Raw genomic sequence first — 56552 nt, 5'->3', positions numbered from 1 at the left:
ACACCAGCGCGATGGCTTCGAGCAGAGTCTTCACCACGTCCTCAATGGAGGCTTTAACGAAAGAGGTGGTTTCATAGGCGACTTTGTACTCCAGCCCATGCGGGAAATACTGCGACAGCTCATCCAGACGGTCTAATACCAGTTTCGCCGTCGCCATTTCGTTCGCGCCGGAGGCCAGCTTAATCCCCAGACCGGAGGCCTGATTGCCGTTAAAGCGGCTCAGGTAGTCGTATTTCTCCGCCCCCATTTCCACCGTGGCGACATCGCCGAGACGCACTTCCGACCCGTCCTGATTCACGCGCAGGGTGATATTGCGGAACTGGTCCGGCGTCTGCAGCAGGGATTGCGAATTAATGGTGGCGTTCAGGGCTTGCTTATCAACGGAAGGCGTTCCCCCCAGTTGCCCCACGGCAATCTGGGCGTTCTGGGCTTTAATGGCATCCGTCACGTCGGTTGCCGTCATCTGGTAGCTGTTCAGCTTGTTGGGATCGAGCCAGATACGCATGGAGTATTGTGAGCCGTAGGCGTCGATATCCCCGACGCCGTTGATCCGGCTGATGGGATCCTGAATATTACTGGCGACGTAGTCCGCGATGTCCTGTTTATCCATCGAGCCATCTGTCGAGACAAAGGCGATGGTCAATATGTTGGTATCGCCGGTTTTACGCACGGTCACGCCCTGGTTTTGCACCGCCTGGGGCAGCTTGCGCATGGCCGACTGCAGCTGGTTTTGGACCTGCTGCACCGCTTCGTCCGGGTCGGTGCCCGCCTTAAAGCTCAGGGTGACCGTCGCCTGTCCCGTGGCGCTGCTTTGCGAGGACATGTACATCAGGTTATCCAGACCCGTCATGTTCTGCTCGATAACCTGCGTCACGGTATTTTCCAGCGTCTGAGCGGACGCGCCGGGGTAGTTTGCGGTGACGCGCACGTTCGGCGGTGCCAGGTCGGGGTATTGCTCAACGGGAAGTGAAGTAATCGCCAGGACGCCTGTCAGACACAACAGGATGGCAAGCACCCAGGCAAAAATGGGGCGATCGATAAAAAAATTCGCCATGAAAGTGTGACCTCGTTTTGCTGCACGTCATTATTGTTTATTGCCCGCATAACTTTAGCGGTAAGGCCCAGGTCAAACGTGGAGAAATAAAGGAGATAGTGTAAATTATCATGCGCTTTTCCCTGCGCTTCCCTCTTTACCGTTATTTACCCGTTAACGGCGTAGGCGCCGGAAACGTCACGCTGACCAGCGTGCCGCCGTTTTGCGGCTGCGAGAAGTGCAGCACTCCTCCAAGCCGCTGCGCGCGTTCGCGCATAATGTTCAGCCCGTAATGTCCCGGCGGCTCGCTGGCTTCGCCAATCCCGATGCCGTTGTCGCGAATGCTGACGCTGTGTGTACCGTCCGCTGCAGTCACGCAGCTGACGGTGATTTCGCTCGCCTGCGCGTGCTTAATGGCGTTCAGCACGGCTTCACGCACGATCTGCAGCAAATGCACCTGCTTTTGCGCGTCCAGCGCCAGCGAGGAGAGGCGGCAGTCGAGATGCAGTTTCGCCTGCGTCTGGCTCTGCAGCCCGTCGAGTGACTCCTGCAGCGCCGCGGGTAAATTCGCATGGTTCAGCGTCAGGCGGAAGGTGGTCAGCAGCTCGCGAAGCTGCTGCCAGGCGTTGTTCAGCTCACGGGAGAAGTCGGTGATAATAGCCTGCGCTTGGGTATTTTCTTCCGGCACGGCGCGTTTGAGCAACGCAAGCTGAATGCGCAGATACGACAGCACCTGCGCCAGCGAATCGTGCAGCTCGCGGGCAATGGTGGCGCGCTCTTCCATCAGCAGCAGCTGCTGGTAATGCTTTTGCGCCTGGTTAAAGTACAGCCCGCGCCCGAGCATGGTCGCCACGCTTCTCATCAGCGGAAGGGGGACGCTGTCCGCCTCGCTTTGCCAGCGCAGCTCGCCGTAGAGCGTGTCCTGCATCAGTACCGGCAGGTTTTGCAGAGGGATACCCTCAGCCTCCGTCCCTTCACACAGCCGCCAGTCGTCGCTGGTGCGCAGTTCCAGATAATTCATCTGCGTATAGTCATGGACAATCTGCAGGATATGCCGGAAACAGTGGCTGTCTATCTGGCCGGTATTGAGCGCCTGCGAGCACTTGAACAGCATGTCGAGCTGCTGGTGGGCTTCGTGCAGGTGCCGCGTCTTTTCCGCAACCGAGGCTTCGAGCGAACGGTAGAGCGTATCGAGCTCGGCTGACATGTGGTTAAAGGCGCGTGAAAGCTGGCCCAGCTCGTTCGGCAGGGCACTATCAGGCGCAGGAGTGGCAAATTCGCCGCGCTCAATGCGTTCGCTGGCCGCCACCAGGTTATTCAGCGGCAGCACCACCTGACGACGGATGCGTCGCAGGGTAAACAGCGTCAGCAGCAGGATCCCGAGTGCGCCAGCCAGCGAGAGCAGGGTGACCGTCTGAATTTTATGTTCGGTGTAGTGCTGGAGGGCGAGCACAAAGGCATCAATGCGGCCGACAAAATCTTCTATATTGCGTTGATACCACGCGTTGTCGCCGCGGGCGATGTGCGCATCCATCTCCTGCCAGGCCACATGCAGCTGCTGATAGCGTGCTTTCACATTGTCCGGGACGTACCAGCGGTTCAGCTTCTGCAGGGCAGGCGCGCCGAGCGTCTGTTGCCAGCTCTCGCGATGTGCCGCAAGGGAAGGGCTGTTGCGCTGCATCTCGTAGCCCAGACGATAGCTCTGCATGCGCAGTGAGCCAGCGATGTTGATGGCTTCGGCATCGCGCTGGCTGCTGGCCAGCGTCAGCAGCGCGACGGTGCTGCTGAGCACGGATAGGGCAATGATCGAAAAGAAAGCCCAGGCAAGGCTTCCGGAAACGGGTCGTTTAACGGTCACAGAACGGCTCTCTGAATAAAATTGATCTGCCACAGGTTCACTGGAAATAATTGGGCGTTCAGGGCATTTGAACATTGCCCGATCGCACCGTGATGCGTAAATACCATACTCTTATAAAGAGAAAGGTTATTGAACCAAAAACAGGTGTGGTTATGAATCGTTTTATTATGGCTAACAGCCAGCAGTGCATTGGGTGTCGCGCCTGCGAAGTGGCCTGCGTGATGGCGCACAACGATGAGCAGCATGTCCTGAGCGAGCGCCATTTTCATCCCCGTATCACGGTCCTGAGATCCGGCGAGAAGAGCCGCCCGGTGACCTGCCATCATTGCGAAAATGCACCCTGCGCGCAAAGCTGCCCGAACGGCGCCATCAGCAAATGCGATGACAGCGTACAGGTGAATCAACAAAAATGCATCGGCTGTAAGGCCTGCGTGGTGGCCTGCCCGTTTGGCACGATGGAGATTATCGTCACCCCGCTCGACAATGGCAGCGTGAAGGCCTCGGCGAATAAATGCGATCTCTGCCTGACGCGTCCACACGGCCCGGCCTGTATCGAAAATTGCCCCGCAGATGTCCTCTCCCTGGCGACGCCTGCCGTGCTGGATAATCTGGCGAAATCGCGCCGACAGCGCACGGCCTGCCTGGAGGCGCAACCCTGGCATGATGCGGAGGCCGTCAGCGTGGACGCGCCGCGTACCAAACTGCAGCAGATGCAGGCGACGGCGCCCCGCGGCGAGCCCGATAAGCTGGCTGCCGCCGAACGCGTGAGCCATTTTAGCGAAATTTACCTGCCGTTCCGGGCCGAACAGGCCGCCCGCGAGGCGTCGCGCTGCCTGAAGTGCGGCGAGCACAGCATTTGCGAATGGACCTGCCCGCTGCACAACCACATTCCGCAGTGGATTGAGCGCCTCAACGCGGGGGATATCACCGGCGCGGCTGAGCTTTCTCATCAGACCAACTGTTTACCTGAAATTACCGGCCGCGTCTGTCCGCAGGACCGGCTATGCGAGGGGGCCTGCACGCTGCGTGAAGCGGCGGGCGGCGTGACCATCGGCAACATTGAGCGTTATATCGCCGATCGGGCGCTGGCGATGGGCTGGCGGCCGGATATGTCCTCCGTCACGCCGTCAGGTAAACGTGTCGCGATTGTCGGCGCGGGGCCCGCCGGGCTGGCGTGCGCCGACGTGCTGGCGCGCCACGGCGTGAGCGTGACGGTCTATGACCGGCATCCGGAGATCGGCGGTTTGCTGACCTTTGGCATCCCGGCATTTAAGCTCGACAAATCGCTGCTCGCGCGGCGCAGAGAGATATTTACCGCGATGGGGATCCGCTTCGAGCTGAACTGTGAGGTGGGCCAGGACGTGTCGATGTCACAGCTAAAGCACGATTACGACGCCCTGTTTATTGGGGTGGGAACCTATCGTTCGATGAAGGCGGGTATCCCGAACGAGGACGCGCCAGGGGTCTACGACGCGCTGCCTTTCCTGGTGGGCAACACGCGGCATGTTATGGGGCTGGAGGCGACGGCCAGCGAACCGTTCATCGACACCCGTGGCCTGAACGTGGTGGTGCTGGGCGGAGGCGACACCGCGATGGACTGCGTCCGCACTGCGTTACGCCACGGGGCGGCAAACGTCACCTGCGCCTATCGTCGGGATGAGGCCAACATGCCAGGCTCGAAGAAAGAGGTGAAGAACGCCAGAGAAGAGGGGGCCGCGTTTGAGTTTAACGTTCAGCCGGTTGAGCTGACGCTGGATCCGAACGGTAAGGTCAACGGTATCCGGATGCTGCGAACCGTGCTCGGTGAACCGGATGCGCAGGGACGGCGTCGGCCCGTTCCGGTGGCGGGCAGCGAGTTTGTGATGGCCGCGGATGCGGTCATCATGGCGTTTGGTTTTAATCCTCACGCGATGCCCTGGCTGCAGGCGCAGGGGGTTGAAACGGACGACTGGGGACGGATCGTGGCCTCGGTTGAGAGCCGCTACCGTTACCAGACGACCAATCCGCAGATCTTCGCCGGGGGCGATGCGGTACGCGGCGCGGATCTGGTGGTGACCGCGATGGCGGAAGGACGTCATGCCGCGCAAGGGATACTCGACTGGCTGGGAGGTAATGCGCCACAGCATCATTAATCCGGCGGGCGACAAAGCGGGATTCACGGCGTAGTATAGGACGACTCATTGTGTCGTGGAGCCCGTATGACCCTGAAAATAGACGTTATCAAAGACAAAATTCTCTCTGAAAACTACTTTGTCCTGCGTAACATCACCTACGATCTGACGCGTAACAACGGCGAAGTGATCCGCCACAGGCGCGAGGTCTACGACCGCGGCAACGGGGCAACTATCCTGCTCTATAATCGTGAAAAGCAGAGCGTGGTGCTGATCCGCCAGTTCAGGGTGGCAACATGGGTCAATGGCAACCCGGACGGACGTCTGATTGAAACCTGCGCGGGCCTGCTCGATGACGATGAGCCGGAAGTCTGCATCCGCAAAGAGGCCGTCGAAGAGACCGGCTTCGAAGTGGGCGAGGTCAAAAAGGTCTTCGAGCTGTTTATGTCGCCGGGCGGCGTGACGGAAATCGTCCATTTCTTCATCGCGGAATACAGCGACGCGCAGCGCACTCACCGGGGCGGCGGCGTAGAGGATGAAGATATCGAAGTGCTGGAGCTTCCTTTTGCCCGGGCGCTGGAGATGGTGCGTTCAGGCGAAATCAGGGATGGTAAAGCGGTGATATTACTGCAGTATTTACAGACTACCGGGCTGATGAATCCCCCTTTCGAACGGATATAGCCTGTTTTTCGGGTATATCTGATAAATCCGATTGAGCAACCCCGGCGGGAACACGAAGATACTGCCCAGTTACGCGTTTTCGTTCCGGGATTGTGCCATTCATGCGCTACAGCGTCTTTTTATTTTCCCTGTTTTATGTGCTCCTCGCGCCGCAGGTGCGGGCTGCACCCGCGCAGCAAGCCTTTTCTGACTGGCAGGTGACCTGCAATAACCAGAACTTTTGCCTTGCCCGCAACACGGGCGAACACCGTGGTCTGGTCATGACGCTCACCCGAAGCGCCGGGGCGAAAACGGATGCCACGCTGCGTATCGATCTCGGCGGGCTTGATACGCCTTCCGTGAAAGAGCCTGAGATTGCCCCCCGGCTGTTGCTGGATAATATTCCCCTGAAGCTGGACAAACAGCGCTGGCAGCTCACGCCCTGGCATCTGAAAACGGACGATGCGGCCACCATCACCGCCTTTCTGAAAAATATCCAGGAAGGGAAGGCCCTGACCCTTCGCGGCGGTAAGCAGGTGATTTCTCTGAGCGGTCTGAAAGCCGCGCTGCTGTTCATTGATGCGCAGCAAAAGCGCGTGGGCAGTGAAACCGCGTGGATCAGAAAAGGTGACGATCCGCCGTTAAGCGTACCGCCCGCACCCGCCCTGAAAAAGGTGGCGACCGTTAATCCTACCCCAACACCGCTTTCCCATGCCGAACTGAACGACCTGCTGGATTATGGCACCGGCAGGATGAACAGCAGCCAGTGCTCGCTGGATCCTAACCGCCGGGAAGTGCGCGTCACCGCGTTAACCGATGACAAGGCGCTGCTGATCGTCAGCTGCGAGGCGGGGGCCTATAACACCGTCGATCTGGCGTGGCTGGTGTCACGTAAGAAACCGTTCTCTGCCCGCAGCGTCAGGCTGCGTCTGCCGTTTACGCCGTCAAGCGACAGCAGCGAAATAGAGTTGATGAACGCCAGCTTTGATGAGAAGACGCGCGAGCTGACTACGCTCTCGCTGGGGCGCGGTATGGGCGACTGTGGGTTCCAGACGCGCTGGCGGTTTGACGGCCAGCGTTTCCGCCTGGTGCGTTATGCTGAGGAACCCAGCTGCGATAACTGGAACGGGCCAGACGCCTGGCCCACGCTGTGGATCACGCGGTAGCTTTTTGCCGGGTGGCGCAGTCGCTTACCCGGCCTACGAATCTTGCGGTCTGTGGCAATGTGCCGGGTGGCGGCTTCGCCTTACCCGGCCTACAAATCTTGCGGTCTGTGGCAATGTGCCGGGTGGCGGCTTCGCCTTACCCGGCCTACGAATCTTGCGGTCTGTGGCAATGTGCCGGGTGGCGGCTTCGCCTTACCCGGCCTAAGAATCTTGCGGTCTGTGGCAATGTGCCGGGTGGCGGCTTTGCCTTACCCGGCCTACGAATCTTGCGGTCTGTGGCAATGTACCGGGTGGTGGCTTCGCCTTACCCGGCCTACAAAAAACCGAGCCGTAGGCCGGGTAAGCGACAGCGCCACCCGGCAACGCAGGCCGCACTACAGCACGCTCAGCGCCTTCTCCACCACGTTCTCAACCGTAAAGCCGAAGTACGGGAACAGCTTATCGGCAGGGGCGGACTCACCGTAGCCCCGCATGCCCACAATCGCTCCTTTGAGCCCGACATACTTGTACCAGTAGTCGGCAATACCGGCCTCCACCGCCACGCGCGCCGCGACGTTAGAGGGCAGCACCGATTCCCGGTACGCCTCGTCCTGGGCGTCAAAGATATCCGTGGAAGGCAGGGAGACTACCCGCACCGCGTGGCCCTCGGCGGTCAGTTTCTCCGCCGCTTTCACCGTGATTTCTACCTCTGAACCGGTCGCAATCAGGATCACGTCCGGCTTGCCGCCGCTGTCTTTCAGGATATAGCCGCCGCGAGCGATGTTTTTCACCTGCTCTGGCGTGCGCTCTATCTGCGCCAGGTTCTGGCGTGACAGAATCAGTGCCGTCGGGCCGTTATGGCGTTCTACCGCCAGCTTCCAGCCCACCGCCGCTTCGACCTGATCGCAGGGACGCCAGGTGCTGAAGTTTGGCGTCAGGCGCAGGCTCGCCAGCTGTTCAACCGCCTGGTGGGTGGGGCCGTCTTCTCCCAGACCGATGGAGTCGTGGGTATAGACCATAATCTGCCGCGCCTTCATCAGCGCTGCCATGCGCGCCGCGTTACGGGCGTACTCGACGAACATCAGGAAGGTGGCGGTGTAGGGCACGAAGCCACCGTGGTGAGCGATGCCGTTGGCGATCGCGGTCATCCCGAACTCGCGCACGCCGTAGTGGATATAGTTCCCGGCAATATCCTCTTTCAGCGATTTAGAGCCCGACCAGATGGTCAGGTTACTCGGCGCCAAATCCGCCGAGCCGCCCAGCAGTTCAGGGAGAAGAGGGCCAATCGCATTCAGGGTGTTTTGCGACGCCTTACGGGTGGCGATTTTTGCCGGGTTGGACTGCAGGTTTTCAATCAGCGCCTGAGTTTTATCGTCCCAGTCCTCCGGCAGACCGCCGCTCATGCGGCGGGAAAACTCGGCGGCCAGATCCGGGTGCGCTTTTTTGTACGCGGCAAACTTCTCGTTCCAGGCGTGCTGGGCTTTTTCACCCGCTTCACGGGCATCCCAGGCTCTGTAGATCTCTTTCGGGATTTCAAATGGCGGGTATTTCCAGCCCAGCTTCTGGCGGGTCAGCGCCACTTCTTCGTCACCCAGCGCCGCGCCGTGCGCCTCTTCTTTGCCCGCCTTGTTCGGTGAGCCGAAGCCTATAACCGTGCGGCAGATAATCAGGGACGGTTTGTCCTTCACGCTCTGCGCTTCCTGAATCGCTTTTTTCACCGCCTCAGGATCGTGGCCGTCGATCTCGTGCACCACGTGCCAGTGGTAGGCCTCGAAGCGTTTTGCCGTGTCGTCAGTGAACCAGCCTTCGGTTTCCCCGTCGATGGAGATGCCGTTGTGATCGTAGAACCCGATCAGCTTGCCCAGCCCCAGGGTGCCCGCCAGGGAGCAGACCTCGTGGGAGATCCCCTCCATCAGACAGCCGTCACCCATAAACACATAGGTGTAGTGATCGACAATCTCGTGGTCCGGCTGGTTGAACTGTGCCGCCAGCGTACGTTCGGCAATCGCCAGCCCGACCGCATTTGCCAGCCCCTGACCGAGCGGCCCGGTGGTGGTCTCCACGCCCGGCGTATAGCCGATCTCCGGGTGTCCCGGGGTTTTGGAGTGCAGCTGGCGGAAGTTTTTCAGCTCCTCAAGCGGCAGATCGTAACCGGACAAGTGTAGCAGGCTGTAGAGCAGCATCGAGGCGTGGCCGTTGGAGAGAATAAAGCGGTCACGGTCATACCAGGTGGGATCGTTGGGGTTGTGCTTCAGGAAGTCGTTCCACAGCACTTCGGCAATATCGGCCATGCCCATCGGTGCGCCGGGGTGGCCGGAATTGGCTTTCTGCACGGCATCCATGCTGAGGGCGCGGATGGCATTGGCGAGCTCTTTACGGGACATAGTTCACTCCGTGGCAAGGTTAAAGTTTGGCAGCGAGAAGATCTTCAAGTTTGCGCTGGTCGACGGCGAACAGACGGATACCTTCCGCCAGTTTTTCCACGGCCATTGCGTCCTGATTGTGCTCCCAGCGGAACTCCGCTTCGGTCATGGCTTTCGGTTTTGGCAGAACGGTAGAGGTTGGCACCAGCTTGCGGATCACCGTCTCTTCTTTGTCCTGTAGTTCTTTGAGCAGGTTAGGGGAGATGGTCAGGCGGTCGCAGCCTGCCAGGGCAAGGATCTGCTCGGTACGGCGGAAGCTGGCCCCCATCACGATGGTTTCGTAGCGATGCTGCTTGTAGTAGTCGTAAATATTGCGCACCGATTTCACCCCCGGGTCCTCATCCACCACGTACGGATCCATCGGCTGTTTCGCCTGGTACCAGTCGTAGATGCGGCCTACAAACGGTGACACCAGGAACACGCCCGCTTCGGCACAAGCGCGCGCCTGGGCAAAGGAGAACAGCAGCGTCAGGTTGCAGTGAATCCCCTCTTTTTCCAGCACCTCTGCGGCGCGGATGCCTTCCCAGGTCGACGCCAGCTTGATCAGAATGTGTGATTTATCGATCCCCTGCTCCTGGTAGAGTTCCACCAGACGACGCGCTTTATTAATGCTCTTTTCTTTATCGAACGAGAGGCGGGCGTCGACTTCGGTCGAGACGCGGCCCGGAATGCTTTTAAGAATTTCCGCACCAAAATTAACCGCCAGCTTGTCGCTGGCTTCGGCGACCTGCTGCTCCTGCGTTTTCCCGCGCTGCTTACCGTAGGCAATGGCGTCATCAATCAGATGACTAAAATGGGCAAGCCCGGCTGCCTTGAGCAGTAGCGAAGGGTTAGTGGTCGCATCCTCCGGCTGGTAGTGACGAATCGACTCGATATCGCCGCTGTCGGCTACCACGGTGGTGAATTGTTTGATGCCGTCTAGCTGGTTCATAAATGATTACTCCTTGGAAATAAAAGAGTTAGATGAGTGCGTTAGTTCACACTTCTGGAAAAATCATGATGGACTTAACAAAAAAGCATAGCAGACGGGGGAGGCATTGCTTTTGAGACGGGTAACATGGCTGTTATAAATTGATAACAATTTTTAATGTGTGATGGTGAGAGTTTGGCAGCCTTCAAAGTTTAGGAGGCAGTCTGAGGCGATACTAGGCGGCACACCAGGGTGTGCAACCGGATCGCTTTCGTCACCCTTTTGACCGATACGTGAAAGGATAAATAAGATGGATGAGCAGTTGAAACAGAGTGCCCTCGATTTTCACGAGTTCCCTGTCCCGGGCAAAATTCAGGTCTCCCCAACCAAACCGCTGGCAACCCAGCGCGATCTGGCGCTGGCCTATTCGCCGGGCGTAGCGGCCCCGTGTCTGGAAATCGAAAAAGATCCGCTGGCGGCCTACAAATATACCGCGCGTGGCAACCTTGTTGCCGTGATCTCTAACGGCACGGCGGTACTGGGTCTCGGTAACATCGGCGCGCTGGCCGGTAAGCCGGTGATGGAAGGCAAGGGGGTGCTGTTCAAAAAATTCGCCGGTATCGACGTGTTTGATATCGAGGTGGACGAGCTCGATCCTGACAAATTCATCAACGTGGTGGCCGCGCTGGAGCCGACCTTCGGGGGGATCAACCTGGAAGACATTAAAGCGCCGGAATGTTTCTATATCGAGCAGAAGCTGCGCGAGCGTATGAACATTCCCGTGTTCCATGACGACCAGCACGGTACGGCCATTATCAGCACCGCCGCCATTCTCAACGGCCTGCGCGTGGTGGAGAAAAATCTCTCCGACGTGCGCATGGTGGTGTCGGGCGCAGGCGCCGCGGCGATTGCCTGTATGAACCTGCTGGTAGCGCTGGGTATGCAGAAACACAACATTGTGGTCTGTGACTCTAAGGGCGTGATTTACAAAGATCGCGAGCCGAACATGGCGGAAACCAAAGCGGCGTATGCGGTAGAAGACGACGGTAAACGCACGCTTGAGGACGTGATCGACGGCGCGGATATCTTCCTCGGCTGCTCGGGTCCGAAGGTGCTGACCCAGGAGATGGTGAAGAAGATGGCGCGCGCGCCGATGATCCTGGCCCTGGCCAACCCGGAACCGGAAATTCTGCCGCCGCTGGCGAAAGCGGTGCGTGAAGACGCCATTATCTGTACCGGGCGTTCCGACTACCCGAACCAGGTCAACAACGTGCTCTGCTTCCCGTTCATCTTCCGCGGCGCGCTGGACGTCGGCGCGACGGCAATCAACGAAGAGATGAAGCTGGCCGCCGTGCACGCCATCGCGGAGCTGGCCCACGCCGAGCAGAGCGAAGTGGTTGCCTCAGCTTATGGCGATCAGGATCTGAGCTTTGGCCCTGACTACATCATTCCAAAACCGTTCGACCCGCGTCTGATTGTCAAAATTGCCCCTGCGGTGGCCAAAGCGGCGATGGATTCCGGCGTGGCGACGCGTCCGATTGAGGATTTCGACGCTTACGTCGATAAACTCACCGAGTTTGTCTATAAAACGAACCTGTTCATGAAGCCGATCTTCTCCCAGGCGCGCGCCGACGCGAAGCGCGTGGTGCTGGCGGAAGGGGAAGAGGCGCGCGTGCTGCACGCCACTCAGGAGCTGATCACCTTAGGCCTGGCGAAGCCGATTCTGATTGGTCGTCCGAGCGTGATCGAAATGCGTATCCAGAAGCTGGGCCTGCAGATTAAGCCGGGCGTCGACTTCGAGATCGTCAACAACGAATCCGATCCGCGCTTCAAAGAGTACTGGAGCGAATACTACGCGATCATGAAACGTCGGGGGATCACCCAGGAGCAGGCGCAGAAAGCCGTCATCAGCAACACGACGGTGATCGGCGCGATCATGGTCCATCGCGGCGAGGCGGATGCGCTGATCTGCGGCACCATCGGCGATTACCACGAGCACTTTAGCGTGGTGCAGGAGATCTTCGGCTATCGCGACGGCGTGCACACCGCCGGGGCGATGAACGCCCTGCTGCTGCCAAGCGGCAACACCTTTATTGCCGATACCTACGTTAACGACGATCCCACCCCGGACGAGCTGGCGGAGATCACCGTGATGGCCGCTGAGACCGTGCGTCGCTTTGGTATCGAACCGAAGGTGGCGCTGCTGTCGCACTCTAACTTTGGTTCGTCTAAATCGGCGGCGGCCTGCAAAATGCGTGAGACGCTGGCGCTGGTGCGCGAGCGCGCGCCAGAGCTGATGATTGACGGGGAAATGCACGGCGATGCGGCGCTGGTGGAGAGCATCCGTAACGAACGTATGCCGGACAGCCCGCTGAAGGGATCGGCAAATATCCTGATTATGCCGAACGTGGAAGCGGCGCGTATCAGCTATAACCTGCTGCGCGTCTCCAGCTCTGAAGGGGTGACCGTAGGACCGGTGCTGATGGGCGTGGCAAAACCGGTGCACGTGTTAACGCCGATTGCCTCCGTGCGCCGTATCGTGAATATGGTGGCGCTGGCGGTGGTTGAGGCGCAGACGCAGCCGCTGTAAACCCCTCACCCTAACCCTCTCCCCATAGGGGAGAGGGAACTGCACCGAGCCGTCTTTCACCCTCTCCCCTATGGGGAGAGGGCCGGGGTGAGGGGAGTTACACCCAATCCCGCACCTGAATAAACTCTTTTAAGGCAGCCTCCGGGCTGCCTTCTTTTGGCTCGTAGCAGTACTCCCAGCGCACCAGCGGCGGCATCGACATCAGAATCGACTCCGTGCGCCCGCCGGTCTGCAGGCCGAACAGCGTCCCGCGATCCCACACCAGGTTGAACTCCACGTAGCGCCCGCGGCGGTAGAGCTGGAACTCACGCTCGCGCACGCCGTAGTCGGTGTTTTTACGGCGTTCGACGATGGGCAGATAGGCGTCGGTATAGCCTTCACCTACCGCGCGCATAAAGCTGAACGCGGTATCAAAATCAGGCGTGTTGAGGTCGTCAAAGAACAGTCCGCCGATGCCGCGCTGCTCGTCGCGGTGCTTCAGGTAAAAGTAGTCGTCGCACCACTTTTTATATTTCGGGTAAACGTCTTCGCCAAACGGCACACAAAGGTCCCGCGCGGTGGTGTGCCAGTGCACGGCATCCTCTTCGAAGCCGTAGTAGGGCGTCATGTCGAAACCGCCGCCAAACCACCAGACCGGATCGGCCCCCGGCTTTTCGGCAATGAAAAAGCGCACGTTGGCGTGGCTGGTCGGCACAAACGGGTTGTGCGGATGCACCACCAGCGAGACGCCCATCGCTTCGAAGCTGCGGCCTGCAAGCTCAGGACGATGTGCCGTCGCAGACGCGGGCATCGCGTCGCCATGAACGTGGGAAAAATTCACCCCGGCCTGTTCAAAGATGCCGCCGTTACGCAGCACGCGGCTGCGTCCGCCACCACCGGCCTCGCGCTGCCAGGTATCTTCCTGAAATTCTCCGCCGTCTGCGGCGGCCAGTTTCTGGCAAATCTCATCCTGCAGCTGCAGCAGGAACGTTTTGACCAGTTGAGCATTGGGTTTCATCAACGTTTCCTGGAGTGCGCTTTTTGGTTATCGAACCAGTTGAAGTAACTGATAATGCCGGAAGCGATGGCGTTGGCAATCTTCTGACGAAACGCCGCGGTGCCGAGGAGTCGCTCCTCTTCCGGGTTGGTAATGAACGAGGTTTCCACCAGTACGGACGGGATGGACGGTGATTTCAGCACCACGAACGTCGCCTGCTCGGTGCCTTTACTGTGCAGTCGATGCACCGGCTTAATCTTTTTCAGAATATGCGAGCCGAGCGTCAGGCTATTTTTGATCGTATCCGTCTGCACGAGGTCGAACAGCACCTGCTGTAGCAGGTGGTCCTTGTCAGTGGCTTTCTTCCCGGCGACTTCATCCGCCCGGTTTTCGCGATCGGAGAGGTATTTCGCCATGGCGCTACTGGCGCCGCGGTTGGAAAGCGCAAACACCGAGGCGCCGGCGGCAGACGGGTTGGTAAAGCCGTCGGCGTGAATCGACATAAACAGATCCGCCCCGTGCTGGTGGGCGATCTCTACGCGGTCATACAGCGGAATAAAGGTATCGCCAGAGCGCGTCAGGCGGGCGTCAATGCCGTTGCTGCGTAAAATCGCCCGCACATTTTTTGCAATCGCCAGCACGACGTGTTTTTCTTTCGACCCGTTTTTGCCGATGGCGCCGGTATCAATACCGCCGTGGCCTGGGTCGAGCATCACCAGACGCTTCGCGCCCGGCTTTTTCGTTTTCGGTTTGCTGTGTCCGTTACTGGTTTTGAGCGTGCTCTCGTCTTTCGCCTGAGCCTGCTTTGCGATGCCCGTTAACGTTAAGGCCGCCAGCCCCGCTTTGAGAACCTGACGACGCGATGTGAGTGCTTTTAATGGTTTGAATGTGCTCATGCGGCCTGAATACTAAAAAATGGGGTCCTGGTGTTATATCGTATCGCGTTTAGCGTTACGACAGTCCATAGTGAGAATTGTTTTACTTTTCATTTCAATACGTGACAAAGTGACATTATGCCAAATTTTGGCGAGATTTTCCCCGGTTATTGGCTAAAGGCGTGGTTCGCGCCATAATCACTGTTTTTAAACCCGAAAAGGCGGTTAATACCATGGAGATACGCGTTTTTCGCCAGGAAGATTTCGAAGAGGTGATCACCCTTTGGGAGCGCTGCGATCTGCTGCGTCCGTGGAACGATCCGGAAATGGATATCGAACGTAAGGTGAATCACGACGTCAGTCTGTTTCTGGTCGCGGAAGTCAATGGCGAGGTCGTGGGGACAGTCATGGGCGGTTACGACGGCCATCGCGGCTCGGCCTATTATCTGGGCGTGCATCCGGAATACCGTGGTCGCGGCATCGCCAATGCGCTGCTCAACCGGCTCGAGAAGAAGCTGATCGCCCGCGGCTGTCCGAAAATCCAGATCATGGTGCGGGAAGATAACGACGTGGTGCTGGGTATGTATGAACGCCTGGGCTACGTACACGCTGACGTGCTGAATTTAGGAAAGCGTCTCATCGAAGATGAAGAGTACTGAGATCCATCCGGCAGACTATGACGCGCAGGGGCGCGTCAGGCTGCCCTTTTTATTCTGGTGCGTTCTGCTGCTCCAGGCCCGGACCTGGGTGCTGTTCGTGATGGCCGCCGCGTCGCGCGGGCAGGGCGACACGCTGCTGACGCTCTTTTATCCCGATCACGATGCCTTCTGGCTCGGCTTGCTGCCGGGCGTACCGGCGGTGGTGGCTTTCTTATGCAGCGGCCGACGGCATGCAATCCCGCGTTTGTGGCGCGCGCTTCGCGGGCTGCTGATCCTTGCCCAGATTGCGCTGCTCTTCTGGCAGCCGGTACTCTGGTGGTACGGTGAACCGCTGACGGGCATCGGCGTTGCGCTGGTGGTTGCCGATATTGTGGCGCTGCTGTGGCTGCTGACCAACCCGCGCCTTCGCGCCTGTTTTGCGCCGCAGGATGATTAATCCGGCACTTTTTGCCGATGTCGCACTCCAACAAGCGTTGATTTAACACGTAAGGACGTTTCAATGAAATCGCTGCGTTTACTCTTATGCGCTCTCCCGCTGGCATTGACCGGCTGTTCGACGCTCTCCTCCATTAACTGGTCCGCCGCGTATCCGTGGAACTGGTTTGGCTCATCAACGGAAGTGACCGAGCAGGGCGTGGGGAAAATTACCGCCGCGACGGCGCTGGATCAGAATGCTATTCAGGATGCGCTCAGCAGCGATTACCGCCTGCGCAGCGGCATGAAAACAGAGAATGGCAATATAGTGCGCTATTACGAAGCGCTGAAGGGCGACAAGCTGGCACTGGTGATCAACGTTGACAAAGGCACGGTAAACCGGATTGCCGTCATGGATGAAGATATTCCGACCGCCAGCGGCGTGAAGGTCGGGACCCCGTTTAGCGATCTTTATAAGCAGGCCTTTGGCAACTGCTCCAGCGCGCCGTCCGACAATGAAGTGGCGGTGGAGTGTAAGGCGGAAGGCAGCCAGCACATCAGCTATGTTTTTACCGGCACCTGGAGCGGTCCGGAAGGGTTGATGCCGTCTGACGACACGCTGAAGAGCTGGAAAGTGAGCAAAATACTCTGGAAGCAGTAATTTGCGTCTGAACAAACCGCCTCGCTGAAATCCGGGTATAATAGCCGCCATCAATGCCACGCTGACGTGGCATCTTTATTTCAGGAGGAGCGATGTCTCAGGTTCAGAGTGGCATTTTGCCAGAACATTGCCGCGCGGCGATTTGGATTGAAGCCAATGTCAAAGGGGACGTGGATGCCCTGCGTGCGGCCAGCAAAGCGTTTATTGATAAACTGGCGACCTTCCAGGCCAAATTCCCGGAAGCCCACCTCGGCGCCGTTGTTGCGTTTGGCAATAACGTCTGGCGTCAGCTGAGCGGCGGCGAAGGGGCGGAAGAGCTGAAAGACTTCATCCCTTACGGCAAAGGCCTGGCTCCGGCGACCCAGTACGACGTGCTGATCCACATTCTTTCTCTGCGTCACGACGTGAATTTCTCCGTTGCCCAGGCGGCGGTGGCGGCCTTTGGCGACAGCATTGAGGTGCAGGAAGAGGTTCACGGTTTCCGCTGGGTCGAAGAGCGCGATCTGAGCGGCTTCGTCGACGGAACGGAAAACCCGGCAGGGGAAGAGACGCGTCGTGAAGTCGCGGTAATCAAAGACGGCGTGGACGCGGGCGGCAGCTACGTGTTCGTGCAGCGCTGGGAGCATAACCTCAAGCAGCTTAACCGCATGAGCGTGCACGACCAGGAGATGATGATTGGCCGTACGAAAGAGGCCAACGAAGAGATCGACGGTGATGACCGTCCGGTCACCTCGCACCTGACCCGCGTTGACCTCAAGGAAGACGGTAAAGGACTGAAGATTGTCCGCCAGAGCCTGCCGTACGGCACGGCAAGCGGCACGCACGGCCTCTACTTCTGCGCCTACTGCGCGCGCCTGTATAATATTGAACAGCAGCTGCTGAGCATGTTCGGCGATACCGACGGCAAGCGCGACGCCATGCTGCGCTTCACCAAACCGGTGACCGGCGGCTACTACTTCGCGCCGTCCGTTGAGCGTCTGCTGGCGCTGTAAAACCGCTCTCCATACGTAGGCCGGGTAAGCGTTAGCGCCACCCGGCAATTTTCCCTGCCCCTTATTCCCTTTTCTGCTTCTAAATCACCAAACGGTATATAAAACCGTTACTCCTTTCATCCCCGTTATAAATATTATGACTATAAGATAGTCATCACATTTATAAGGGTGCGCAATGGCCGTTACTGTACTGAAAAAAGGAACTCTGGCGCTGGCAGGTTTACTGCTGGTGGCACAGGCGCAGGCGACTGAACTGTTGAACAGTTCGTATGACGTCTCCCGCGAGCTGTTTGCCGCCCTTAACCCCCCGTTCGAACAGCAGTGGGCGAAAGACAATAACGGCGATAAGCTGACCATCAAGCAGTCCCACGCCGGTTCGTCCAAACAGGCGCTGGCCATTCTCCAGGGGCTGAAAGCGGATGTGGTGACCTACAACCAGGTCACTGACGTGCAGATCCTGCATGACAAAGGCAAGCTCATCCCGGCGGACTGGCAGAGCCGTCTGCCGAACAACAGCTCGCCGTTCTACTCCACCATGGGTTTCCTGGTGCGCAAGGGCAATCCGAAGAATATCCACGACTGGAGCGACCTGGTGCGTTCCGACGTGAAACTGATTTTCCCGAACCCAAAAACCTCCGGTAACGCGCGTTACACTTATTTAGCGGCGTGGGGTGCGGCGGACAAGGCTGACGGTAACGATAAAGCCAAAACCGAGCAGTTCATGACCCAGTTCCTGAAAAACGTCGAAGTGTTTGATACCGGCGGCCGCGGGGCGACCACGACTTTCGCAGAGCGCGGTCTGGGCGATGTGCTGATCAGCTTCGAGTCGGAAGTGAACAACATTCGCAAACAGTATGAAGCGCAGGGCTTTGAGGTGGTTATCCCGAAAACCAACATTCTGGCCGAATTCCCGGTCGCATGGGTGGATAAAAACGTGCAGGCAAACGGTACCGAGAAAGCGGCAAAAGCCTATCTCAACTACCTGTACAGCCCTCAGGCGCAGACCATCATTACCGATTACTACTACCGCGTGAACAACCCGGACGTGATGGACAAGCTGAAAGATAAATTCCCGCAGACCGCGCTGTTCCGCGTGGAAGATCATTTTGGCTCCTGGCCAGACGTGATGAAAACGCATTTTGCCAGCGGCGGTGAGTTAGACAAACTGCTGGCGGCGGGGCATAAGTAATGTTTGCAGTATCGACTAAACGCGTGCTGCCGGGCTTTACCTTAAGTCTCGGGACCAGCCTGCTGTTCGTTTGCCTGATCCTGCTGTTGCCGCTCAGCGCGCTGGTGATGCAGCTTGCGCAGATGAGCTGGGCGCAGTACTGGGACGTGGTCACTAACCCGCAGGTGGTGGCGGCCTATAAGGTGACGCTGCTGTCGGCGTTTGTCGCCTCCATTTTTAATGGTGTGTTCGGCCTGCTGATGGCATGGATTTTAACCCGCTATCGCTTCCCGGGCCGCACGCTGCTTGACGCCCTGATGGATCTGCCGTTTGCGCTGCCGACGGCGGTCGCAGGCTTAACCCTCGCGTCTCTCTTCTCCGTGAACGGGCTGTACGGCGAGTGGCTGGCGAAATTTGACATCAAGGTGACCTATACCTGGCTCGGTATCGCGGTGGCGATGGCCTTTACCAGCATCCCGTTTGTGGTGCGTACCGTGCAGCCGGTGCTGGAAGAGTTAGGTCCGGAATACGAAGAAGCGGCGGAAACGCTGGGTGCCACGCGCTGGCAGAGCTTCCGCAAGGTGGTGCTGCCGGAGTTGTCTCCGGCGCTGATGGCGGGCGTCGCGCTGTCGTTTACCCGCAGCCTTGGCGAGTTCGGCGCGGTGATTTTTATCGCCGGGAACATTGCCTGGAAAACGGAAGTGACCTCGCTGATGATTTTCATTCGCCTGCAGGAGTTTGATTATCCGGCGGCGAGCGCGATTGCTTCGGTGATCCTCGCGGCCTCGCTGCTGCTGCTGTACTCGATTAACACTCTGCAAAGTCGCTTTGGTCGACGTGTGGTAGGTCACTGATGGCGGAAGTTACGCAATTGAAGCGATACGATGCGCCCCGCATCAACTGGGGTAAATGGTTTCTGATTGGGGCGGGCGTGCTGGTGTCCGCCCTCATTCTCGTCGTGCCGACGATTTATATCTTCGTTCAGGCGTTCAGCAAGGGCCTGATGCCCGCGCTGGAAAACCTGGCGAACCCGGATATGCTGCACGCCATCTGGCTGACCGTGCTGATTGCCCTGATTACCGTTCCGGTGAACCTGGTGTTTGGTACCCTGCTGGCGTGGCTGGTGACGCGCTTTAACTTCCCGGGACGTCAGCTGCTGCTGACCCTGCTGGATATTCCGTTTGCCGTGTCGCCTGTGGTGGCCGGTCTGGTGTACCTGCTCTTCTACGGCTCCAACGGCCCGCTGGGCGGCTGGCTGGATGCGCATAACCTGCAGATCATGTTCGCCTGGCCAGGTATGGTGCTGGTTACCATCTTCGTGACCTGTCCGTTCGTGGTGCGTGAGCTGGTGCCGGTGATGTTAAGCCAGGGGAGCAACGAAGACGAAGCGGCGGTGCTGCTGGGGGCTTCAGGCTGGCAAATGTTCCGCCGCGTGACGCTGCCGAATATCCGCTGGGCGCTGCTTTACGGCGTGGTACTGACCAACGCCCGCGCGATTGGCGAGTTCGGTGCTGTTTCCGTTGTTTCCGGATCCATTCGCGGTGAAACCCTGTCGCTGCCGCTCCAGATTGAACTGCTGCAGCAGGACTACAACACCATCGGCGCGTTTACTGCCGCAGCGTTGCTGACGCTGATGGCCATTTTGACCCTGTTTTTGAAGAGTGTGGTGCAGTGGCGTTTAGAAAATCAGGAAAAACGTCTGCATCAGGAGGGAAATCATGAGCATTGAGATTGCCAATATTAAGAAGTCTTTTGGTCGCACCCAGGTGCTGAATGATATCTCGCTGGATATCCCTTCCGGACAAATGGTGGCGCTGCTGGGACCGTCTGGCTCCGGCAAAACCACGCTGCTGCGTATTATCGCCGGGCTTGAGCATCAGACCAGCGGGCACATCCGCTTCCACGGTACCGACGTGAGCCGCCTGCACGCCCGCGATCGTAAAGTGGGCTTTGTGTTCCAGCACTACGCGCTGTTCCGCCACATGACCGTGTTTGACAACATTGCGTTTGGCCTCACCGTACTGCCGCGTCGCGAGCGCCCGGATGCGGCAACCATTAAGGCGAAGGTGACCAAACTGCTGGAGATGGTGCAGCTGGCTCACCTGGCGGATCGTTTCCCGGCCCAGCTGTCCGGCGGGCAGAAGCAGCGCGTGGCGCTGGCGCGCGCGCTGGCCGTTGAGCCGCAAATTCTGCTGCTGGATGAACCCTTTGGCGCGCTGGATGCACAGGTGCGTAAAGAACTGCGCCGCTGGCTGCGTCAGCTCCATGAAGAGCTGAAATTCACCAGCGTCTTTGTGACCCACGACCAGGAAGAGGCGATGGAAGTCGCGGATCGCGTGGTGGTCATGAGTCAGGGCAACATTGAGCAGGTTGACGAGCCGGAACAGCTCTGGCGTGAACCGGCGACCCGCTTCGTGCTGGAGTTTATGGGCGAGGTGAATCGTCTGCAGGGCACCATTCGCGGCGGGCAGTTCCACGTGGGCGCGCACCGCTGGCCGCTGGGCTATACCTCCGCCCACCAGGGACCGGTCGATCTGTTCCTGCGTCCGTGGGAAGTGGATGTGAGCCGTCGAACCAGCCTGGATTCACCGCTGCCGGTGCAGGTGCTGGAAGCGAGCCCTAAAGGGCACTATACCCAACTGGTGGTACAGCCGCTGGGCTGGTATACCGAGCCGCTGACGGTGGTCATGCGCGACGACGTCCCGCCGCATCGGGGAGAACGCCTGTTTGTTGGGCTGCAGCATGCCCGTATTTATCACGGCAAGGAGCGCATCGAGACGCGCGAGGATATTGCTCTGGCGGAGTCAGCCTGATAGGTTAGGATTACGTAGTTTTGCCGGGTGGCGCTGCGCTTACCCGGCCTACAATATGACGTATGTAGGCCCGGAGCGCTGCGCGCCACCGGGCTTTTTATTGGACAGCGATCATGAATACCTTAGAAAAGACCATCGGCAACACGCCTCTGGTCAAGCTTCAGCGCATGGGGCCAGACAACGGCAGCGAAATCTGGGTCAAACTCGAAGGCAATAACCCGGCGGGGTCGGTGAAAGACCGCGCCGCGCTGTCGATGATTGTCCAGGCCGAAAAGCGTGGTGAAATCAAGCCGGGCGACGTGCTGATTGAAGCCACCAGCGGCAACACCGGTATCGCCCTGGCGATGATTGCGGCGCTGAAAGGCTACCGCATGAAGCTGCTGATGCCGGATAACATGAGCCAGGAGCGCCGCGCCGCGATGCGTGCCTACGGAGCCGAGCTGATTCTGGTGACCAAAGAGCAGGGGATGGAAGGCGCGCGCGACCTGGCGTTAGAAATGGCCGAGCGCGGCGAAGGTAAACTGCTCGATCAGTTTAATAACCCGGACAATCCTTACGCCCACTACACCACCACCGGCCCGGAAATCTGGCAGCAAACCGACGGGCGAATCACCCATTTTGTCTCCAGCATGGGTACCACCGGCACCATTACCGGGGTATCGCGTTTTCTGCGCGAGCAGGATAAAGCCGTCACCATTGTCGGCCTGCAGCCGGAAGAGGGGAGCAGCATTCCGGGCATTCGCCGCTGGCCGGCGGAGTATATGCCCGGCATTTTTAATGCGCAGCTTGTGGACCAGGTGCTGGATCTTCACCAGCGCGAGGCGGAAAATACTATGCGTGAGCTGGCCGTGCGCGAAGGCATCTTCTGCGGCGTCAGCTCGGGCGGCGCGGTAGCGGGCGCGATTCGGGTGGCGCAGGCAAACCCGGGCGCGGTGGTGGTGGCGATTATTTGCGATCGCGGCGATCGCTATCTGTCTACCGGCGTCTTTGGTGAAGAGAGTTATTCGCAGGGGGCGGGAATTTAAGCGTCATGGAGATGATTCTATTCCGGGATAATACCCGGGCGCAGCAAACCGATATTGTCGCGGTGCAGTCGCAGGTGGTGTACGGCAGCGTGGGAAACAGCATCGCGGTGCCGAATATTCGAACCCACAGGCTGAACGTCACCGCCGTGCCAACGGTACTGTTCAGTAACACGCCACACTATGACACGTTCTACGGCGGCGTGATCCCCGACGAGTGGTTCAGCGGCTATCTGAAGGCGCTGGAAGAGCGCGAGATCCTGCGCGAGCTTAAGGCGGTCACTACCGGCTATATGGGAAATGCCAGCCAGATCGTCCTGCTGGCGCAGTGGCTGAAGGCGGTCAAAGCGCAGCATCCTGACCTGCTGGTGCTGGTCGACCCGGTTATCGGCGATATCGACAGCGGAATGTACGTGAAGCCCGAGATCCCCGAAGCGTATCGGGAGCACCTGCTGCCGCTGGCGCAGGGGATCACGCCAAACGTCTATGAGCTGGAAGTGCTAAGCGGCAAACCGTGCCGCACGCCGGAAAGCGCCATCGCGGCGGCACAGGGACTGCTCTCTGACAGCCTAAAATGGGTGGCGATCACCAGTGCGCCGGTCGCTGACGACCCGCAGAACATCCACGTGGTGCTGGTCACCCGCGAGGGCGTTACCATTAGCGCGCATCCGCGGGTAGAAACCGATCTGAAAGGGACGGGCGATCTGTTCTGTTCAGAACTGGTGAGCGGCATTGTTGAGGGGAAAACCGTTGCCGATGCCATTCGCATGGCTGGCGATCGGGTGACGGACGTGATGCTCTACACCCAGTCGAAAGGCTACGACGAGCTTATCCTGCCGGCATAAACAAAAATGGCGCCCGAAGGCGCCATTTTACTGTGCGGCAAGAATTACTTCTTGATGCGGATAACCGGGGTTTCACCCACGGTGACGCTGCCAGACAGTTTGATCAGTTCTTTGATTTCGTCCATGTTGGAGATAACAACCGGAGTCAGGGTAGACTTGGCTTTTTCTTCCAGCAGTGGCAGATCGAATTCAATCACCGGGTCGCCAACTTTAACACGCTGGCCTTCTTCCGCGATACGTTTGAAGCCTTCGCCTTTCAGTTCAACGGTGTCGATACCGAAGTGAACGAACAGTTCGATACCGCTATCAGATTCGATAGAGAACGCATGGTTGGTTTCAAAAATTTTACCGATGGTGCCGTCAACTGGAGCAACCATTTTGTTGCCAGTTGGTTTGATAGCAATGCCATCACCAACGATTTTCTCAGCAAACACTACATCCGGCACGTCTTCGATGTTGACGATCTCGCCGGAGAGCGGAGCAACAATCTCAATAGTTCCGGAGTCTTTCTTATCATCAGAAACCAGAGATTTCAGTTTATCGAACAAACCCATGATCTTCTCCTAAGCAGTAATTTGGGCCGCATCTCGTGGATTAGCAGATTGTTTTTTCTTCAATGAACTTGTTAACCAGCGTCATTAACTCGTCCGTTGTCGGTTGAGCAAGAGCCTGCTCTGCTAACACCTTCGCATCTTCGAAGTTCGTGTTACGGATAATCTTCTTAATGCGCGGGATGGAAATGGCGCTCATAGAGAATTCGTCCAGACCCATACCCAGCAACAGAAGTGTAGCACGTTCGTCGCCTGCAAGCTCACCACACATGCCAGTCCATTTACCTTCTGCATGAGAAGCATCAATAACTTGCTTGATCAAGTTCAGTACGGACGGTGACATTGGCTGGTAGAGATGTGAAATCATATCATTACCACGGTCAACTGCCAGGGTGTACTGCGTTAAATCATTGGTACCGATACTAAAGAAATCAACTTCTTTGGCTAAATGACGCGCAATGGTCGCCGCCGCTGGTGTTTCCACCATTACGCCGATCTCGATTGACTCGTCAAACGCTTTACCTTCGTCGCGCAGTTCCTGTTTGTAGATTTCGATCTCTTTCTTCAGTGCACGCACTTCTTCAACAGAGATGATCATTGGGAACATGATGCGCAGCTTACCGAACGCAGAGGCACGCAGGATCGCGCGAACCTGGTCACGCAGGATCTCTTTACGATCCATTGCGATACGGATTGCACGCCAGCCCAGGAACGGGTTCTCTTCTTTCGGGAAGTTCATGTACGGCAGCTCTTTGTCGCCACCGATGTCCATGGTACGGACGATAACCGCCTGAGAGCCACACGCTTCAGCCACGGCTTTATACGCGGCAAACTGCTCTTCTTCTGTAGGCAGCGCGTCGCGGTCCATGAACAGGAATTCAGTACGATAGAGACCGACGCCTTCCGCACCGTTGCGCTCAGCGCCATCAACGTCGCGGACGGTACCGATGTTTGCGCACACTTCAACCTGATGGCCGTCCAGGGTGATGGCTGGCAGGTCTTTCAGCTTAGCGAGTTCCGCTTTTTCAGTCGCAACCTGCTCCTGAACCGCGCGCAGTTTATCGATCTCTTCATTGGTTGGGTTGACGTAAACCAGATTGTTTACGGCATCCAGAATCAGATAGTCGCCGTTTTTCACCTGAGAGGTGACGCTACCGGTACCCACGATGGCAGGCAGTTCCAGAGAACGCGCCATGATAGAGGTGTGGGAGGTACGGCCACCCGCGTCGGTGATGAAACCGAGGACCTTTTTCAGGTTCAGCTGTGCGGTTTCAGACGGGGTGAGGTCAGCAGCAACCAGGATCACTTCATCCTGAATTGCGCTCAGGTCGATAATGGCCAGACCCAGGATGTTGCGCAGCAGGCGCTTACCGATGTCACGTACGTCAGCCGCACGCTCTTTCAGGTATTCATCATCCAGTTCTTCCAGGGCAGTTGCCTGACCTTCGATAACTTCATGCGCAGCCGCGTCGGCCGTCATGCCTTTATCTTTAATCAGGGCTATGATTTCCTGCTCCAGCTCCTCATCTTCGAGCAGCATGATGTGCCCTTCGAAGATGGCTTCTTTTTCTTCACCGAAAGTTTCGCCAGCTTTAGTTTTGATTGCTTCCAGTTGCGCAGATGCCTTGGCACGACCGCTCAGAAAACGTTCAACTTCCTGATCAACCTTGTCGGCAGAAATTTTTTTCCGGTCGATGACGATCTCGTCTTCTTTCAGCAGCAGTGCTTTGCCGAAAGCGATACCCGGGGATGCTAAAATGCCTGAAATCATAACCCTACCTTACTTGTGACTGATATTTAAAAGAACCCGGAAACTTACTCGAGCTCAGCCATCAGTTTTACCAGATGCTCAACTGCTTTCTGCTCGTCTTCACCTTCCGCAGAGATGGTGACTACGGTGCCCTGAGTCAGGCCCAGAGTCTGCAGTTTGAACAGGCTTTTTGCGCTCGCGCTTTTGCCGTTGGAAGTCACAGTGATTTCAGAAGAAAAGCCTTTTGCTTCTTTAACAAACTGAGCAGCAGGGCGGGTGTGCAGACCGTTCGGAGCGGTAATGGTAACTTCTTGCTGGAACATTGTATTTCCCCAACTTATAGGTTTAGTGTTGTGGAACTAAAGTCTAGCCTGGCGACTGAACTTTAGCCTGTATTGTTAGCGCTGACGTTTCGATCGTCATTAAACATTATGCAGCGAAAGCAAGACTTGAACCAAATCATAAAATCGATTCAGCAAGGCTATTTCATTCGCTGATTAATTTCACGCATCAAAATAATTGCTGGTTTAAATACCAGACCCTACGGGGTGAAGCAATGCCAGGAGGGGTAAAAGTTTGAAGCAGGCCACAAAAAAGCACCTGAAAAGGTGCTTTTTTACGCGTTATTAACATGCTGGCACTACTGTTGCAGCTCTTTTTCAGTGAAGAGATCGGCAAACAGCGCGGTGCTCAAGTAACGCTCACCCGAGGAAGGAAGGATAACCACAATATTCTTATTGGTAAAGGCTTCATCTTCCTGAAGCTTGAGCGCTGCCGCAACGGCCGCACCGGAAGAGATACCCGCCAGAATACCTTCTTCATCCATCAGGCGACGCGCGGTAGAGATGGCTTCTTCGTTCGTAATGGTGATCACTTTATCGATCAGCTTCAGATCCAGGTTGCCCGGAATGAAGCCTGCGCCAATACCCTGAATTTTGTGCGGGCCGGGTTTAAGCTCTTCCCCCGCCAGCGCCTGGGTGATAACCGGTGAGTCAGTCGGCTCAACGGCAACGGTAATCAGATCTTTTTTACCCTTCGTGCCTTTAATATAGCGTGACACGCCGGTCAGCGTACCGCCGGTACCCACGCCGGAGATAAAGACGTCAACCTGGCCGTCAGTATCTTCCCAGATTTCCGGGCCGGTGGTCTTCTCGTGAATTTCCGGGTTTGCCGGGTTGCTGAACTGCTGCAGCAGCAGGTATTTCGCCGGATCGCTGGCCACAATCTCTTCGGCTTTCTGAATGGCACCTTTCATGCCTTTCGCGCCTTCGGTCAGCACCAGGTTTGCGCCCAGCGCTTTCAGCAGCTTACGACGCTCGATGCTCATGGTTTCAGGCATGGTCAGCGTCAGCTTGTAGCCGCGCGCGGCAGCAACATAGGCCAGAGCGATCCCGGTATTGCCGCTGGTCGGTTCCACCAGCTCAACGCCAGGCTTCAGTACGCCACGTTTTTCAGCATCCCAAATCATGTTGGCACCGATGCGGCATTTTACGCTGAAGCTCGGGTTACGTGATTCGACCTTCGCCAGGATGCGTCCATTACCGATACGGTTCAGTCGAACCAGGGGCGTATGACCGATAGTCAGCGAGTTGTCTTCATAAATCTTACTCATGGCCTGTCCTTAACTGTATGAAATTGGGATACCGACCCAGCATACCTGCTAAGCAGGTAGGGGGAAGTAAGGAATTCGCATATCTATATACTGCAAGGAAATAATGGGGATCAGTATGGAATAAGGGGCGGCATAAGCCACCCCTGCTTTACACATTTTTGCATTATTTCCATAACGCGTGCTTTGCACGGTAGCAGTCCACCCACATTGCCGTCGCGCCGCAGACGGCAACCGGCATGATGAACAGATTCAGGAATGGGATCATGGTAAACAGGCTGGTCAGCGCACCAAACTGCATATTGGCAACCTTCTGGCTGCGCAGGGCGGTGCGCATCTCTTTAAACGGCACCTTGTGGTTATCGAACGGATAGTCGCAGTACTGGATGGCCAGCATCCAGGCGCTGAACAGGAACCACAGCACCGGTGCCACCGTCTGGCCAATGCCGGGCACAAAATAGAGGATAAGCAGCACAATCGCGCGGGGCAGGTACCAGGCAAACTTCTGCCATTCACGCTTCATAATGCGAGGGAGGTCTTTCATGATCCCCCATATGCCCGTGTCCGGCGGTGTTGCGCCGGTAAGGCGCGCTTCCAGCTGTTCCGCCAGCAAACCGTTAAACGGTGCGGCTATCCAGTTGGCAATCGTCGAGAAGAAGTAGCCAAACACCAGCAGCACGGAGATCACCGCCACCGGCCAGAGCAGGTAGTTAAGCCACTGCAGCCAGTTTGGCACATGGCTCATCAGCGACGGGATCCAGCTCTCCAGCTTTGTGAACAGCCACCAGAACGCGCCGCCCATCAGAATAATGTTGATCAACAGCGGCAGGATGACGAAGCGTCGAATACCCGGCAGGGAGACCAGTTTCCAGCCCTGAGAAAAATACCAGACGCCGCTGCGCGGGGGGGAAGAAGATGTTGAAACCATAGCCAGGCTGTACTCCTTTTTACACAACCAGTGGAATTGCCCGCCTATATTATCCACTTACGGACCAATGACCAGTTCGGAAATGTTCGAAAAACCAGCAAAAAGCACGATTTCCTTCATCTTTATGCTGTGAATGCTCTGCACACACTTGCACTTGACGTAAACGGCAAATACTCTTAGTGAGTAAATGTTTGCCGTGGTGGCAAGGTGTTAGAACAACAGAGAATATAATGATGCAGGATTTGCGTCTGATATTAATCATTGTTGGCGCGATCGCCATAATCGCTTTACTGGTACATGGTTTCTGGACCAGCCGTAAAGAGCGTTCCTCGATGTTTCGCGATCGCCCACTGAAGCGCATGAAGTCCAGTCGTGACGACGATGACAGTGAAGATGACATCGATGGAAGCGACGACGACGGCGTGGGTGAAGTTCGTGTTCATCGGGTCAATACTGCGCCCGGCGTAGGCCATGGGGAGCATGAAGCGCCTCGTCCTTCGCAGCACCAGTATCAACCGCCGTATGCTTCTGCACAGCCGCGCCAGCCAGCGCCGCAGCCTGTGGAAGAACCGGTGCGCCAGCCGCCGCAACAGCCTGTCTATCAGCAGCCTGCTGCGCCACAACCGGTTCAACAGCAACCGGTGCAGCAGCCCGTGCAACAGCAGCCTGCACAGCCGGTGTCACAACCGCAGCAGCCTGTTCATGTTCAACCTGCGCCGCAGCCCGCGCCAGCCCCGCACGTTGAGCCTGAGCCCGTTGCAGAGCCAGAACCGGTTGTTGAAAAACCGCAGCGTAAAGAAGCGGTGATCATCATGAACGTGGCCGCGCATCACGGTAGCCATCTCAACGGTGACGTTCTGCTTAACAGTATTCAACAGGCAGGCTTCAAGTTTGGCGATATGAACATTTTCCATCGTCACCTGAGTCCTGACGGTAGCGGCCCGGCGCTGTTCAGCCTGGCCAACATGGTTAACCCAGGTACCTTTGATCCGGACATGACCGGTGATTTCGTTACGCCTGGCGTCACTATCTTTATGCAGGTGCCGTCTTACGGCGACGAACTGCAAAACTTTAAGCTGATGCTGCAGTCCGCTCAGCATATCGCTGACGAAGTCGGTGGTGTGGTGCTCGACGATCAGCGTCGAATGATGACCCCGCAGAAACTGCGCGAGTATCAGGACCGCATCCGCGAAGTTAAGGAAGCTAACGCGTAATCGCCGCGTTGACTTCAACTCCTCCTCAACCCCCGCATGTCGGGGGTTTTTTCTCATTGATGGTGTGATATGGACTCAATCGAACAACAACTCACTGAACTGCGAACCACGCTTCGCCATCATGAATATCTCTATCATGTTATGGACGCACCGGAAGTCCCGGATGCGGAGTATGACCGCCTGATGCGTGAGCTGCGGGAATTAGAGGCGCAGCATCCAGAACTCATCACGCCGGATTCCCCCACCCAGCGCGTCGGCGCAGAGCCGCTGGGGGCCTTCAGCCAGGTGCGGCATGAAGTGCCAATGCTGTCGCTGGATAACGTCTTCGATGAAGAGAGCTTCCTCGCGTTTAACAAGCGTGTGCAGGATCGCCTGAAAAGCAGCGACGCGCTCACCTGGTGCTGCGAGCTGAAGCTGGATGGCCTGGCCGTCAGCCTTCTCTATGAAAACGGCGTGCTGGTGCGTGCCGCGACGCGTGGCGACGGTACGACGGGTGAAGACATCACCACTAATGTGCGTACCATCCGCGCGATCCCGCTGAAGCTTCAGGGTGACAACATCCCTGCGCGTCTGGAAGTGCGCGGCGAGGTGTTCCTGCCGCAGGCGGGCTTCGAGAAAATTAACGAAGAGGCGCGTCGCACCGGCGGGAAGGTGTTTGCTAACCCGCGTAACGCGGCGGCGGGCTCGCTGCGTCAGCTTGACCCGCGCATCACTGCAAAGCGACCGCTTACTTTCTTCTGCTACGGTGTCGGTATTCTGGAGGGCGGCGAGCTGCCGGATACCCATCTCGGGCGTCTGCTGCAGTTTAAGGCGTGGGGGCTGCCGGTGAGCAACCGCGTTCAGCTCTGCGACTCGCCAGAAGCGGTACTGGCGTTCTACCACAAGGTGGAAGAGGATCGTCCGACGCTCGGCTTTGATATTGATGGCGTGGTCATCAAGGTGAATTCACTGGCGCTGCAGGAGCAGCTGGGCTTCGTGGCGCGCGCGCCGCGCTGGGCGGTGGCGTTTAAGTTCCCGGCTCAGGAGCAGATGACCTTCGTCCGCGACGTGGAGTTCCAGGTGGGACGTACGGGAGCCATTACGCCGGTCGCCCGTCTGGAGCCGGTGCAGGTGGCGGGCGTGCTGGTGAGTAACGCCACGCTGCATAACGCCGATGAAATCGACCGCCTGGGCCTGCGTATTGGTGACAAAGTGGTGATTCGCCGCGCGGGGGACGTGATCCCGCAGGTGGTTAACGTTGTGGAGTCAGAACGTCCTGACGATACGCGCGAGGTTGTCTTCCCAACCTATTGCCCGGTGTGTGGCTCGGACGTTGAGCGTGTGGAAGGTGAAGCCGTGGCGCGCTGTACGGGGGGCTTAATCTGTGGCGCACAGCGTAAAGAATCACTGAAGCACTTCGTTTCCCGTCGCGCAATGGACGTGGACGGCATGGGCGACAAGATTATCGATCAACTGGTTGAGAAAGAGTATGTCCACACGCCAGCGGACCTCTTCAGGCTGACCGCAGGTAAACTGACCGGTCTGGACCGCATGGGGCCAAAGTCAGCCCAGAACGTGGTTAACGCGCTGGAAGCCGCCAAAGAGACCACCTTCGCCCGCTTCCTGTACGCGCTGGGCATTCGTGAGGTGGGTGAGGCGACGGCCGCGGGTCTGGCAGCATACTTTGGTACGCTGGAGGCGCTGGAAAAGGCGAGCATCGAGGAGCTGCAGAAAGTCCCGGATGTCGGCATCGTCGTTGCCACGCACGTCTTTAACTTCTTTGCCGAAGAGAGCAACCGTAACGTCATCGGCGAACTGCTGGAAGAGGGGATTAAATGGCCCGCGCCGGTGGTGGTTAATGCTGAAGAGATCGACAGTCCGTTCGCCGGTAAAACGGTGGTGCTGACCGGCAGCCTGAGCCAGCTTTCACGCGACGAGGCCAAAGCCCGTCTGGTGGCGCTGGGGGCAAAAGTGGCGGGCAGCGTGTCGAAGAAAACCGACCTGGTGATTGCCGGAGAAGCGGCGGGTTCGAAGCTGGCGAAAGCCCAGGAGCTCGGCATTGAGGTTATCGACGAAGCGGAAATGATGCGTCTGTTAGGAGAGTAACGTGGAGAAAGAGCAGCTCGTTGAGATCGCCAATACCGAGATGCCGTTCGGAAAATACAAGGGCCGCAGGCTGATTGATTTGCCGGAGGAGTATCTGCTGTGGTTTGCCCGTAAGGATGAATTTCCGGCAGGGCGACTGGGCGAGCTGATGGCGATAACGTTACTGATCAAAACCGAGGGGCTGACCCAGCTGGTGCAGCCCCTGAAACGTCCTTAAGCCTTCGCGGCGCGGGTCGCTTCCTGCGCCAGCTTTTCGGTCTGGCGCTTGTAGCGACGCGCCAGCACCGCGCAGACCATCAGCTGGATCTGATGGAAAATCATCAGCGGCAGCACCATCATCCCAATCACCGAGGTCGGGAACAGAATGTTGGCCATCGGGATGCCGTTCGCCAGGCTCTTCTTCGAACCGCAGAACACAATCGTAATTTCATCCGCTTTGTTGAAGCCGCACTTACGTGCCACAAAGACGTTTACTGCTATTACAATCGCCAGCAGGACAATGCTGACCACCACGATAAACAGCAGCGAGCCTGCCCCCACCTTGTGCCAGATCCCGTTCACGACAGCTTCGCTGAAGGCGGAGTAAACCACCAGCAGAATCGAGGTCTGGTCGGTTTTTGAAATCCATTTTTTATGCTTCGCCACAAATGCGCCGGTCCACGGACGGGAGAGATGACCCAGGACAAACGGCAGCAGCAGCTGCAGACAGATTTTGCCCACCTGCTCAAGGTTACCTTCCGCACCGTGCATGTTCATCAGCAGGCCCACCAGCAGCGGCGAGACGAAAATCCCCAGCAGGCTGGAGGCTGATGCCGAGCAGACCGCGGCCGCCACGTTCCCTCCCGCGAGAGAGGTAAAGGCAATGGCGGACTGCACCGTGGCCGGAAGAATACAGAGATACAGGAAGCCGGTGTAGAGCGCCGGGTCGACGTTAACCGGCGCCCACCAGGCAAACAACACCCCGAGGATCGGGAACAGAATAAACGTGCTGCACATCACCCAGAGGTGCAGTCGCCAGTGGCTACCGCCCGCGATAATGGCTTCACGGGAGAGTTTTGCGCCGTGCATAAAGAACAGCAGCGCGATGGCGGCCGTCGTCAGTCCTTCAAAGAACGGGACGAACCCGCCGCGAGCGGGAAAGAACGAGGCCAGTAAAACGGTAACCACCAGGGTGAGCGTAAACGGATCAACAATACGAAATAGTTTCATAATGACTCCTGAAAACAGATGTCGCTATTGTGCTTTTTTCCATTTGAGAAATAAAATTGATTTATTGCATCCATTCATGAATTAAACAGATGAATTATTCCTTACGCCAGCTTCGCATTTTCGTCACCGTCGCCCATGCCCGCAGCTTTAGCCGGGCAGGGGAGATGATTGGCCTGAGCCAGTCGGCGGTCAGCCACAGCGTGAAAGAGCTGGAGAATCAGACGGGGGTAAGATTACTCGATCGTACCACGCGCGAAGTGGTGTTGACCGAAGCCGGGCAGCAGCTGGCTCTGCGCCTTGAACGGCTGCTGGATGAACTGAACAGCACGCTCAGAGACGTGGGAAGACTGGGTCAGCAGCTTTCAGGTACCGTGCGGGTTGCGGCCAGCCAGACGATCTCTGCGCACCTTATCCCGCAGTGTATTGCCGAGGGAAGCCATCGCTACCCGGACATTGATTTTGTGCTGCATGACAGACCGCAACAGTGGGTGCTGGAGAGCATCCGCCAGGGAGATGTCGATTTTGGTATTGTTATCGATCCCGGCCAGGTGAGCGATCTGGAGTGCGAAAGCGTACTTTCAGAGCCCTTTTTGCTGCTCTGCCGTGACGACGATCCGCTGGCCGCGTTACCGGAGGTCAGGTGGCAGTCACTGCAGGGCGCGAACCTGGTTTTACAGGATTATGCTTCGGGCAGCCGCCCGCTGATTGATTCCGCACTGGTGGATCAGAGGGTCAAGGCAGCAATCGTGCAGGAGATTGGTCACCCGGCAACGCTGTTTCCCATGGTGGAAGCCGGCATTGGCATCAGCATATTGCCCGCCCTGGCGCTTCCCCTGCCGCAGGGAAGTCGACTGGCCGTGAAGCGGTTGACGCCCGTTGTTGAGCGAAAGCTAATGCTGGTGCGGCGAAAAAATCGTTCACTCTCGGGGGCGGCGCAGGCTATCTGGGAAGTGGTGCGTATCCAGGCACAGCGATTAACCGAGGCCCGCATACGCGATCCACTGTTTAACGCATCAGAAGATTAGATGTAGATATCAATCTGATTAGTGTCTGACGGGCTATTCACGCCTTCCACTTTGCCCAGTTTTTGTTCCTGCTTTTTCTGGGCCTCTTCGGCCTGCTGGCGCTGCAGCGCGGCGAGCTGCGCCTGCAGCACTTTGATCTGGGTCTGAATCAGTTCCTGCTGCTTTTTCTTCTCATCGGTGCTGATGGGGCTGTTCGACAGCTCTTTTAACTGCTGGGTCAGCTTTTTGATCTTGTCGAGAATGCGGGTGATTTGCGCAGAGATATCGTTACTGCTCGAAGTGCCACTCGCGCCGCTGGTTTGTATCTGTTGGGTTGAAGCCTGAATGGTCGTCATACTTTTTCCTCGCGTTATAAAACAGAGGTATCGGCACCGACGGGATTAGCTTGAGCAAAACTGCCATATCTGGCAGGGAGTTGCATCGATACACAATCAGTATTGATGGTGCGGTGAAAGTGTATTGGAGGTCACCGGCAGGCTGCGGATATAAGACGTAAGTCATGCGATCCCCGCATCGCGATCTTCATCCTTAAGGAGCCTCTATGACCCTCTCGAATAATCCGTGGTACTGCGCCGACATCATTCGCGCCGCTAAGCCGAACTTCACGCCTCGCGTGGCATTTATTCTCGGCTCTGGCCTGGGCGCCCTTGCCGACCAGATTGATGACGCCGTTTCTCTGAGCTACGAAACGCTGCCTGGCTTCCCGGTGAGCACCGTGCATGGCCATGCCGGGGCGCTGGTGCTCGGGCATCTTGCCGGGGTGCCAGTTGCCTGCATGAAGGGGCGCGGCCATTTCTATGAGGGGCGCGGGATGGCCATCATGACCGATGCGATCCGTACCTTTAAGCTGCTGGGATGCGAACTGCTGTTTAGCACCAATGCGGCGGGCTCGTTGCGCCCGGACGTTCAGCCAGGCAGTCTGGTTGCTCTGAGCGACCATATTAACACCATGCCGGGCACGCCGATGGTAGGGCTGAACGATGAGCGCTTTGGCGAGCGTTTCTTCTCGCTGGCCAATGCTTACGACGCGGATTACCGCGCCATTCTGCAAACCGTCGCGACGAACGCCGGCTTCCCGCTCCATGAAGGGGTGTTTGTTTCTTATCCCGGTCCGAACTTCGAGACGGCGGCCGAGATCCGCATGATGCAAATTATCGGCGGCGATGTGGTGGGCATGTCCGTAGTGCCGGAAGTGATTTCCGCGCGTCACTGCGGCCTGAAGGTCGTGGCCGTTTCTGCGATTACCAATCTCGCGGAAGGGCTGGGCGATATCAAACTCTCGCATGAACAAACCCTCGCTGCCGCTGAGCTTTCCCGCCAGAACTTTATCAATCTTATCTGCGGTTTTCTTCGCCATATTGCCTGAGTAAAACAATAAAGTGGCCCGTGAGGGCCACACTGCTATAAGGAATGGGTTATGAGCATCACGACTCGCTTAAAGATGATGTCCTTTATGCAATATTTTATCTGGGGGAGCTGGTTGGTTACCCTCGGCGCTTACATGATTAACACCCTACATTTTACCGGCTCCGACGTGGGCATGGTGTACAGCTCCAAAGGACTTGCCGCGATTGTTATGCCCTCGCTGGTGGGAATTATTGCCGACAAATGGCTGCGGGCAGACCGCGCCTACGTGATTTGTCATCTCGTTTGCGCCGTCGCGCTCTGCTATGCCGCACAGGTCAATGAGCCGGGCCTGATGTTCTGGGTCATGCTGGTGAATGCGATGGCCTTTATGCCCACGATTGCGCTGTCGAATACGATTTCTTACTCCTGTCTTGAACGGGCAGGGCTGGATACGGTGAGCCATTTCCCACGAGTGCGGGTGTATGGCACCGTGGGCTTTATTGCCGCGATGTGGACCATAAGCCTGATGGGGGCAGAGCTGAGCAACCTGCAACTCTATATGGCGGCTGCCGCGTCCGTGCTGCTGGCGCTCTATTCTCTGACATTGCCAGCCATTCCGGTGGCAAAAACAAAAACCTCTCCGTCGCTGGCCAGCAAGCTGGGCCTCAATGCGTTTGTCCTGTTTAAACAGCCCCGCATGGCGGTGTTCTTTTTATTCGCGATGCTGCTGGGGGCCGTGCTGCAGATAACCAACACGTTTGGCAGCCCCTTCCTGCATGATTTTGCGCGTAATCCGGCGTATGCCGATAGCTTTATCGTCAAATATCCGTCCATCCTGCTCTCCGTTTCGCAAATCTCTGAAGTGTTCTTCATTCTGACCATTCCGTACTTCCTCGGACGCTTTGGTATTAAAACGGTCATGCTGATGAGCATGGTGGCCTGGATGCTGCGGTTTGGGCTGTTTGCCTTTGGCGATCCCTCTGCAACAGGCTTTGTGCTGCTCATGCTCTCAATGATTGTCTACGGCTGCGCGTTCGACTTTTTCAATATTTCCGGCTCGGTGTTTGTCGAACAGGAGGTGAGCGCCGATATCCGCGCCAGCGCACAGGGGCTGTTTATGACAACCGTTAACGGTATCGGGGCCTGGTTCGGATCGGTATTGAGCGGTATGGCCGTCGATTATTTCTCGGTGGACGGAGTGAAGGACTGGCAGACGATCTGGCTGGTATTCGCGGCCTATGCCCTGGCGCTCGCGGTGGTGTTTTATTTCAGCTTCAACTATCGCCACACCTGCAAAAACAGCGAGATGCGCACAGTTGCGCACTAAATTTCCCCTCTGGACGATGAAAGGCTTTAAGGTAGGCACATAAGTGTTATCGCCAGGATATGTTTTGATGGAACGCGCCTATCGGACCGATCTCAAGCTGCTGCGCTATTTTCTGGCCGTGGCGGAGGAGCTGCATTTTGGACGGGCTGCGGCCCGTCTCAATATGTCTCAGCCGCCGTTGAGCCTGCATATTAAAGAGCTGGAAAGCCAGCTGGGGACGTTACTGTTTATTCGCCACTCGCGGAGCGTCGCGTTGACGCATGCCGGTAAGGTGCTGATGGAAGAGTCCCGTCGTTTGCTTGCCGGTGCAAACCAGGCGCTGGCTCGCGTCGAGCAGATTGGCCGGGGGGAGGCAGGGCGCATTGAGCTGGGTATTGTCGGTACCGCCATGTGGAGTGAGGTGCGCACGGTGATGCGCGCTTTTTTGAAATCGCACCCGAATGTAGATGTCGTATTCCGCGAGAAATCCCCGGTCATGCAGATGGCGCTGCTTGAGCGCCGGGAGCTGGATGTGGGCATCTGGCGAATGGCAACCGAGCCCACCGCTGGGTTTACCAGCGTACGGTTACGTGAGGCTGCTTTTCTGGTGGCGATGCCGGAGGATCACCGGCTGGTGAGCGAATCATCGATTGCGCTCGCAGAGTTGCAGGACGAGTATTTTGTCACGATGCCTTCAGCGCATTCTGACTGGGCATTTTTACATCGCGTCTGCCAGCAGGCCGGGTTTTCGCCGATGATCGTGCGTGAAGCCGTAGAGCCGCAAACGGTACTGGCGATGATCAGCATGGGCATGGGGATTACGCTTGCCGCAGACAGTTACGCGCAAATGCAGTGGCCGGGCGTGGTGTTCCGCCCGCTGAAAGAGCGTATACCGGCAGATTTGTATGTGGTGTATGACGAGAAGCAGGCGACGCCCGCGGTGAAGACATTGATTGCGACGTTAACAATGTAAATCGCAGATAGCAAAAAAGCGCCTTTAGGGCGCTTTTTTACATTGGTGGGTCGTGCAGGATTCGAACCTGCGACCAATTGATTAAAAGTCAACTGCTCTACCAACTGAGCTAACGACCCGAAATGGTGGGCGATGACGGGCTCGAACCGCCGACCCCCTCCGTGTAAAGGAGATGCTCTACCAACTGAGCTAATCGCCCATTTCGGAACTGCTGCGATAAGGTGAGAATGGTGGGCGATGACGGGCTCGAACCGCCGACCCCCTCCGTGTAAAGGAGATGCTCTACCAACTGAGCTAATCGCCCAATCTCAATTCTTATCTACACTGCGAGCCTACCGAAGTAGATGGTGGGTGATGACGGGCTCGAACCGCCGACCCCCTCCGTGTAAAGGAGATGCTCTACCAACTGAGCTAATCACCCCCGCTGTGTGGAGTCGCATTATAGGGAGAGTTGAAAATGAGTCAACGCATTTTCTAAAGTTTTTATTCGTTCGTCGTAAAATTAAGCAAAACGATCGCGAAACGGGCAGTGGCGCATGATTTCTAAACAAAAATCGCAAACTCGGGCCCGATTCAGGGAACAACATTGAGGAATCGCCGCACAGTGATAGAATATTGCCCATCGTTTTTTCCCCAGGATTTGCCGATTGCCGGCATCTTTATAACGTAAGGCCATTTCATGAAAATCAAAACTCGCTTCGCGCCGAGCCCGACAGGCTATCTGCACGTCGGTGGTGCACGTACCGCTCTCTATTCCTGGCTTTTCGCACGCCACAACAAAGGTGAGTTCGTGCTGCGTATTGAAGACACCGATCTTGAGCGCTCCACGCCAGAAGCAATTGAAGCCATTATGGATGGGATGAACTGGCTGAACCTGGAATGGGACGAAGGTCCCTATTTCCAGACCAAACGCTTTGACCGCTATAACGCCGTCATTGATGAGATGCTGGTCGCGGGCACGGCGTATAAGTGCTACTGCTCCAAAGAGCGTCTGGATGCGCTGCGCGAAGAGCAGATGGCGAACGGTGAAAAGCCGCGTTATGACGGCCGCTGCCGCCATGACCACAGCGAGCATGCTGCTGATGAGCCTTGCGTCGTGCGTTTTGCTAACCCGCAAGAGGGGTCTGTGATCTTTGACGACCAGATCCGTGGCCCGATCGAATTCAGCAACCAGGAGCTTGACGACCTGATCATCCGTCGTACCGATGGCTCCCCAACCTACAACTTCTGCGTGGTGGTTGACGACTGGGATATGGAAATTACCCACGTTGTGCGCGGTGAAGACCACATCAACAACACGCCACGTCAGATCAACATTCTGAAGGCGCTGAACGCGCCGGTGCCTGTCTATGCGCACGTCTCCATGATCAACGGTGATGACGGCAAAAAACTGTCTAAACGCCACGGTGCGGTGAGCGTCATGCAGTATCGCGACGACGGCTATCTGCCAGAAGCGCTCCTGAACTATCTGGTGCGTCTGGGCTGGGCCCACGGTGACCAGGAGATCTTCAGCCGCGAAGAGATGATCGAACTCTTCTCTTTGAGCTCTGTCAGCAAATCCGCCAGCGCGTTTAACACTGACAAGCTGCTGTGGCTGAACCATCACTACATCAATACCATGCCGCCAGAATATGTGGCGACGTATCTGCAGTGGCACATTGAGCAGGCAAATATTGATACCCGCACGGGCCCTGAGCTGGCGGATCTGGTGAAACTGCTCGGCGAGCGCTGCAAAACGCTGAAAGAGATTGCTGAAAGCTGCCGCTACTTCTATGAAGAGTTTGATGCGTTCGATGCGGACGCCGCGAAGAAACACCTCCGCCCGGTTGCGCGTCAGCCGCTGGAAGTGGTGCGTGACAAGCTGGCTGCCCTCACCGAGTGGACCGCTGAGAATGTGCATCACGCCATTCAGGCGACGGCGGACGAGCTGGAAGTAGGTATGGGTAAAGTCGGTATGCCACTGCGCGTTGCGGTGACCGGTGCAGGTCAGTCTCCGGCGCTGGACGTAACGGTTCATGCCATCGGCAAATCACGCAGCGTGGCGCGCATTAACAAGGCGCTGGACTTCATCGCTGAACGTGAAAATCAGCAGTAATCACCTCTAAGAAAAAAACGGCAGGGTAACCTGCCGTTTTTTTTATGCCTCTTTTTCCGCGATACCCAGACGTGTAAGAAAACCGTGAATGCCTTCGCGTTTCAAAAAGGCGTCCAGACGCTTCTGTTCTGACGGCGTCATACTCTCCAGCGTCTCTATAATGCCCGGAGACAGGTTTGAAGAGGGGCCATTATAGGCAGACGTGGCCTCCGCGAGATGGTAAACCGCCTGACGGTTGCGGATCGCCGGGAGACTCATTATATGTTCCTTCACGCGTGCATCGACATGAATGAGCCGCGCGCGACCGCCTTTCACGCCGTTGAGCCCTTCGGTTTTCCACCCCTGCTGACGTATCCAGCGATTGACCGTTTGTCTGGCGACGCCCAAACTTTCCGCCAGCTCTTCCGTGGTCATTTTGCTCCGTAATCTTTTCATATCAGTCCCGATCGCGTATCCCTAAACGTTGCAACAATCCGGTGATCCCTTCCCGTAATAACAGCGATGTCATCTGCTTCTGCTCTTCCGGCGTCATTTCATTAGCCAGCGTCAGGAGGAGGGTATGAAGCGAACGATCATGGCTGGTGCCTTCTGGCAGTTCGGACGTTTCGCTTGCCCGACGTGCGCTGCGGATAAAGTCACGGACTTTTTCGTTCACATGTACCAGGCGCGCTTTTCCGCCCTGGACGCCTGGTTTTGGTGACGTAATCCAACCCTCTTTGCGTACCCATTTATTGATGGTCTGGCGGCTATAGCCAGTGAGCAGGGCTAACTCTTCTGGCGTCATTCGTTCCTTGATCATACAATTTCCTGAATATCTGTGGGGTTAATTAACGGCTCATTTTATAGCACCGTTTTACGTGAAAACGTGACAGGCTTAACTCCTGATTACGAGCACGCTCGCAAAGTGATTCATTTGCATGATTTTTCGGCGATCGAACGGCGGTCATTGATTTTGCCGTTGACACTCCGCAGCGGAATTCATATTATGCCGCCCGTCAACATGACAGCTTTACGATGGGGCTATAGCTCAGCTGGGAGAGCGCTTGCATGGCATGCAAGAGGTCAGCGGTTCGATCCCGCTTAGCTCCACCAAACTCTGAACCCAACAGAGTGCGGTCAGTAAAGTCACATGTGGGGCTATAGCTCAGCTGGGAGAGCGCTTGCATGGCATGCAAGAGGTCAGCGGTTCGATCCCGCTTAGCTCCACCAAAATTGTAAACCCTCGTCATATGACGAGGGTTTTTTTTATCTGTTTGTAACGTCCATTACTGCATTTTGTTATCAAAAAGAAGGTATTCCTGTACCTCTCCTCAATCGACATCAATAAACCAGTCTATAAATAGACTTGAACTTGATTCGTGCAATTAATAAACCTATTATCCATCCGGTCAATGATTCGAACGGATAATATATTCCCCAATTTAATGAATAGAAAAACGTATAATAATGTAAAGATATTTATGATTGCCCTGGCACTTTGCCTGATTGCGGTACCTGTCTCCCGTTATCTCTCTCCGCGTGCAATTGTTAATGGTCATGACGTTTATTTAGCATGGTTGCCACTCAGCGTGATGCTGGCGGTAATTTTGATATTTGGGCGCCGGGCAATTCTTCCCATTGTGTTAGGTTTTACTGTCACTAATTTATTTTATGTTAATTTAGCACCGCTACAATATTCAGTTTTGCTTTTCTGTCAGACCTTTGCGCTGTTCGCGGCGTGCGGCCTGCTGCGCCTTATGCTGGGCAAGCGCTGGCGCCACAGCATTCCTAACAAGCACATTGGGCTACGTATATTCTGGCTCGGTTTTATGGTGCCGTTAGGTATTAAGCTGTCGATGTATATGGCAGGCTATTTGTTTGATTTTCCGGTGACTATTTCAACCTATTTTGGCGAAGGAACGGTAATTTATAACGTTGTGGATATTCAAAGCCTGATATGCGCGGGGCTGATTTTTACCATGATGTTCTATTACCCATTAAGAATGATAATTAATCCTCGTTATGCCATCGCCTTCTGGCGGCGAAGCGTGAAGCCCGTGTTTTATCACAAGAATCCATTATATATTTTTGTCTGGCTGATGCTTTTAGGCTTCATTCTCGTCACTTTATGTGGTCCTTTTGAATCACCGGTCATTGCGGGTTATTTGATGCCGCTGATTTTTATTCTTTTTACCTTAGCAATAAGCCGCCTGACCTATGCGTTGATTTCTCTGCTGTGGGCCATCTCAGCGCTCCTGCTGTTGACCTACAACTACAACTTCCTTAACGGGGTGGAATCGGGCCATTCGCTCTCCTTTATCCTCTCCGTGCTGATCTCTTTCGCCATCTGCTTGCTTTACATGTCGCGAATTTACCAGCGCAGCGAGTGGCTGAAGCGGGGCTGGCAGGACAGGGCGCTGACCGATCCTCTTACCGGTTTGCCCAATATTCGTGCGCTGGAGGATTACCTTGAAATCCATCCGGATGCCAAAGTGTGCATTCTGCGCATGGACAATCTGGAGTTTTTGAGCCGCCACTACGGCATTATCATGCGGGTCCACTGCAAACGAACGATCGCCACGTCGCTTCAGCCGCTCCTGCAAAAAGATGAGCTGCTGTTCCAGCTGCCCGGAAGCGAGTTGGTGCTGGTCTTGCTCGGGCCGGAAATTGCTGAACGTCTCCAGCATATGGTCGATCGGCTCAACAGCAATAAGATTTTCTGGAACAACACCGGGCTGGATATTGAGTTTGGCGCGTCCTGGGGAATGGTCGAAAATGGCGAAAAGCTGCATCACACGCTGGGGCAACTGAGCTGGCTGGCAGAACAGGCCTGCGGAGAGCAAAACGTACTCGCGCTCACGAATAGCCTTGAGGCGGCCTCAGGACAGACGACAGAGCGTGTCCTGATGCTGGCGCGAATTAAGCATGCCCTGGAGGCGGGGCAGTTCCATTTGTATGCGCAGTCGATCCAGAAGGCGGACGGAAGTGGGTACTATGAAATCCTGACGCGAATGGAGAGCGAGGGGGAGATTATTACCCCTGACCGCTTTATTCCACTGATTGCGCAGTTCAACCTCAGCCACCGGTTTGATATGTGCGTCATGGAAAAATTACTGGTGTGGCTGCGCGATAACCCTGCAACGCACGCTGGCGCCCGTTTTTCCGTCAACCTGATGCCGCTGACGCTGATGCAAAAAGAGGTGGCGACCGAGATTTGCGCGCTGTTTGAACGGTACGGCGTGGCACCGCAGGCCGTCGTGATTGAGATTACCGAAGAGCAGGCATTCTCCAATTCAGGCTCGAGTATCAACAATATTCAGCAACTGCGGGATTACGGTTTCCGGATCGCCATCGATGATTTTGGTACTGGCTACGCTAACTATGAGCGTCTCAGACGCCTGCAGGCGGACATCATTAAAATCGACGGCTGCTTTGTGAAAGACATTTGTACAGACGACATGGATGCAATGATCGTGCAGTCGATGTGTAATCTGGCAAAGACGAAATCGCTCTGCGTCGTCGCGGAATATGTGGAAACACCGGCACAGCGGGAGATGCTGCTCCGCTTCGGTGTGGATTACCTGCAGGGGTACCTGATAGGTAAACCCAAACCGCTGGAAGAATTGCGGGCATAAAAAAACCGGGAGTCAGGCTCCCGGTTTTTGTTTAACGGTAAACGTTACAGAACCAGTGCCGCAATGGACGCGGACAGGACGCTCACCAGCGTAGAGCCATAAACCAGCTTCAGGCCAAAGCGAGAAACCACGTTACCCTGCTCTTCGTTCAGGCCTTTAATCGCACCCGCGATAATCCCGATGGACGAGAAGTTCGCGAAAGAGACCAGGAACACGGAGAGAATACCTTCCGCGCGCGGAGAAAGCGTGCTGGCAATTTTCTGCAGATCCATCATCGCAACGAATTCGTTAGAAACCAGCTTGGTTGCCATGATACTGCCCACCTGCAGCGCTTCGTGAGCCGGAACACCCATCACCCATGCAACCGGGTAGAAAATGTAGCCCAGAATGCCCTGGAAGGAGATACCCAGCACCGCGGCGAACAGGGCGTTCAGGCCAGAAATCAGCGCAATGAAGCCGATCAGCATGGCGGCAACGATAATCGCGACTTTGAAACCGGCCAGGATGTATTCACCCAGCATTTCGAAGAAGCTCTGGCCTTCGTGCAGGTTTGACATCTGGATATTCTCTTCGCTGGCGTCAACGCGGTACGGGTTGATCAGCGACAGAACGATAAAGGTGCTGAACATGTTCAGAACCAGCGCAGCCACCACGTATTTTGGTTCCAGCATGGTCATATACGCGCCCACGATAGACATGGAAACGGTAGACATTGCGGTTGCCGCCATGGTGTACATGCGGTTGCGGGACATCTTGCCGAGAATATCTTTATACGCGATGAAGTTCTCAGACTGACCGAGGATCAGGGAACTGACGGCGTTGAAAGATTCCAGCTTACCCATGCCGTTCACTTTGGATAACAGGAAGCCAATTCCACGGATCACGAACGGCAGAACGCGGATGTGCTGCAGAATACCGATCAGCGCGGAGATGAAGACGATAGGGCAGAGAACCTTCAGGAAGAAGAACGCCAGACCTTCGTCGTTCATTTTACCGAAGACAAAGTTGGTCCCTTCGTTGGCGAATCCGAGCAGTTTTTCGAACATTTCGGAGAAGCCTTTCACGAAGCCGAGGCCTACGTTGGAGTTCAGGAAGAACCACGCAAGTAAAACTTCAATGACCAGCAGTTGGACAACATAACGAATACGAATTTTTTTGCGGTCTGTGCTGACCAGCAATGCGAGTGCAGTAACGACAACAAGTGCCAGGACAAAATGAAGGACGCGGTCCATATTTGCTCCAAATATGAGGCAGGTTTAATTTTCGTGCACATTCTATGTAACAAGAGAAAAGAAAACGAGATCGAGGACACACTATAGTTACATCCTGTGACGAGTCTCAAAAATAGTGATCCACAATACATTTTTGTTATGTTAGGTAAATGAGTGAAAAGTTAAGTTTATGTGCTAGTCTTCACAAAAGAGTCCGCGATTTGAGTTTCTGTTAGATCGCCCAGCTTACCCGCCCGTCTATCGTTCAAAGCTATCAGAGAAATCACTGCAAACTTTATAAATGATCTTGATAATCATTCTCATTTTGATAGCATTAAACATAGCAAAGGCTATATTTCAGAGGCAGAAATGACAAACAGTCGCGTAGAGGGTAGCAGTGGCAGAGCAGCGCGCAAGTTGCGGTTCGCATTAATGGGACCTGCGTTCATCGCTGCCATTGGTTATATCGATCCAGGTAACTTTGCGACCAATATTCAGGCAGGGGCCAGCTTCGGCTATAAGCTGCTGTGGGTGGTCGTCTGGGCTAACCTTATGGCGATGCTGATTCAGATGCTCTCCGCAAAGCTGGGGATTGCGACAGGTAAAAACCTGGCGGAGCAAATCCGCGACCATTATCCGCGTCCCGCCGTCTGGCTCTACTGGGTTCAGGCTGAAATCATCGCCATGGCTACTGACCTCGCTGAATTTATCGGCGCAGCAATCGGCTTTAAGCTGATTCTGGGCGTGTCGCTGTTGCAGGGGGCGGTACTGACCGGGATTGCCACGTTCCTGATCCTGATGCTACAGCGTCGGGGTCAAAAGCCGCTGGAGAAGGTCATTGGCGGTCTGCTGCTGTTTGTGGCGGCGGCCTATATTGTCGAACTGATTTTCTCACAGCCGAATCTGGCGCAGCTCGCTAAAGGGATGGCGATCCCAAACCTGCCAACCTCGGAAGCGGTGTTCCTGGCCGCCGGGGTGCTGGGGGCGACCATCATGCCGCACGTGATTTATCTGCACTCCTCGCTGACGCAGCATCTCCACGGTGGGACGCGTAAAGAGCGTTACTCCGCCACCAAGTGGGACGTGGCTATCGCCATGACCATCGCGGGGTTTGTCAATCTGGCGATGATGGCAACAGCAGCCGCCGCTTTCCACTTTAACGGTCATACCGGTATTGCCGATCTCGACCAGGCGTATCTCACGCTGGAGCCGCTGCTGAGCCATGCTGCCGCCACGATATTTGGTCTTAGCCTGGTGGCTGCTGGTCTCTCTTCTACAGTGGTGGGTACGCTGGCAGGCCAGGTGGTGATGCAGGGGTTTGTCCGGTTCCATATTCCGCTGTGGGTGCGCCGCTCCGTCACCATGCTGCCGTCATTTGTGGTGATTTTGATGGGGCTCGACCCCACGCGAATTCTGGTCATGAGCCAGGTGCTGCTGAGTTTTGGTATTGCGCTGGCGCTGGTGCCGCTGCTGATCTTTACCAGCGATAAAATCCTGATGGGTGAGCTGGTCAACTCGACGCTGGTGAAACGGACCGGGTGGGCCATCGTGGTGGTGGTCGTGGCGCTGAACCTGTGGTTGCTGATTGGCACAGCGTTGGGGCTGTAAAAGAAAAAGGAGCCATGAGGCTCCTTTTTGCTGTTAGTCGTGGCCGTGGTGACCATGTCCGTGACCTTTGCCGCGACCCCAGCCGCCGCGACGGTCGTCACGATCCCGCCAGCCTTCACGGTAACCGCGCTCATAGGCGCTGTCTTTATACCAGCCGCGGTGTCTGCCGTTATCATGTTTCCACCAGCGGTCGCCGCGCCACTCATAGTGACGATGCCAGTAATCACGGTCGCGCCAGTAGCCGCCGTCCCAGTATCTGCCGTAGTCGTCACGATCGCCAATTTGTAATTTTACTGATGGCAACAGGGTGATTTCGCCCGCAGTGGCGATCAGCGGCGCCGAAGCCAGTAATACCGCTGCAAGAATCAGTGACCTGAACATACTCTTTCTCCTTCACGATCGGGGCCTTTGTTGGGCCTGTTAACGCAATTTTACGAGTTGGTAAACCTTCGTATCATCGCCTCAACTCCGAATTCGCGGGTGAGAGCACTTTTTGCTAAAAGCGGTGTTATTTTGAGCTGCTGAGGATCGCGTCTATGCGAGCCAATTCTTCCTCTGAGAAATGGCGGTTTGCCAGCATCCCCACGGCGTCATCAATCTGAGCCGTTTTACTTGCCCCAATCAGCACCGACGTCACTGCCTCATGGCGTAATACCCAGGCCAGCGCCATCTGGGACAGCTTCTGGCCGCGACTTTCTGCCAGGGCATTCAGCTTCCTGACTTTTTCCAGTTTCTCTTCGGTGAGCTGATCGGGTTTAAGGAACTGACTGCCGCTTGCCGCGCGTGAGTCTGCAGGAATGCCGTTCAGATAGCGATTGGTCAGTTGCCCGCCAGCCAGCGGCGAGAAGGAAATACAGCCGACCCCTTTTTCCTGCAACACGTCCAGCAGTCCCGCTTCCGGCGCACGTTCAAAGAGGGAGTATTTCGGCTGGTGGATCAGGCAGGGCGTCCCGAGGTCATTAAGGATATCAATCGCCTGGCGAGCCAGAACAGCCGGGTAGTTGGATAATCCGACATACAGAGCCTTCCCCTGACGCACCACATGGTCAAGCGCTTTCATGGTTTCCTGCAGCGGCGTTTCCGGATCTGGCCGGTGATGATAGAAGATATCCACATACTCCAGCCCCATGCGCTTCAGGCTTTGATCGAGGCTTGCCAGCAGATATTTGCGCGATCCCCAGTCGCCGTACGGACCCTCCCACATGGTATAACCCGCTTTGGTTGAGACGATCAGCTCGTCGCGCCAGCGCAGGAAATCCTCCTGCAAAAGACGGCCGAAATTACGTTCGGCGGATCCGGGAGGCGGGCCATAGTTGTTGGCAAGGTCGAAATGCGTAATGCCCAGATCGAACGCACGCTGTAAAAGTTGACGGCTGTTTTCGATAAGGGTGGCGTCACCAAAGTTATGCCACAGCCCAAGCGAGATGGCGGGCAACCTGAGCCCGCTTCGTCCGCAGCGGCGATACTCCATTGTCCCGTAACGATTTTTGTCCGGCTGATAACCCATTTTCGTAACCTCTGGCGCTGAAGTGAAAAATCAGTGTATGCGTTTACATTTACCTGAAAAAAAGCAGCATAGCGCAGCCTTTTTTGTAAAGCATTCTTTCCATGTCCTTCTTATCGCCAATTCTGGACACCCATCACGCTTATTTAATACTCAAGGTGAGGTCAAAACATTAGAAGGATACCTGTTTATGCGTACCCCATACTGCGTCGCCGATTACCTGCTGGACCGTCTTACAGATTGTGGAGCCGATCATCTGTTTGGCGTGCCGGGCGACTATAACCTGCAGTTTCTCGACCATGTAATAGACAGCCCGGATATCTGTTGGGTGGGCTGTGCCAACGAATTAAACGCCTCTTACGCCGCTGACGGCTATGCCCGTTGTAAGGGCTTCGCCGCGCTGCTGACGACATTTGGCGTAGGAGAGTTAAGCGCCATGAACGGCATTGCGGGCAGCTACGCCGAGCACGTTCCGGTCTTGCATATTGTGGGTGCGCCGGGGATGGCATCACAGCAAAGAGGTGAGCTGCTGCACCATACGCTGGGCGACGGTGAGTTTCGTCACTTTTATCATATGAGCGAGCCGATCACCGCTGCGCAGGCGATCCTGACCGAACAAAACGCCTGTTATGAAATCGACCGGGTGTTAACAACCATGCTCCGGGAGCGTCGCCCCGGCTATCTGATGCTGCCTGCAGACGTGGCAAAAAAAGCCGCCACCCCTCCTGTAAACGCTCTCACGCTCCGGCATACACATGCCGATAGCGCCTGCCTGAAAGCATTCCGGGATGCTGCAGAAAACCGGCTTGCCAGGAGCCAGCGTACTGCGCTGCTGGCCGATTTCCTTGTCCTGCGCCATGGCCTGAAGCATGCGCTGCAGAAATGGGTCAAAGACGTGCCGATGGCACACGCCACCATGCTGATGGGCAAAGGGATATTCGACGAGCGTCACGCTGGTTTTTACGGCACCTACAGCGGTTCGGCGAGCGCTGGCGCGGTAAAGGAGGCGATTGAAGGGGCGGATACCGTACTGTGCATCGGCACGCGATTTACCGATACCCTGACCGCCGGCTTCACGCATCAGCTCACCCCGGCGCAGACGATAGAAGTACAGCCTCATGCCTCACGCGTTGGTGATATCTGGTTTACCGGCATCCCCATGCTTCAGGCAATCGAAACGCTGGTGGAGCTGTGCAAACAGCACGTGCACGAGACGCCCGTGCCGTCCTCTCAAAGCGCGATGGCCTACCCGCAGCCGGATGGCTCGCTGACGCAGGCGAATTTCTGGCAAACGCTGCAGACGTTTATTCGTCCGGGAGACATTATTCTTGCGGATCAGGGCACCTCGGCCTTCGGCGCGATCGACCTTCGTCTGCCGGCTGATGTGAATTTTATCGTCCAGCCGCTGTGGGGATCGATTGGCTATACGCTGGCGGCGGCATTTGGCGCACAAACGGCCTGCCCGAACCGGCGCGTGATTGTCCTGACGGGGGATGGCGCGGCGCAGCTCACCATCCAGGAGCTCGGCTCGATGCTGAGGGATAAACAACACCCCATCATTCTGGTCCTTAACAACGAAGGGTATACGGTGGAAAGAGCGATCCATGGGCCTGAGCAGCGGTATAACGATATTGCGCTATGGAACTGGACGCAAATCCCGCAGGCACTGAGCCTTGATCCCCAGGCCCAGTGCTGGCGGGTCAGTGAAGCGGAGCAGTTGGCGGACGTCCTTGAAAAAGTGGCGCACCACGAGCGGCTCTCTCTGATTGAGGTGATGCTGCCGAAAGCCGATATCCCACCGCTGCTGGGTGCGATCACCAAAGCGCTGGAAGCGCGCAATAGCGCCTGATTATTTGTCGTTTCGCCAGGCCATCATCATCGGTTTGCCCGCCAGCAGGAGCCAGGCGGGCAACATCACGATACAAAGCAGAGGGAAAAGCGTCGAATCCGGTACGACGACCGCCGCCATAAACAGGCTTAGCCACGCGTCTCGCGTGACCACCAGAACCAACCCCAGAATAGAACAAGAGACGGTAATCGCCGCCGGGACCGCATCGACATGCTCGTGCAGCATCAGCCCCAGCGCGACGCCGACAAAGACCGCCGGGAAGATGCGTCCACCACGGAAACCGCAGGCGGCCGCCACCACCAGCGCTGCCAGCTTGATCACGGCAAACAGCAGATAGTCGGAGACGCTAAATATCTGGCTGAAAGCCAGCTGCTGCATCTCGTCCAGCCCTTTAAACAGCGTCACCGGCCCGCCGATTGCGCCTAAAATACCGAGGATCAAACCGCCAGCTCCCAGAATTAACACCGGGTGTTTGAGTCGATGCATCAGCCGGTGCAGACGTGGAAGACACCATACTGCCACCATGCCCAGCGCAATGGCGATGGCGACGACGATGGCGCCGCTGAAGATATCGGCGATTTGCATCTGGCCGTAGTGGGGCAGGGAGAGTGAAAAATGGGGATGGAAAAACAGGCTGGTGGTCAACGCCCCGGCGGCGGCGGCCATCAGCGGAGCAAACAGTTTATCCCAGAGCGGGACATCGTTATTACTGCTGAGCGTCTGCGAAAAGATCAGTGCTGCCGCCACGGGCGTGCCGAAAAGCGCCCCGATGGTGCCTGCTGAGGCGAGAATGGTCCAGTCCAGCGCGCCGACGCGGGGCAAAATGCGTGAACCGAGAAAAACCGCCAGGCCAATATTCACGGCCATAATCGGATGCTCTGGCCCCAGGCTAACGCCGCCGGCCAGACCGAGAATCAACGCAATAATCAGCCCCGGCAGTGCCGAAGGGGAAACCGGGGCACCAATCAGCGGTTCCTGCGCCGGGTCTGGTCCAGCATGGCCGGGACTGAAACGGATCACCAGGCCCACCGCAATACCGGTTAACGTCAGCATCCCAACGATCCAGGCAGGAGAGTCAGCGGTGACGCCCAGTCCTGCAGGAAGCGCGTTCCATAATAGTGTTTGCAGCACCGACGCGACTTTCATCACGACGATGAGCACCAGACTTGAAACCACGCCAATGATGAGCGCCGGAATGGCCAGCAACAGCATGGTTCTGGCTCGCGGGTGGAGCATGATGATTTCCTTGTACAAAACGGTATGACGTTACTTTGCACATTAAGCCTTATGGCAATAGTGCAAAAGGTGCTGAAACGGTAAAGTTATTCTGTGACGAAGATCGATAATCCATGGGCATTCACCTTCCGGTCGTTGTTGTTATCACGCCTTGAATTTACAGTGTCCCAAAGATTTATTCTGACTTTAGCGGAGCAGTAGAAGAATGACAAAGTATGCTTTGGTAGGTGATGTGGGCGGCACGAACGCGCGCCTCGCATTATGCGATGTAAGTAGCGGTGAAATTTCCCGGGCGAAAACCTATTCCGGGCTGGATTATCCAAGTCTTGAGGCCGTTGTCCGCGTCTATCTGGACGAGCATCAGGTAAGCGTCGAAGATGGCTGCATCGCCATTGCCTGTCCGATAACCGGCGACTGGGTCGCCATGACCAACCATACCTGGGCATTCTCCATCGCCGAGATGAAAAAAAACCTCGGCTTTGCGCATCTTGAAATCATCAATGACTTCACCGCGGTGTCCATGGCGATCCCGATGCTGAAGTCTGAGCATCTGATCCAGTTCGGTGGCGCTGAGCCGGTCGAAGGTAAGCCGATTGCGGTTTACGGGGCCGGTACCGGTCTGGGCGTTTCACATCTGGTGCATGTTGCTCAGCGCTGGGTGAGTCTGCCGGGTGAAGGCGGTCACGTTGACTTTGCGCCAAACAGCGAAGAAGAGGGCATTATCCTCGAAGAATTACGCGCGGAGATCGGCCACGTCTCCGCCGAACGCGTGCTGTCAGGACCGGGGCTGGTGAACCTGTACCGGGCGATTGTGAAGTCGGACGGTCGTCTGCCGGAAAACCTGCAGCCGAAAGACGTCACCGAACGCGCGCTGGCGGACAGCTGCATTGACTGCCGTCGTGCCCTGTCGCTGTTCTGCGTGATTATGGGACGCTTCGGCGGCAACCTGGCGCTGACGCTGGGCACCTTCGGGGGCGTTTATATCGCGGGCGGCATTGTGCCGCGCTTCCTCGACTTCTTTAAAGCCTCCGGCTTCCGCGGCGGGTTTGAGGATAAAGGGCGCTTCAGAAGCTACGTGCAGGACATCCCGGTTTATCTGATCGTGCACGATAACCCAGGCCTGCTGGGGTCGGGTGCCCACCTGCGTCAGGTTCTCGGTCAGATTCTCTGATGCATGACCCTCTCCCTCGGGAGAGGGTTTTTTCGTTACAGGTGCATAAGCTGGCGGAACTCTTTCACCTTGCTGCGGCTCACCGGCACCTGAAAATCCAGATCCTTCAGGCGCAAGATATAGGTGTTGTTAAACCACGGTTCGATCTCGCGGATCTTGTTTAAATTCACGCAGAACGAGCGGTGGCAGCGGAAAAAGTGCGACGCAGGCAGCTTGCTGCAAAACTCGGTGATGTTCATCGCCATCACGTAAGATTCCCGCCGCGTATAGACAAACGTCATCTTTTCATGGGCTTCGGCATAGTAGATATCATTGACCGGCGTCACGATGATGCGCTCGTCTTTGACCAGATTAATGGTGTCGTTTTCCCGTACCGTTGGGCTGGCGCTTGCAGGGGCGGTCTGCTGCTGCCATGCGGCTTCCAGCTTTTGCAGCATGCTGACAATCCGCGACTCCTGGTAAGGCTTAAGGATATAGTCAAACGCTTCAAGCTCGAAGGCCTCTACCGCGTGCTCTTTCCATGCGGTCACGAACACAATAAACGGCTTATGGGCAAACTGATTGATGTTTTGCGCCAGCAATACGCCATCCAGCGACGGAATGTTGATATCCAGGAAGATAGCGTCGACCCGGTTATGCTGCAGAAACGTCAGCACGTCCAGACCGTCATCAAAGGTGCCCACAATCTCCATCTGGCTGTGGGTGTTGATAAGCCAGGTTAGCTCCTGTTGAGCCAGGATTTCATCTTCTACGATGATGACTTTCATGGGTTACTCCACCTGGGGCAACAGTGATGTTGTTGAATGAACGGGAGTGCGCTCGTTCGGGACGTAAAAAGCAATTTCGGTGCCCGGTTCAAGACGCTGAATGTGCAGCCCATCGCCGTAAAGCAGCTTGACCCGGTGATGCACGTTCAACAGGCCGATTTTATTTCCGGGCATCTCGTTAGACTCCACGCGCTCAATAACTTTTGGATCAATGCCGTGGCCGGTATCGCGCACCGCAATACGCACGCGGTTGCCGCTTTCGGTGACGCTGATGGTGACGACGCCTTTGCCTTTACACGGCTGAATGCCGTGAACAATCGCGTTTTCGACCAGCGGCTGGATAAGCAGGCTCGGGATCACGCAGTTGACCTCTTCATCAATATCGTAAATGACCGTGAGTTTGTCGCCAAAGCGCGCCTGCTCAATCGCGATGTAGTCTTTGATCTGATACAGCTCTTTTTTGATGTCGATCTGCTCGTCATCTTTTAGCTCGATGTTGTAGCGCAGATAGCGCGACAGGTTAAAAATCAGCTGTCGCGCGGTGTCCGGATTAAGACGTATGGACGAGGAGATCGCGTTCAGCGCGTTAAACAGGAAATGGGGATTGATTTTGCTCTGCAGCGCGCGCAGCTCTGCCTTATTTGCCATCTCACGCAGCTGTTCTGCACGGGAGACTTCCAGCTGGGTGGAGATAATCTGCGACAGGCCAATCGCCATCTCCTGGAGCGAGGAGGTGATCTGATGCGCGTGACAGTAATAAATCTTCAGGGTGCCCGTCACGACGCCTTTCTCCCACAATGGGATCACCAGCATCGAGTGGATTTCCGGCGTTCGGTGGGCTTCATCATTATTTTTAATGATGATTTTACCGTAGTTGATCGCCTGTCTGGTGGTTGGGCTGATGGTGTCATCGTTGTCGCGATAGTTGTGTTCCCCGACGCCAACGTAGGCCAGCACGTGGTCAATGTTGGTGATGGCGACGGCGTCTGCGTGGATGTCGTGGCGGATAATCTCGCAGACCTGACGCAACGACTCCGCGTTAACGTGGCGAAAAAGCGGCAGCGTTTTGTTGGCGATATCCAGCGCCAGCTTGGCCTGACGGGCGGCGCTGGCCTCTTTTTCCCCTTCAACGCTTTGCACCAGCAGCACGATAAAACCGATGCACACGCTGCCCAGGATCATCGGAATCCCGATTTTCGAGACGATATCCAGCCCCAGCGCGGTGGTCGGGGCCCAGACGACGACCAGGATCATGGTCAGCGTTTCGCATACCATGCCTGCGACGATCCCTGCGCGCCAGCGCTGTTTTTTCGGGATTTTGCGGCTGATCCAGCCGGAGAGCACCCCGGCGATAATGCTGGTAATAAAGCAGGGCACCGCCGTGACGCCGCCGATATCAATCAGGTAGCGATGGGTTCCGGCAATCACGCCGGTGATAACGCCCACCCACGGGCCAAACAAAATTCCGCCGGACATCACGGCGATAATGCGCACGTTAACCAGCGAGCCCTCTACCGGCACGCCTGACCAGGTGCTGAACAGGGCGAACAGCGAGAAGATGGCGGTAACGGCCAGCAGCTCTTTTGGCGAGTGGGCGGATTTGTGCAACAGCTCGCGAAACAGGCGAATGCGGATGAGGAAGAACAGGCAAATCAGCATTAATGCCGCACGGTCAAAAACCGCCAGCAGCATAGTGAATATTTCGTGCACGAGTAGACCTGGGAAAACGGGAAAGAACCATGATAAAAAACCTGACGCGTATTGACCAGCTATCCGTCAGGTTTATCAAATGAGGAAAAACCATAATTCTTAAAGGGGATTGTCCGGCGGTCACGGACACGGCCTGATTTTTTATAGCCAGCGTATCGTCAGGTAACTGTTTTGATATCATCCTGTTAAATAACGGCTATCAGAAAGCCAACCCTCAAACAGGGGCTTCCGCTTTTTAGCACTGCCGGGTTCCGGTTTTCAGGCGATCGCTTTTTTTTCATTTCCCTCTCGACAGCATGATTTTTTTCAGGTTATTTTCTAAGCATGCCACATCGGTGGCAGCGTCGCTCGGACGGTCCGGGCGCTAACGTTAATCTGAGGAATCTATGGCTGAATTCAGTCCTGAACGCCGTTTTACGCGTATCGATCGTCTCCCCCCTTATGTTTTCAACATCACTGCTGAACTGAAAATGGCTGCGCGTCGGCGCGGCGAAGACATTATCGATTTCAGCATGGGTAACCCTGACGGCCCAACGCCACCGCATATCGTTGAAAAGCTCTGCACGGTTGCCCAGCGTCCGGATACGCACGGCTACTCGACCTCTCGCGGTATTCCCAGATTGCGTCGCGCGATCTCGCGCTGGTATCAGGATCGCTATCAGGTTGATATCGATCCGGAAAGTGAAGCGATTGTCACCATCGGCTCGAAAGAGGGGCTGGCACACCTGATGTTGGCCACGCTGGATCATGGTGATACGGTGCTGGTGCCTAATCCAAGCTACCCGATCCACATTTACGGCGCGGTGATTGCCGGGGCGCAGGTCCGTTCCGTTCCGCTGGTGGAAGGTGTTGATTTCTTTAACGAACTTGAGCGTGCGATTCGCGAAAGTTATCCGAAACCGAAGATGATGATCCTCGGTTTCCCGTCAAACCCAACCGCCCAGTGCGTGGAGCTCGATTTCTTCGAGAAAGTTGTCGCCCTGGCTAAACGTTATGACGTGCTGGTGGTTCATGATTTAGCCTACGCTGACATTGTTTATGACGGCTGGAAAGCGCCTTCAATCATGCAGGTTCCGGGCGCGCGTGACGTGGCGGTCGAGTTCTTTACGCTGTCAAAAAGCTACAACATGGCAGGCTGGCGTATAGGTTTTATGGTGGGTAACAAAACGCTGGTGAGCGCACTGGCGCGCATTAAGAGTTACCACGACTATGGTACCTTCACGCCGCTACAGGTCGCGGCTATTGCTGCCCTGGAGGGCGACCAGCAGTGTGTTCACGAGATTGCCGCCCAGTATAAGCGCCGCCGTGACGTGCTGGTAAAGGGCTTGCATGAAGCGGGCTGGATGGTGGAAATGCCGAAGGCGTCTATGTACGTCTGGGCAAAAATTCCGGAGCCGTACGCGGCGATGGGATCGCTGGAGTTTGCCAAAAAGCTGCTGCAGGATGCGAAGGTGTGCGTATCACCGGGCATTGGCTTTGGTGATTATGGCGACACCCATGTGCGATTTGCACTGATTGAAAACAGCGACCGCATTCGTCAGGCGGTGAGGGGCATCAAGAGTATGTTCCGGGCCGACGGCCTTCTTTCGTCGAAGAGCGTGGCTGAACATCCCGCGTCGACATGACATAAAAAAACAGGAGCCTATGGCTCCTGTTTTTTTGACTGCATGTTCTTCACTAGATCATCAGGGCAAAGGTTCCGGCCCAGACTAAAACAATCACCGAAATGCCCATAAAGAAATATTTCACGTTTCATCGCTCCGCGTATCTTGTGGTACGCATTTAAAAACAGAGTCCACCTGATTATAGAGAACTGAAATCCGGTCAAAACGGAAATGAGAATTTTCCCGTTACGCCGCTCACTCCAGCTCAGAATTCTGTGCTTTCCTGTTGCCAGACGGCGCTAATGTACGCCTAAAAATGAGGGGTGACAAGAGAGATTTTTTTAAATAATTTCCGGTACTTACGAGTGTCGTGGAACGGCGACAGTTTGATTTCGCATTGCAATAAATTCACTTTGGGCGACGCAATGAAAGACGATTTCTCATCGGGATGACAGGTGATTGAAAAGGTTAGTTTCTTAGCGAAACTAACCTTAATGAAAGGCTTAAATATAGAGCGAGGCTTCGCCAAGAGGGCGGGTTTTGAAACGACGATGCATCCACAGATACTGCTCTGGCGCACGCATGATTTCAGTTTCGATGACTTTATTGATAAACGCCGCGGCTTCGCACTCGTTTTCCGGATAGTTAGCCATTTCAGGAGAGATGTGCAGACGATAGCCTGATTTATCTGCTTTTCTCACCATCGTTACGGTCAGCATTGAGGCGCCTGACAAACGAGAAATGACAAAGGTGCCGTTAGTCGTCGCAACATCTTTAACCGCAAAGAAAGGCGCAAAGCTGCTGCCTTTACGTCCATAATCCTGATCGGGTGCAAACCAGACGGCTTCACCTTTCTTCAGGGCACCGACCATACCGCGCAGATTGTTACGGCTGATCATCGCCTTATTGGAACGCATGCGGCCACGCGTCTGGACCCACTCCATCAGCGCACTGTTGTGTGGTCGATAGGTCGCCATCATTGGCTGGCACAGGCCCATCACGCGGCCACCCAGTTCCAGCGACATAAAGTG

50 protein-coding genes and 6 tRNA genes (2 of these 56 running past the window's edge) are annotated in these 56552 nt (G+C 56.2%); 29 read left to right on the top strand and 27 right to left on the bottom strand.

Annotated elements, in window-relative coordinates; genetic code table 11:
• Both acrD and narQ read right to left on the bottom strand, forming a co-directional pair.
• Window positions 1-1054: the start of a multidrug efflux RND transporter permease AcrD gene (acrD, locus tag KGP25_RS17215; RefSeq protein WP_150147810.1), read on the bottom strand. It extends 2060 nt beyond the left edge of the window; the window shows 1054 of its 3114 coding nt (coding positions 1-1054); its start codon is at window positions 1052-1054; its stop codon lies off the left edge, out of view.
• Window positions 1055-1196: 142 nt separating this feature from the next.
• The gene (gene narQ / locus KGP25_RS17210; protein WP_126534721.1) at window positions 1197-2891 is read right to left on the bottom strand and encodes a nitrate/nitrite two-component system sensor histidine kinase NarQ; all 1695 of its coding nucleotides are present in this window, start codon (window positions 2889-2891) and stop codon (window positions 1197-1199) included.
• A 152-nt stretch (window positions 2892-3043) separates the two neighbouring features.
• On the opposite strand from narQ, the gene aegA reads away from it, so the two are divergent.
• From aegA to KGP25_RS17195, 3 genes are all read left to right on the top strand, one after another.
• Window positions 3044-5023 carry a formate-dependent uric acid utilization protein AegA gene (gene aegA, locus KGP25_RS17205; protein WP_223539346.1) on the top strand — a complete coding sequence of 660 codons (1980 nt, stop codon included), beginning with the start codon at window positions 3044-3046 and terminating at the stop codon, window positions 5021-5023.
• 66 nt (window positions 5024-5089) lie between these two features.
• On the top strand, window positions 5090-5683 hold the full coding sequence (gene nudK, locus KGP25_RS17200) for a GDP-mannose pyrophosphatase NudK (RefSeq protein ID WP_223539345.1): 594 nt from the start codon (window positions 5090-5092) through the stop codon (window positions 5681-5683).
• Window positions 5684-5784: 101 nt separating this feature from the next.
• Window positions 5785-6828 (top strand): DUF1176 domain-containing protein, encoded by a 1044-nt coding sequence (locus KGP25_RS17195; RefSeq protein WP_045908589.1) that lies wholly within the window; start codon window positions 5785-5787, stop codon window positions 6826-6828.
• Window positions 6829-7202: 374 nt separating this feature from the next.
• Here KGP25_RS17195 and tkt read toward each other — a convergent pair whose 3' ends face one another.
• Together tkt and tal are read right to left on the bottom strand one after the other, a co-directional pair.
• Window positions 7203-9191 (bottom strand): transketolase, encoded by a 1989-nt coding sequence (gene tkt / locus KGP25_RS17190; protein WP_223539344.1) that lies wholly within the window; start codon window positions 9189-9191, stop codon window positions 7203-7205.
• 19 nt (window positions 9192-9210) lie between these two features.
• Window positions 9211-10161, bottom strand: a complete 951-nt coding sequence (gene tal, locus KGP25_RS17185) for a transaldolase (protein WP_223539343.1) — start codon at window positions 10159-10161, stop codon at window positions 9211-9213.
• 289 nt (window positions 10162-10450) lie between these two features.
• Here tal and maeB point away from each other — a divergent pair, with 289 nt between their 5' ends.
• Window positions 10451-12730: an NADP-dependent oxaloacetate-decarboxylating malate dehydrogenase gene (gene maeB / locus KGP25_RS17180; protein WP_045406103.1), complete on the top strand. Its 2280-nt coding sequence runs from the start codon at window positions 10451-10453 to the stop codon at window positions 12728-12730.
• Window positions 12731-12827: 97 nt separating this feature from the next.
• On the opposite strand, the gene hemF is transcribed toward maeB, so the two are convergent.
• Together hemF and amiA are read right to left on the bottom strand one after the other, a co-directional pair.
• Window positions 12828-13727 carry an oxygen-dependent coproporphyrinogen oxidase gene (gene hemF / locus KGP25_RS17175; protein ID WP_223539342.1) on the bottom strand — a complete coding sequence of 300 codons (900 nt, stop codon included), beginning with the start codon at window positions 13725-13727 and terminating at the stop codon, window positions 12828-12830.
• Window positions 13727-14602, bottom strand: a complete 876-nt coding sequence (gene amiA / locus KGP25_RS17170; protein ID WP_223539341.1) for an N-acetylmuramoyl-L-alanine amidase AmiA — start codon at window positions 14600-14602, stop codon at window positions 13727-13729. Before amiA ends, hemF begins: the two co-directional genes overlap by 1 nt.
• A 212-nt stretch (window positions 14603-14814) precedes the next feature.
• On the opposite strand from amiA, the gene KGP25_RS17165 reads away from it, so the two are divergent.
• The 10 genes from KGP25_RS17165 (at window position 14815) to pdxK (ending at window position 23155) form a co-directional block, all read left to right on the top strand.
• The gene (locus tag KGP25_RS17165) at window positions 14815-15240 is read left to right on the top strand and encodes a GNAT family acetyltransferase (RefSeq protein ID WP_008501614.1); all 426 of its coding nucleotides are present in this window, start codon (window positions 14815-14817) and stop codon (window positions 15238-15240) included.
• Window positions 15227-15676 (top strand): DUF2919 domain-containing protein, encoded by a 450-nt coding sequence (locus KGP25_RS17160; RefSeq protein WP_048226167.1) that lies wholly within the window; start codon window positions 15227-15229, stop codon window positions 15674-15676. Before KGP25_RS17165 ends, KGP25_RS17160 begins: the two co-directional genes overlap by 14 nt.
• 63 nt (window positions 15677-15739) lie before the next feature.
• Entirely contained in the window at window positions 15740-16315 is a 576-nt protein-coding gene (locus KGP25_RS17155; RefSeq protein WP_223539340.1) for an RpoE-regulated lipoprotein, read from the top strand.
• 92 nt (window positions 16316-16407) lie between these two features.
• Window positions 16408-17307, top strand: a complete 900-nt coding sequence (locus tag KGP25_RS17150; RefSeq protein ID WP_048226164.1) for a Dyp-type peroxidase — start codon at window positions 16408-16410, stop codon at window positions 17305-17307.
• Window positions 17308-17482: 175 nt separating this feature from the next.
• Window positions 17483-18496, top strand: coding sequence for a thiosulfate/sulfate ABC transporter substrate-binding protein CysP (cysP, locus tag KGP25_RS17145; protein ID WP_167211839.1), 1014 nt, complete (start codon window positions 17483-17485; stop codon window positions 18494-18496).
• Window positions 18496-19329, top strand: a complete 834-nt coding sequence (cysT, locus tag KGP25_RS17140; protein WP_004123378.1) for a sulfate/thiosulfate ABC transporter permease CysT — start codon at window positions 18496-18498, stop codon at window positions 19327-19329. The genes cysP and cysT overlap by 1 nt, the downstream gene beginning before the upstream one ends.
• Window positions 19329-20204, top strand: a complete 876-nt coding sequence (cysW, locus tag KGP25_RS17135; protein ID WP_045909450.1) for a sulfate/thiosulfate ABC transporter permease CysW — start codon at window positions 19329-19331, stop codon at window positions 20202-20204. Before cysT ends, cysW begins: the two co-directional genes overlap by 1 nt.
• A complete protein-coding gene (cysA, locus tag KGP25_RS17130; RefSeq protein ID WP_008501607.1) occupies window positions 20194-21288 on the top strand; it encodes a sulfate/thiosulfate ABC transporter ATP-binding protein CysA in 1095 nt (364 codons plus the stop codon). Before cysW ends, cysA begins: the two co-directional genes overlap by 11 nt.
• Before the next feature lie 113 nt (window positions 21289-21401).
• Window positions 21402-22313: a cysteine synthase CysM gene (gene cysM / locus KGP25_RS17125; RefSeq protein ID WP_167211835.1), complete on the top strand. Its 912-nt coding sequence runs from the start codon at window positions 21402-21404 to the stop codon at window positions 22311-22313.
• Window positions 22314-22318: 5 nt separating this feature from the next.
• Complete coding sequence (gene pdxK, locus KGP25_RS17120; protein WP_223539339.1) at window positions 22319-23155, top strand: pyridoxine/pyridoxal/pyridoxamine kinase; 837 nt, start codon at window positions 22319-22321, stop codon at window positions 23153-23155.
• A 44-nt stretch (window positions 23156-23199) separates the two neighbouring features.
• Here the strand turns inward: pdxK and crr are convergent, their stop codons facing one another.
• From crr to cysZ, 5 genes are all read right to left on the bottom strand, one after another.
• Window positions 23200-23709: a PTS glucose transporter subunit IIA gene (gene crr, locus KGP25_RS17115; protein ID WP_003861316.1), complete on the bottom strand. Its 510-nt coding sequence runs from the start codon at window positions 23707-23709 to the stop codon at window positions 23200-23202.
• Window positions 23710-23749: 40 nt separating this feature from the next.
• Complete coding sequence (gene ptsI / locus KGP25_RS17110) at window positions 23750-25477, bottom strand: phosphoenolpyruvate-protein phosphotransferase PtsI (RefSeq protein ID WP_023332954.1); 1728 nt, start codon at window positions 25475-25477, stop codon at window positions 23750-23752.
• Window positions 25478-25521: 44 nt separating this feature from the next.
• Complete coding sequence (gene ptsH / locus KGP25_RS17105) at window positions 25522-25779, bottom strand: phosphocarrier protein Hpr (protein ID WP_045909449.1); 258 nt, start codon at window positions 25777-25779, stop codon at window positions 25522-25524.
• Window positions 25780-26096: 317 nt separating this feature from the next.
• On the bottom strand, window positions 26097-27068 hold the full coding sequence (gene cysK, locus KGP25_RS17100; protein ID WP_045909448.1) for a cysteine synthase A: 972 nt from the start codon (window positions 27066-27068) through the stop codon (window positions 26097-26099).
• Between the two features lie 163 nt (window positions 27069-27231).
• Window positions 27232-27993 carry a sulfate transporter CysZ gene (cysZ, locus tag KGP25_RS17095; protein ID WP_048226154.1) on the bottom strand — a complete coding sequence of 254 codons (762 nt, stop codon included), beginning with the start codon at window positions 27991-27993 and terminating at the stop codon, window positions 27232-27234.
• Between the two features lie 230 nt (window positions 27994-28223).
• On the opposite strand from cysZ, the gene zipA reads away from it, so the two are divergent.
• The 3 genes from zipA to KGP25_RS17080 all read left to right on the top strand — a co-directional run bounded on the left by zipA (window position 28224) and on the right by KGP25_RS17080 (window position 31509).
• The gene (gene zipA / locus KGP25_RS17090; RefSeq protein ID WP_111968136.1) at window positions 28224-29207 is read left to right on the top strand and encodes a cell division protein ZipA; all 984 of its coding nucleotides are present in this window, start codon (window positions 28224-28226) and stop codon (window positions 29205-29207) included.
• 69 nt (window positions 29208-29276) lie between these two features.
• Window positions 29277-31292, top strand: a complete 2016-nt coding sequence (ligA, locus tag KGP25_RS17085) for an NAD-dependent DNA ligase LigA (protein WP_223539338.1) — start codon at window positions 29277-29279, stop codon at window positions 31290-31292.
• Window position 31293: 1 nt separating this feature from the next.
• Complete coding sequence (locus tag KGP25_RS17080) at window positions 31294-31509, top strand: DUF3820 family protein (protein WP_003861328.1); 216 nt, start codon at window positions 31294-31296, stop codon at window positions 31507-31509.
• Here KGP25_RS17080 and KGP25_RS17075 read toward each other — a convergent pair.
• Complete coding sequence (locus tag KGP25_RS17075) at window positions 31506-32501, bottom strand: bile acid:sodium symporter family protein (protein ID WP_045909444.1); 996 nt, start codon at window positions 32499-32501, stop codon at window positions 31506-31508. The genes KGP25_RS17080 and KGP25_RS17075 overlap by 4 nt on opposite strands.
• Before the next feature lie 89 nt (window positions 32502-32590).
• Between KGP25_RS17075 and KGP25_RS17070 the strand changes: the two genes are divergently transcribed.
• On the top strand, window positions 32591-33526 hold the full coding sequence (locus tag KGP25_RS17070; RefSeq protein ID WP_045909443.1) for a LysR family transcriptional regulator: 936 nt from the start codon (window positions 32591-32593) through the stop codon (window positions 33524-33526).
• On the opposite strand, the gene KGP25_RS17065 is transcribed toward KGP25_RS17070, so the two are convergent.
• The gene (locus tag KGP25_RS17065; RefSeq protein WP_045909442.1) at window positions 33523-33861 is read right to left on the bottom strand and encodes a FlxA-like family protein; all 339 of its coding nucleotides are present in this window, start codon (window positions 33859-33861) and stop codon (window positions 33523-33525) included. The two genes, KGP25_RS17070 and KGP25_RS17065, sit on opposite strands and share 4 nt — an antisense overlap.
• Before the next feature lie 206 nt (window positions 33862-34067).
• On the opposite strand from KGP25_RS17065, the gene xapA reads away from it, so the two are divergent.
• The 3 genes from xapA (at window position 34068) to KGP25_RS17050 (ending at window position 37152) form a co-directional block, all read left to right on the top strand.
• Window positions 34068-34892 carry a xanthosine phosphorylase gene (gene xapA / locus KGP25_RS17060; protein WP_223539337.1) on the top strand — a complete coding sequence of 275 codons (825 nt, stop codon included), beginning with the start codon at window positions 34068-34070 and terminating at the stop codon, window positions 34890-34892.
• A 51-nt stretch (window positions 34893-34943) separates the two neighbouring features.
• Window positions 34944-36200, top strand: a complete 1257-nt coding sequence (locus KGP25_RS17055; protein WP_223539336.1) for a nucleoside permease — start codon at window positions 34944-34946, stop codon at window positions 36198-36200.
• A 67-nt stretch (window positions 36201-36267) separates the two neighbouring features.
• Complete coding sequence (locus tag KGP25_RS17050; protein ID WP_048226142.1) at window positions 36268-37152, top strand: LysR family transcriptional regulator; 885 nt, start codon at window positions 36268-36270, stop codon at window positions 37150-37152.
• 43 nt (window positions 37153-37195) lie between these two features.
• On the opposite strand, the gene KGP25_RS17045 is transcribed toward KGP25_RS17050, so the two are convergent.
• The 4 genes from KGP25_RS17045 to KGP25_RS17030 all read right to left on the bottom strand — a co-directional run bounded on the left by KGP25_RS17045 (window position 37196) and on the right by KGP25_RS17030 (window position 37573).
• Window positions 37196-37271, bottom strand: a tRNA-Lys gene (locus tag KGP25_RS17045).
• 4 nt (window positions 37272-37275) lie between these two features.
• Window positions 37276-37351 (bottom strand) — tRNA-Val (locus tag KGP25_RS17040).
• Window positions 37352-37380: 29 nt separating this feature from the next.
• Window positions 37381-37456 (bottom strand) — tRNA-Val (locus KGP25_RS17035).
• A gap of 41 nt (window positions 37457-37497) precedes the next feature.
• Window positions 37498-37573, bottom strand: a tRNA-Val gene (locus KGP25_RS17030).
• Between the two features lie 258 nt (window positions 37574-37831).
• On the opposite strand from KGP25_RS17030, the gene gltX reads away from it, so the two are divergent.
• Complete coding sequence (gene gltX, locus KGP25_RS17025) at window positions 37832-39247, top strand: glutamate--tRNA ligase (RefSeq protein WP_045909401.1); 1416 nt, start codon at window positions 37832-37834, stop codon at window positions 39245-39247.
• Between the two features lie 42 nt (window positions 39248-39289).
• Here gltX and KGP25_RS17020 read toward each other — a convergent pair whose 3' ends face one another.
• A complete protein-coding gene (locus KGP25_RS17020) occupies window positions 39290-39682 on the bottom strand; it encodes a YfeC-like transcriptional regulator (protein WP_045909400.1) in 393 nt (130 codons plus the stop codon).
• A 1-nt stretch (window position 39683) separates the two neighbouring features.
• On the bottom strand, window positions 39684-40046 hold the full coding sequence (locus tag KGP25_RS17015) for a YfeC-like transcriptional regulator (protein ID WP_045909399.1): 363 nt from the start codon (window positions 40044-40046) through the stop codon (window positions 39684-39686).
• A gap of 217 nt (window positions 40047-40263) precedes the next feature.
• Between KGP25_RS17015 and KGP25_RS17010 the strand changes: the two genes are divergently transcribed.
• The 3 genes from KGP25_RS17010 (at window position 40264) to KGP25_RS17000 (ending at window position 42861) form a co-directional block, all read left to right on the top strand.
• Window positions 40264-40339, top strand: a tRNA-Ala gene (locus tag KGP25_RS17010).
• A 41-nt stretch (window positions 40340-40380) separates the two neighbouring features.
• Window positions 40381-40456 (top strand) — tRNA-Ala (locus KGP25_RS17005).
• Between the two features lie 215 nt (window positions 40457-40671).
• Window positions 40672-42861, top strand: coding sequence for an EAL domain-containing protein (locus KGP25_RS17000; RefSeq protein WP_223539335.1), 2190 nt, complete (start codon window positions 40672-40674; stop codon window positions 42859-42861).
• A 44-nt stretch (window positions 42862-42905) separates the two neighbouring features.
• Here the strand turns inward: KGP25_RS17000 and KGP25_RS16995 are convergent, their stop codons facing one another.
• Complete coding sequence (locus KGP25_RS16995) at window positions 42906-44093, bottom strand: NupC/NupG family nucleoside CNT transporter (RefSeq protein WP_045909397.1); 1188 nt, start codon at window positions 44091-44093, stop codon at window positions 42906-42908.
• Between the two features lie 348 nt (window positions 44094-44441).
• On the opposite strand from KGP25_RS16995, the gene KGP25_RS16990 reads away from it, so the two are divergent.
• Window positions 44442-45680: an Nramp family divalent metal transporter gene (locus KGP25_RS16990; protein WP_223539334.1), complete on the top strand. Its 1239-nt coding sequence runs from the start codon at window positions 44442-44444 to the stop codon at window positions 45678-45680.
• Window positions 45681-45713: 33 nt separating this feature from the next.
• On the opposite strand, the gene KGP25_RS16985 is transcribed toward KGP25_RS16990, so the two are convergent.
• Complete coding sequence (locus KGP25_RS16985) at window positions 45714-46061, bottom strand: DUF2502 domain-containing protein (RefSeq protein ID WP_045909395.1); 348 nt, start codon at window positions 46059-46061, stop codon at window positions 45714-45716.
• A 127-nt stretch (window positions 46062-46188) separates the two neighbouring features.
• Window positions 46189-47187, bottom strand: coding sequence for an L-glyceraldehyde 3-phosphate reductase (mgrA, locus tag KGP25_RS16980; protein ID WP_223539333.1), 999 nt, complete (start codon window positions 47185-47187; stop codon window positions 46189-46191).
• A gap of 187 nt (window positions 47188-47374) precedes the next feature.
• Here mgrA and ipdC point away from each other — a divergent pair, with 187 nt between their 5' ends.
• Window positions 47375-49033 (top strand): indolepyruvate decarboxylase, encoded by a 1659-nt coding sequence (gene ipdC / locus KGP25_RS16975; RefSeq protein ID WP_223539332.1) that lies wholly within the window; start codon window positions 47375-47377, stop codon window positions 49031-49033.
• Here ipdC and KGP25_RS16970 read toward each other — a convergent pair whose 3' ends face one another.
• Window positions 49034-50269: an ion channel protein gene (locus tag KGP25_RS16970; RefSeq protein WP_045909392.1), complete on the bottom strand. Its 1236-nt coding sequence runs from the start codon at window positions 50267-50269 to the stop codon at window positions 49034-49036.
• 205 nt (window positions 50270-50474) lie between these two features.
• On the opposite strand from KGP25_RS16970, the gene glk reads away from it, so the two are divergent.
• Complete coding sequence (glk, locus tag KGP25_RS16965) at window positions 50475-51440, top strand: glucokinase (protein ID WP_045909391.1); 966 nt, start codon at window positions 50475-50477, stop codon at window positions 51438-51440.
• Window positions 51441-51475: 35 nt separating this feature from the next.
• Here glk and KGP25_RS16960 read toward each other — a convergent pair whose 3' ends face one another.
• Together KGP25_RS16960 and KGP25_RS16955 are read right to left on the bottom strand one after the other, a co-directional pair.
• The gene (locus KGP25_RS16960) at window positions 51476-52207 is read right to left on the bottom strand and encodes a LytTR family DNA-binding domain-containing protein (RefSeq protein WP_223539331.1); all 732 of its coding nucleotides are present in this window, start codon (window positions 52205-52207) and stop codon (window positions 51476-51478) included.
• A 3-nt stretch (window positions 52208-52210) separates the two neighbouring features.
• Window positions 52211-53917, bottom strand: coding sequence for a sensor histidine kinase (locus tag KGP25_RS16955; RefSeq protein ID WP_045909389.1), 1707 nt, complete (start codon window positions 53915-53917; stop codon window positions 52211-52213).
• A 386-nt stretch (window positions 53918-54303) separates the two neighbouring features.
• Here KGP25_RS16955 and alaC point away from each other — a divergent pair, with 386 nt between their 5' ends.
• Window positions 54304-55542, top strand: a complete 1239-nt coding sequence (alaC, locus tag KGP25_RS16950) for an alanine transaminase (protein WP_045909388.1) — start codon at window positions 54304-54306, stop codon at window positions 55540-55542.
• 52 nt (window positions 55543-55594) lie between these two features.
• Here the strand turns inward: alaC and ypdK are convergent, their stop codons facing one another.
• Window positions 55595-55666 carry a membrane protein YpdK gene (gene ypdK, locus KGP25_RS16945; protein ID WP_099458937.1) on the bottom strand — a complete coding sequence of 24 codons (72 nt, stop codon included), beginning with the start codon at window positions 55664-55666 and terminating at the stop codon, window positions 55595-55597.
• A gap of 358 nt (window positions 55667-56024) precedes the next feature.
• Window positions 56025-56552 carry the 3' portion of a kdo(2)-lipid IV(A) palmitoleoyltransferase gene (gene lpxP / locus KGP25_RS16940; protein ID WP_111967611.1) on the bottom strand. Its footprint extends 393 nt past the window's final position, so 528 of the gene's 921 nt are visible here — the last part of the coding sequence; its start codon lies beyond the right edge, outside the window — the gene reads right to left on this strand; it ends in the stop codon at window positions 56025-56027.

The sequence above is a fragment of the Enterobacter sp. JBIWA003 genome, assembly GCF_019968825.1.
GTDB classification, from domain to species: Bacteria; Pseudomonadota; Gammaproteobacteria; order Enterobacterales; family Enterobacteriaceae; genus Enterobacter; species Enterobacter quasiroggenkampii.
This window is presented reverse-complemented; position numbering and strand designations above follow the sequence as displayed.

What these genes read in the sequence shown, in the direction of transcription:
- aegA (WP_223539346.1), top strand. Translation starts at nt 3,044, where the DNA reads ATGAATCGTTTTATTATGGCTAACAGCCAGCAGTGCATTGGGTGTCGC.
- nudK (WP_223539345.1), top strand. Translation starts at nt 5,090, where the DNA reads ATGACCCTGAAAATAGACGTTATCAAAGACAAAATTCTCTCTGAAAAC.
- KGP25_RS17195 (WP_045908589.1), top strand. Translation starts at nt 5,785, where the DNA reads ATGCGCTACAGCGTCTTTTTATTTTCCCTGTTTTATGTGCTCCTCGCG.
- tkt (WP_223539344.1), bottom strand. Translation starts at nt 9,191, where the DNA reads ATGTCCCGTAAAGAGCTCGCCAATGCCATCCGCGCCCTCAGCATGGAT.
- tal (WP_223539343.1), bottom strand. Translation starts at nt 10,161, where the DNA reads ATGAACCAGCTAGACGGCATCAAACAATTCACCACCGTGGTAGCCGAC.
- maeB (WP_045406103.1), top strand. Translation starts at nt 10,451, where the DNA reads ATGGATGAGCAGTTGAAACAGAGTGCCCTCGATTTTCACGAGTTCCCT.
- hemF (WP_223539342.1), bottom strand. Translation starts at nt 13,727, where the DNA reads ATGAAACCCAATGCTCAACTGGTCAAAACGTTCCTGCTGCAGCTGCAG.
- amiA (WP_223539341.1), bottom strand. Translation starts at nt 14,602, where the DNA reads ATGAGCACATTCAAACCATTAAAAGCACTCACATCGCGTCGTCAGGTT.
- KGP25_RS17165 (WP_008501614.1), top strand. Translation starts at nt 14,815, where the DNA reads ATGGAGATACGCGTTTTTCGCCAGGAAGATTTCGAAGAGGTGATCACC.
- KGP25_RS17160 (WP_048226167.1), top strand. Translation starts at nt 15,227, where the DNA reads ATGAAGAGTACTGAGATCCATCCGGCAGACTATGACGCGCAGGGGCGC.
- KGP25_RS17155 (WP_223539340.1), top strand. Translation starts at nt 15,740, where the DNA reads ATGAAATCGCTGCGTTTACTCTTATGCGCTCTCCCGCTGGCATTGACC.
- KGP25_RS17150 (WP_048226164.1), top strand. Translation starts at nt 16,408, where the DNA reads ATGTCTCAGGTTCAGAGTGGCATTTTGCCAGAACATTGCCGCGCGGCG.
- cysP (WP_167211839.1), top strand. Translation starts at nt 17,483, where the DNA reads ATGGCCGTTACTGTACTGAAAAAAGGAACTCTGGCGCTGGCAGGTTTA.
- cysT (WP_004123378.1), top strand. Translation starts at nt 18,496, where the DNA reads ATGTTTGCAGTATCGACTAAACGCGTGCTGCCGGGCTTTACCTTAAGT.
- cysW (WP_045909450.1), top strand. Translation starts at nt 19,329, where the DNA reads ATGGCGGAAGTTACGCAATTGAAGCGATACGATGCGCCCCGCATCAAC.
- cysA (WP_008501607.1), top strand. Translation starts at nt 20,194, where the DNA reads ATGAGCATTGAGATTGCCAATATTAAGAAGTCTTTTGGTCGCACCCAG.
- cysM (WP_167211835.1), top strand. Translation starts at nt 21,402, where the DNA reads ATGAATACCTTAGAAAAGACCATCGGCAACACGCCTCTGGTCAAGCTT.
- pdxK (WP_223539339.1), top strand. Translation starts at nt 22,319, where the DNA reads ATGGAGATGATTCTATTCCGGGATAATACCCGGGCGCAGCAAACCGAT.
- crr (WP_003861316.1), bottom strand. Translation starts at nt 23,709, where the DNA reads ATGGGTTTGTTCGATAAACTGAAATCTCTGGTTTCTGATGATAAGAAA.
- ptsI (WP_023332954.1), bottom strand. Translation starts at nt 25,477, where the DNA reads ATGATTTCAGGCATTTTAGCATCCCCGGGTATCGCTTTCGGCAAAGCA.
- ptsH (WP_045909449.1), bottom strand. Translation starts at nt 25,779, where the DNA reads ATGTTCCAGCAAGAAGTTACCATTACCGCTCCGAACGGTCTGCACACC.
- cysK (WP_045909448.1), bottom strand. Translation starts at nt 27,068, where the DNA reads ATGAGTAAGATTTATGAAGACAACTCGCTGACTATCGGTCATACGCCC.
- cysZ (WP_048226154.1), bottom strand. Translation starts at nt 27,993, where the DNA reads ATGGTTTCAACATCTTCTTCCCCCCCGCGCAGCGGCGTCTGGTATTTT.
- zipA (WP_111968136.1), top strand. Translation starts at nt 28,224, where the DNA reads ATGATGCAGGATTTGCGTCTGATATTAATCATTGTTGGCGCGATCGCC.
- ligA (WP_223539338.1), top strand. Translation starts at nt 29,277, where the DNA reads ATGGACTCAATCGAACAACAACTCACTGAACTGCGAACCACGCTTCGC.
- KGP25_RS17075 (WP_045909444.1), bottom strand. Translation starts at nt 32,501, where the DNA reads ATGAAACTATTTCGTATTGTTGATCCGTTTACGCTCACCCTGGTGGTT.
- KGP25_RS17070 (WP_045909443.1), top strand. Translation starts at nt 32,591, where the DNA reads ATGAATTATTCCTTACGCCAGCTTCGCATTTTCGTCACCGTCGCCCAT.
- KGP25_RS17065 (WP_045909442.1), bottom strand. Translation starts at nt 33,861, where the DNA reads ATGACGACCATTCAGGCTTCAACCCAACAGATACAAACCAGCGGCGCG.
- xapA (WP_223539337.1), top strand. Translation starts at nt 34,068, where the DNA reads ATGACCCTCTCGAATAATCCGTGGTACTGCGCCGACATCATTCGCGCC.
- KGP25_RS17055 (WP_223539336.1), top strand. Translation starts at nt 34,944, where the DNA reads ATGAGCATCACGACTCGCTTAAAGATGATGTCCTTTATGCAATATTTT.
- KGP25_RS17050 (WP_048226142.1), top strand. Translation starts at nt 36,268, where the DNA reads ATGGAACGCGCCTATCGGACCGATCTCAAGCTGCTGCGCTATTTTCTG.
- gltX (WP_045909401.1), top strand. Translation starts at nt 37,832, where the DNA reads ATGAAAATCAAAACTCGCTTCGCGCCGAGCCCGACAGGCTATCTGCAC.
- KGP25_RS17020 (WP_045909400.1), bottom strand. Translation starts at nt 39,682, where the DNA reads ATGAAAAGATTACGGAGCAAAATGACCACGGAAGAGCTGGCGGAAAGT.
- KGP25_RS17015 (WP_045909399.1), bottom strand. Translation starts at nt 40,046, where the DNA reads ATGATCAAGGAACGAATGACGCCAGAAGAGTTAGCCCTGCTCACTGGC.
- KGP25_RS17000 (WP_223539335.1), top strand. Translation starts at nt 40,672, where the DNA reads ATGAATAGAAAAACGTATAATAATGTAAAGATATTTATGATTGCCCTG.
- KGP25_RS16995 (WP_045909397.1), bottom strand. Translation starts at nt 44,093, where the DNA reads ATGGACCGCGTCCTTCATTTTGTCCTGGCACTTGTTGTCGTTACTGCA.
- KGP25_RS16990 (WP_223539334.1), top strand. Translation starts at nt 44,442, where the DNA reads ATGACAAACAGTCGCGTAGAGGGTAGCAGTGGCAGAGCAGCGCGCAAG.
- KGP25_RS16985 (WP_045909395.1), bottom strand. Translation starts at nt 46,061, where the DNA reads ATGTTCAGGTCACTGATTCTTGCAGCGGTATTACTGGCTTCGGCGCCG.
- mgrA (WP_223539333.1), bottom strand. Translation starts at nt 47,187, where the DNA reads ATGGGTTATCAGCCGGACAAAAATCGTTACGGGACAATGGAGTATCGC.
- ipdC (WP_223539332.1), top strand. Translation starts at nt 47,375, where the DNA reads ATGCGTACCCCATACTGCGTCGCCGATTACCTGCTGGACCGTCTTACA.
- KGP25_RS16970 (WP_045909392.1), bottom strand. Translation starts at nt 50,269, where the DNA reads ATGCTCCACCCGCGAGCCAGAACCATGCTGTTGCTGGCCATTCCGGCG.
- glk (WP_045909391.1), top strand. Translation starts at nt 50,475, where the DNA reads ATGACAAAGTATGCTTTGGTAGGTGATGTGGGCGGCACGAACGCGCGC.
- KGP25_RS16960 (WP_223539331.1), bottom strand. Translation starts at nt 52,207, where the DNA reads ATGAAAGTCATCATCGTAGAAGATGAAATCCTGGCTCAACAGGAGCTA.
- alaC (WP_045909388.1), top strand. Translation starts at nt 54,304, where the DNA reads ATGGCTGAATTCAGTCCTGAACGCCGTTTTACGCGTATCGATCGTCTC.